The sequence below is a fragment of the Streptomyces sp. G-G2 genome (genome assembly GCF_030063135.1).
Classification (GTDB): Bacteria; Actinomycetota; Actinomycetes; order Streptomycetales; family Streptomycetaceae; genus Streptomyces.
In genome coordinates, this window is the sequence record NZ_JASISO010000017.1 from 1 (window position 1) to 57,671 (window position 57,671).

The following is a 57,671-nucleotide window of genomic DNA, read 5'->3' on the forward strand; positions in this document are numbered from 1 at the left end:
CCACCTCCGACCTGGACGATCTGCTGGCCAGACTCGACCGACACTCTCTCGACCGACAGGAAGAATCCTCCACCGCACCGACTGCTTGATCAACCCCCGAAGGACTTCGCGCGTCGACCACTAAGACGAAAGGAACAAGTCCGGGTCGTGAACTCTGGCGGATCCTCCGGGGTCCTCCCGGCCCCCTCGAAACCGTGGTGCCCGCCGTAGTACTTTCGGCATTGTTCCGCAGGTCGGACGGCAGGTGGGACGGCATGCCGGCGCAGTTCCGGCGCACGGTACCCTCCGGCTGGGACCGCACCCCGAACAGCCAATTCCGGTCCGCGGGGACGTGGCGGCGCGGCTGACGCCGTACCCGACCGCCCCGTGCGCACCACACCCCCGAGGAGGGACGAGCCCGTGAAGGACCCCAAGGACTCGAAGGCCAGGCTGGACGCGCTGCGCGCGGACATCGAACGCCGCAACCCGGCACAGCCCGAATTCCACCAGGCGGTGCGAGAGGTACTGGAGACCCTCGCCCCCGTCTTCGCCGCCCGCCCCGAGTACGCGGTGCCCGGCCTCGTCGAGCGCCTCTGCGAGCCCGAGCGCCAGATCATCTTCCGGGTGCCGTGGACGGACGACCACGGGCACGTCCACGTGAACCGCGGCTACCGGGTCGAGTTCAACAGCGCCCTGGGCCCGTACAAGGGCGGCCTGCGCTTCCACCCGTCCGTGGACATCGGCGTGGTGAAGTTCCTCGGCTTCGAGCAGATCTTCAAGAACGCCCTGACCGGCCTCGGCATCGGCGGCGGCAAGGGCGGCAGCGACTTCGACCCGCGCGGCCGCTCCGACGCCGAAGTCATGCGCTTCTGTCAGTCGTTCATGACCGAGCTCCAGCGCCACATCGGCGAGCACACCGACGTGCCCGCCGGTGACATCGGCGTCGGCGGCCGCGAGATCGGCTACCTGTTCGGCCAGTACCGCCGCATCACCAACCGCTGGGAGGCCGGTGTCCTCACCGGCAAGGGCCGCGGCTGGGGAGGCTCGGCGATCCGTCCCGAGGCCACCGGCTACGGCGCGGTGCTCTTCGCCGCCGAGATGCTGAAGCTCAAGGGCATCGGCCTCGAGGGCCGCACCGCCGTGGTCTCCGGCTCGGGCAACGTCGCCATCTACACCATCGAGAAGCTCCACAAGCTCGGCGCCCACCCGCTGACCTGCTCCGACTCCCAGGGCTACGTGGTCGACGACAAGGGCATCGACGTCGAGCTGCTCAAGCAGATCAAGGAAGTCGAGCGCGGTCGCGTCAGCGACTACGCCGCCCGCCGCGGCGGCTCGGCCCGCTACGTGCCCGGCGGCCGCGTCTGGGAGGTCGCGGCGGAGGTCGCGTTCCCCTCGGCCACCCAGAACGAGCTGGACGTCCAGGACGCGCGCGCCCTGATCGCCGGCGGCGTCAAGGCCGTCTCCGAGGGCGCCAACATGCCCACCACCCCGGAAGCCGTCCGGATCCTCCAGGAGGCCGGTGTCGCCTTCGGTCCGGGCAAGGCCGCCAACGCGGGCGGCGTCGCCGTCAGCGCCCTGGAGATGAGCCAGAACGCGGCCCGGGTCTCCTGGACCGCCGAGCGCGTCGAGCAGGAGCTCGCCGGGATCATGCGGGACATCCACGCGGTCTGCCACGAGACGGCGGAGCGCTACGACGCCCCCGGCGACTACGTGACGGGTGCCAACATCGCGGGCTTCGAGCGCGTCGCCGACGCGATGCTCGCCCAGGGCATCATCTAGAGCCTGTTGGAGACGTGGCGTCGGGCGCCCGAGAGGCCAGGCGGGACTTCTCCCACACGACCTGGCGGATCCGGTGGGACGGCGGCGGGCGGACGGGTGTTCCCGGTCCGCCCGTCCGCCGTCTGACACCCTGGTGCGGACGATCACGTGACCGCCGCCGCTGGACAGGGGACCCGCGTTGCTGCTCAAGGCCTTGCAAGGAATCCACGGTGACCGCGCCGACGCGGTCACCGTCGCCGGGCGTTCCGCCTCGTACGAGGAACTGCTCGGCGCGGCCCGCGCCGTGGCCGCCGACGTGGCCGGGGCCCCCGCCTTCGCGGTGACCGCGACCGCCTCCCTGGAGACCGTCGCCGCCGTGGTGGGCGGGCTGCTCGCCGGAGTGCCGGTGGTCCCGGTCCCGCCGGACGCCGGTCCCGCCGAGCGCGAGCACATCCTGCGCGACTCCGGCGCCGTCCTCGTCGACGCCGACTTCGCCCGCCGGGCGCCCGCGAGCGCCCTCACCGGGACGAAGGCCCCCGGCCCGGACGACCCGGCCCTGATCCTCTACACCTCGGGCACCACCGGCGCGCCCAAGGGCGTCGTCCACACCGCGGCCGCCCTCGCCGCCGGGCTCGACGCCCTCGCCGAGGCCTGGGAGTGGACCGCCGAGGACACCCTCGTCCACGGGCTGCCGCTGTTCCATGTGCACGGCCTGGTCCTCGGCGTGCTCGGCGCCCTGCGCACCGGCAGCCGCCTGGTCCACACCGGCCGCCCCACCCCGGACGCGTACGCGGCGGCGGGCGGCAGCCTGTACTTCGGCGTGCCCACCGTCTGGTCCCGGATCGCGGCCGACCCGGCCGCCGCCGGGGCCCTCGCCACGGCCCGGCTCCTGGTCTCGGGCAGCGCGCCGCTGCCCACCCCCGTCTTCCGTGAGCTGACGCGGCTCACCGGCCTCGCGCCGCTGGAGCGCTACGGGATGACGGAAACCCTGATCACCCTGAGCGGCCGGGCGGACCGCGCGCCCCGTCCCGGTACGGTCGGCACCCCGGTCGCGGGGGTCCGTACCCGGATCGTGGCCGAGCCCGGCGCCGACATCGGTGAACTCCAGCTGACCGGGCCGACGCTGTTCACCGGCTACCTGGGCCGGCCGGAGGCCACGGCCGCCTCGTACACCGGGGACGGGTGGTTCCGTACGGGCGACATCGCGGCCGTCGACGAGGACGGCGTGCACCGGATCGTGGGCCGGGCCTCCATCGACATGATCAAGTCGGGCGGCTACCGGATCGGCGCGGGCGAGGTCGAGAACGCCCTCCTCGACCACCCGGCCGTCAGCGAGGCGGCCGTGGTCGGGGTCCCCGACGCCGACCTCGGGCAGCGCGTCGTGGCCTTCGTGGTGGCCGACGGGGTCACCGGACCCGAACTCACCGATTTCGTCGCCGCCCACCTCTCGGTGCACAAACGCCCCCGCGAGGTGCGGTTCGTGGCGTCCCTGCCGCGCAACGCCATGGGAAAACCGCAGAAGCGGCTGCTGCTCTCGCCCGAGGAGCGCTGAACCTCCGCCGGGCCCGCGGGCGTTAACGCCGTTAACGCCGTTAACGCCGACAATGCGGTGACGCGTTAACGCCGTTAAGACCCCGCGGGCGCGAACAGCGGGTCGTGGACCGGGCAGGCAGGCGGGCCGCGCGGCCGGTACCCGGTAGGCCACCCGCTCGCGCAGCCGCCCCGTCCACGGCTCCGCGGGCGAGCGCCCCTTGACGAGGAAGTGCCTGCTGCGGTCCGCCTCCGCCTCCGTCCGCCGCCTCCGCCCCGCCTCACAGCACGGTCGGCGATCCCGACACCTCCCACAGCACGGCGCACGGCGCGATCCCCGAGGCCTTCCACGCGGCGGGCACCCGCTCCTCCACCGGCTCGTCCGCCAGGAGTACGTGGCGCAGCGCGGGCAGCGTCGTACCGCGCGCGGCGGCACCGGTGAGCCGCGCCAGCCCCGAGGGGAGCTGCGTCAGCACCGTCACCTCCTGGTCCTCCAGCAGTTCGGCGAACTGGCGCGGATCCGCCCCGGTGTCCCGGTCGACGACCACGGCCCGCCCGCCCGAGAGCAGCGGCCCCCACATCTCGCGCATGCCCAGGTCCAGGCCCGGCGAGTGGAAGGAGGTCCACACCCCTTCGGGTCCCGTGTCCAGCAGCGGGACGATGCTGTCCACCCAGGCCAGCACCTCCCCGTGGCTCACCGGCCGCACGGACAGCGCCCGGCCCGGGTCGCCGCCCGAGGGCAGTGCCAGGAAGGCCGCGTCCGGGGGGAGTCCACGGCGTACGCCGGTCACCGCGCGGGTGGCGATGACGAACGGGCCCGCCTTGGCGACGGGTATCTCGTCGCGCAGCAGCCCGGTGTCGGAGATGACCACCCCGGCGCCCGCGTCCCGGGTCAGGAACTCCTGGAGCCCCGCGTGGTGCCCGGGCTCCAGCGGCAGTGCGGCGGCCCCCGAGCGCAGTACGCCGACGAGGGCGCCCGCGGCCGTGCAGGAGCGCCGCGCGCGTACCGCGACGGCCGAGCCGGGGCCCGTACGGCCCGCGAGCTTGCGCGCGATCTCGCCGGCGAGCCAGTTTAGTTCCAGGTACGTCGCCTGTTCCTCCGGGTCGCTGGCGGCGATCCGGACCGGGTGGCGGGCTGCCGCGGCCGCGAAACGGATGTCGATGCGGTCCCGGCGCTCCGGCCGCTCCGCGGCCGGGGCGAGCCCTATCCGGCCGAGCAGACCGCCCAGGTCGGCGGACAACCGGTCGAGCTCCGGATGCTCCGGAGTGGGGTTCATGCGGCCTCCCGGACCTCGCTGCGGTCTTCCACGGCCCGATGGTGTCGGCGGACGCCGGAGAATCGCTCAAGTCCCGGCGTACAGAACGGGTCGGGAGTGGCTGGGGAGCCGCTGGGGACCGGCTGGGAGCGGGGCCGGGACCGGATCAAAGGCCGCTCGGGACTGCCTCGAGAACCCCTCGGGGACGGCTCCAGGAGGGGTCGAGGGGGGCTTGGGAGGCTGTGGCCGGGCCGGGTGTGGCATGCCTACGATTCCAGGGTTCGTGCCGCTGCCACACGCTTCGCCCCGTGCCGCGAGGCCCGTTCCCGTAGACGCACGCGTATGGAGGAGAGCTTTGTGGCTATGGCTCGTCTCGCGAGACGGCACTTGACTGGATTCATGACTCAGAACGCGCAGAACGCGCAGATCGCCCTCGTCATCGGTGGGACCGGCAAGAGCGGCCGACGCGTCGCCGAGAAGCTCTCCGCACGAGGCCTTCCGGTCCGGGTCGGATCGCGGCATGGTGAACCGGCCTTTGACTGGAGCCAGCCCGACACCTGGGCGGCGGCGCTGGAGGGCGTCGACCGTGTGTACGTGACCTACTACCCGGACTTGGCCTTTCCGGGCGCCGCCGAGCAGGTCGGCGAGTTCTCCGAGGTGGCCGTGGCGAGCGGCGCGCGCCGCCTGGTGCTGCTCTCGGGCCGCGGCGAGGAGGCCGCGGAGGTCAGCGAGGACAACCTCAAGGCCTCCGGAGCCGACTGGACGGTGGTGCGCGCCAGCTGGTTCAACCAGAACTTCAACGAGAGCTTCTTCCTGGAGCCCGTCCTGGCCGGGGAGATCGCCCTGCCGACCGCGGACGCGGTGGAGGCCTTCGTCGACGTCGACGACATCGCCGACGTCGTGGTCGCCGCCCTGACCGACGACAAGCACATCGGCAAGACCTACGAACTGTCCGGCCCGCGCCTGCTCAGCTTCAGCGACGTCGCCGACGAGCTGTCCAAGGCCACCGGACGGGAGATCGCCTACATCTCGGTCAGCAACGAGGACTACCGCGCGGTGCTCCGGGAGAATGACCTTCCGGAGGAGTTCGCCGACCTGTTCACCATGATCCTGGACGGCCGCAACGCGCACCTGGCGCACGGGGTCGAGGAGGCCCTGGGCCGCAAGCCCAAGGACTTCGCCGACTTCGCCCGCGAGGCGGCGGCGACCGGGGTCTGGAACGTCTGATCCCTGACCGGCCGGACGGCGTGCGGCGGTGTGCGGTGCGGCCGCGGTCCGACCGGCCGACCGCCCGACCGGCCGACCGCCCGACCGGCCGACCGCCCGACCGGCCGACCGCCCGACCGGCCGACCGCCCGGCCATCCGGCAGGACGGCCCGGCGGGACGTACGTACGACCTCGGGCACACCCGTACGACCGCACTTCGTCCCCGCCGGCAGGAGGCCCCGATGACCACACCCCCGCCGTCCTTCTCCAGCGAGAACGGACTGGCCGCGCTCCCCCCGCACTTCCACGGCTTCGCCCTGATGCACATGGCGATGCGGCGCGACGCCGCCCGGCTGCGCGCGGCCGCCCCCGCCTGGCGGGACACGGGCGCCGAGTGGTGGCAGCGGCTGCGCGAGGTCATCGAGTGGCACCACACCAGCGAGGACGACGTGCTGTGGCCCGGACTGCGCCGCCGCGACGCCGACTTCGAGGCGCGGGCCCGCGAACTCCACCACGACCACGAGGAGCTGGACGCGGCGATGGCCGCGGTGTCCACCGCCGTCGGGCGCGGCGGCGACGGCCTGGTGCCCGCCGCGAAGACCTTCGAGGAGATCCTGCGCGGCCACCTGCGCGACGAGGAACGCGTGGTCTTCCCGGTCTTCGACCGGATGGGGGAGCGGGCCTACCTCGCGGAGGAGCGCAAGGTGGTCTCCAGCGCGCCGGTGCGGGTGATGACGTACCTCCAGCCGTGGATGTTCGACGGCTCGAGCCGGGAGTCCGTCGCGCACGTGTCCTCCACCATTGCACCGCCGGTCCGGCTGATCGGTGCGACGCTGTTGCGCAGGCGGTACGAGCGGACGCTGAAGGGACTCCTGACGTGACGAGCACGACCACGCAATCGGCCACACTCGTCGCGGCGACCGTGGGCACCGGCCTGATGGCCGGGCTCTACTTCGCCTTCGACATCTCGGTGATGCCGGGCCTGGGGCGCGGTGACGACCAGACCTACGTGACCGCGATGCGCATCATCAACGACGCCATCGACAACGGGCTGTTCGGGCTGCTCTTCCTCGGGGCGTTCCTCGCCACGGGCGTCGCTGCCGTGCAGCAGCAGCGCGGCGGCCGCCCCGACGCGGCGCGCTGGGGCTGGACGGCCTTCGCGCTGTACGCCCTGTCGCTTGTCGTGACGGCGGCGGTCAACATCCCGCTGAACACCCAACTCGCCCGCGCGGGAGCCGACTTCGGGGCCGCCAGGTCCCGCTTCGGGTCCCGCTGGACCGGCGGCAACCTCGTGCGCACCGTGGCCTGTACGGCCGCCCTCGCGGCCCTGGGCCGGGCGCTGCCGCGGGAGAGCGGGCGCTTCGCCGTCCCCCCAGTGCGGAAGGAAGCCCCATGGACACGCTGACCGGTCTGCTCGAAGGCCCCAAGGCCCGGGGCGCCTTCCTGCTCACGTCCGTCTTCAACCCGCCCTGGTCGCTGCGCGTCGAGGACCGGGCCCCGCTGTCCGTGGTCACCATGGTGCGCGGCGAGGCCTGGCTGGTCCCGGAGCGCGGCGCGCCCGTACTGATCCGGCCCGGTGACCTGACGGTCGTCCGCGGCCCCGAGCCGTACACGGTCGCGGACCGGGCGGACACCCCGGTCCGGATCACGGTCGGCCCCGAGCAGCGGTGCAGCACCGAGGAGGGGGAGGACGTCACCGACACCATGGCGCTGGGCGTGCGGACCTGGGGTGAGGCCTTCCAGGACGACGGGTCGGCGATCATGCTCAGCGGCACCTACCAGGCGCCCAGCGAGATCGGCCGGCGGCTGCTGAACGCGCTGCCCACGATCCTGGTGCGCCCGGCCGGGTCCGGGGGCGACACTCTGGTGCGGCTGCTCGTGATGGAGATCGGCAAGGACGAACCGGGCCAGGAGATCGTGCTCGACCGGCTGCTCGACCTGCTCCTGATCGGCGTACTGCGCACCTGGCTCGCGGACCCCGGCAGTGGCGCGCCCGCCTGGTACCGGGCACAGAGCGACCCGGTGGTCGGCCCTTCGCTGAGGCTGCTGCACGAGAACCCGGCGTACGGCTGGACGGTGGAGGAACTCGCCCGCAAGGTCGGTGTCTCGCGGGCCTCGCTGGCCCGCCGCTTCGCGGAGGTCGTGGGCGAGCCCCCGGTCGCCTACCTCACCGGCTGGCGGCTGGCCCTGGCCGCCGACCTGCTGCGCGAACCGGAGGCCACGGTGGCGAGCGTGGCCCGCCGCGTCGGCTACAGCAGCGCCTTCGCCCTCTCCACGGCCTTCAAGCGGGTCCGCGGGGTCAGCCCCCAGGAGTTCCGCGCGGGCACCACCCGGGACACGCCCCGGGAGTCCCCCCAGCCCCCGAGAACGGTGGTCCTGCGCTCCTCCTAGGCCGCTTGTGCGCTCACTTGCGCCAGAACAGGTGGTGGGTCACGCCGCTCGGGCTGGGTACGGCCTCCAGGTGGAACCGGTCGAGCAGCTCGTCGGGCGATTCCCAGAGCCGTACCCCGGAGCCGAGCCGCACCGGGGCGACCACCACGTGCAGGGTGTCGACGAGGTCGGCGTCGAGGAACTCCCGGATGGTGGTGGCCCCGCCGCCGAGCCGGACGTCCTTGCCCCCGGCCGCCTCCTTGGCCTGTTCCAGGACCTTCGCCGGGTCGTCGTCGACGAAGTGGAAGGTCGTGTCGGAGAGCGTGAACGAGGGGCGCTCGTGGTGGGTCAGCACGAACACCGGCGTGCGGAACGGGGGCCGCTCGCCCCACCAGCCCAGCCAGTCGTGGTCCGTCCAGGGCCCGCGCTGGGGACCGAACTTGTTGCGGCCCATGATCTCGGCCCCGATGTCGCGCGCGTAGTCCCGCACGAAGTAGTCGTCGAGACCGCGGCTGCCCCCGGCCTCGGTGCGCATGGGCCAGCTCGCCGTGGCCCCCGCCCAGGCGAACAGCTCCCCGGGATCGGCGTCGCCGAACGGCCGCTCCAGGCTCTGGTGCTCACCGGCGCCGAACCCGTCGGACGAGACGATGAAGTTCTGGACCCTCAGCAGCTGACCCATGTGATTCCTCCTGTGGCGGCGACAACAGTGGGACCGCCCGGGCCGGGCGGACTCATCGCCGCGGCGCCGGACAGTCAGCACTATGACCGGCTCCCGGCCGTCCCGCTGGGCGTCCCCCTTCCGGGCGATGGCGTGTCATGGACCTTCGAGCTGCTTTCCTCCTCCCCGAGGGAGACGTACACGCCTTCGCCGTGGAGCTGGCCGACACCCGCGGGCCGGTCCGCGCGGTGGACCGCCGTCAGGATCAGGGCCGGGGTGGTGAGCCAGCGGCCGTCGTAGCGGGGGTCCACGGGGGCCGCGGTGGGCGGCGGCTGCAGGACGCAGGTGAAGGTGCCCTCGGGGGACAGGGCGAGGGCGGCCTGGCGGAAGCCCAGCCAGCTGCCCGTGGCCGGGTACCAGGCCTTGTACACCGCCTCCTTCGCCGAGAAGAAGACCCGCTCCCACGGGGTCGCCGGATCCGCCGCCGTCAGCTCCGCCAGGTGCGCGCGCTCCGCCGCCGAGGTGATCATGCCGAGCACACCCTCGGGGAGCGGGCCCGCCGGTTCGGCGTCGATGCCCAGGGCCGACGTACGGCCGGACAGGTCCGCCACCGCCGCGCGGTAGCCCTCGCAGTGGGTGATGCTGCCCACCACCCCGGACGGCCAGCCCGGGGCGCCGCCCGGCCCCGGGAGCAGCGGGACGGGGGAGCGGCCCAGATCGGCCAGGCAGCGCCGGGCGCAGGCCCGCGCCGTCGCGAACTGGCGTTGCCTGCGCGCCCGGCGCCCCGCCATCAGCGCCGCCTCCGCCGGGAACAGCGGGGCGGGCGCCGCGTCGTCGAAGGCTTCCGAGCACGCGACGCCCGGCGGCAGCAGGGTCTCTATCATCGTCCGCCCGGCTCCCGAGGCGCGCTCACCGCGAGGAGAGTTCCGCGACGGCCGCGACCGCCAGCAGCGGCCGTTCCAGCGGCAGCATGTGTCCCGCCCCCGGCACCGGTTCGAAGCGGGCCCCGGGCAGGGTGTCCGCCAGGGTCCGCGACAGCGCGCTCGCGATCACCTTGTCGCCCTCCCCGTGCGGTGCCACCGCGGGCACCGTGACGGAGGTCAGCGCCGCCCGCGGGTCCCAGCCCCGGGTGCAGCGGAGGAACTCCGCCCGCACGTGCGGCGCGGTCGCCGCGAACAGCTGTCGGTTCACGTCCATCGCCACCGGGTCAGGCCGCGGCGCCGCTGTCGACCGCCGGGGAACTGCCGAGGGCCTTGACGGCCTGGTAGTAGGTCCAGGCGGTGGAGTCGCAGGAACCCTTCTTCACGCCCGAGTAGGCGGAGCAGACCCGCTTGAGGTCGGCGTACAGGGCGTCGTCGAGCCGCGACTTGTTCGCGGGGAAGATGCCCGCCGCCTTGTGGTTGCGGTAGCCGAAGTCGTGGCGCGCACAGGCCGTCTTGAAGGGGAAACCGAAAGGATTGTCGGGGGAGGAGGAGCAGTAGTCGGTCGACCAGTCGAAGCCGTACGCCGCCCAGGCGCCCTGGTTCCCGCGCGCCGAGAGCCAGGCGTGGTAGCTGGCCGCGCTGGTCTGCGTCCAACTGCTCAGGACCTGCGGCTTGTCGGCGGGCGCCGCCGCCGCGGGCCCCGCGAAGGCGATGAGCGCGGCAAGGGCGGGCAGGATCGCCAGACTGGTTCTACGGCGCATCAGAGTCCTCCGGGGGACGGCGCGTCGGGTGTTTCCCGGCGCGGCGTTCCTCAGGGTGTACGGAAGAGATAAAGGGAAGCCATCGCGCGGCTGGACAGGCGACGGCGGACACGCGCCGGGCCCCCGTCCCAACGAGGGACGGGGGCCCGGCGCGAACTGCCCTGCGAACCGGCCTGACGGTCAGCGGCCGCCGTGGCGCGTGCCGCCCTTGCCCAGGTTCCAGGAGCGGCTGTCGAGGATCCGGCCGTGGTCGTTGCGCAGCGTGGCGGAGTCGCGGTGGTCCCAGACGTAGCTGGTCCGGTCCTGGTACACGTCGTGGAGGGTGTTCTTGCCCTTGCCCGTGTGCACCTTGACGCTGGCGTGCCCGCCGAGGAGCAGACCGCGGAAGTGGTAGCGGTTGCCCTGCTTGTCGGTGAGGGTGTAACCCCGCAGGTCGACAGCCTTCTTGCCGGTGTTCTTCACCTCGACCCACTCGCCGTTCAGGCTGTGGTTGGAGCGGTCGTCGCGGCCGGGGCTGTCGTACTGCACCTTGCCGATCATGATCGTGGAGTGCTTGGCCATCGTGCCGTGCCCGTGGCCACCGGTGGCGGCGGCCGCCGGAAGGGCGGCGGAGCCGAGGACGGCGACGGAGGCCACGACGGTGGCGAGGACGCGGCGGGTGCTGAGAGAAGCGGACATGGAGATGTCACCTCAAGAACGTGCGGGTCCCCGGCTTGTTGCCGGGAACCCACACTCTGGCCCGCACGCGGAGCATTTTCTAGTAAAACGCCCAAGATTACTGAATCATGACAAATCATCAATATCCTACGATGGTCCGTTGATCAGGATGGTGTGCGGCGCCGCCCGGCGGGACCGAAGCTGACCGCTCCGAACCGCCCCGCCCCGCCCGGAACCGGCCCCCGGACCCCGGCCTGCGGCCCCCCTCAGCACTCCGGTCGTCGTCCCGCGTCCCGCGCGGCCTCCTCCTCCGCCGCGACCGGCGCGGGCCGCGTCAGCGGGCCGTCGAGCGGCATCAGCAGGCCCGCCCGCCCCGGCGCCAGCGCCGCCCCGCCCTTCGCCGTCACCCGGCCCGTCGGCGCCGCCTCCAGGGTGCCGAGGGCGGCGACGTACGCCGTGAAGCTCTCCACGTCCCGCCGGTGCCGCACCGGTTCCCGGTAGCCCCCCAGCGCCGGATAGCCGTCCTGTCCGGTCAGCGTGTACGACGTGGTCACCACCCGGTACGTCCCCTCCGGCCGCAGCGCCTCGCCCCCGATCAGCACGTCCGCGGGCGCGACCCGGTCCCCGGCGGGCCGCGCCGGGTCGAAGGAGTAGCGGACGTTGCCCGAGACGGCGAGCGGCGCGTACGTCAGGGCGCCCCGCGTGTCCACCGCCCACTGCTGCTCCAGCGCGTCGTGCACCAGGGCCCCGCTCAGCGAGGCGGTGACCAGCGGGCACCCGTACCCCACCGCCCGCCACGCCCGTTCGAAGGTCACCGTCTCCTCGCCCGGCGCCGCCACCAGGTCCGTGTTGATGACGCTCCGCCCGGCCCGCGGGGCGAGCGCGATCAGGGCCAGGTCCGCCACCCCGACCGGGGCGTCCGCCGAACTCCCGGGCCGCGTACTGGTGTCGGAGGAGTCCGGCGCCCGCGCCGCCGCCCACAGCGCCCAGTCGGCCACCAGGTTCCCCATGGTGCTCTCCCCGGCCGCCGAGAGCTGGCGCCGGAAGGGGGCCCGCTGGCGCCCGATGGGCCGGGCGGCCCGCTCCCGCGCGTACCCGTTCCAGTACTCCACCACCTCCCGCAGGCCCGGATCGGCGGGCACGTCACGGGTGTTGGGGTGGTTCGTCGAGGTGGTCAGCTCGCGGACCACCGCGCCCGTCACCGGATCCAGCCGCAACGTGATCTCGTTGACGATCTGCCCGTGACAGCCCGCCTCCACGAACGGCCGCGGCCGCCCGGCCGGATCCGGCAGCATCATCGTGAAGGCGCGGTGCCAGTGCCCGGTGACGATCGCGTCGATGTCCGCCGACACCCGCAGCGCCAGCTCGTAGGCCGGTCCGCTCGGCGCGCTCCCCGAGTCGAACGCCTCCCCGGCCACCGCCCCGTCGTGCATGCTCAGCACGATCGCGTTGACCCCCCGCGCCTTCAGCAGCGCGGCGCACCGGTCGGCGGCGGTGAGTTCGTCCGTGGTGGTCAGACCGGACTGGAAGGAGTTCGGGTACCGCTCCGTGCCCACCGTGGTCAGATGGATGAACCCGACGGGCAGCAGCCGTCCGCCCGGCGCGCTCACCCACTCGATGTTGTACGGGGGGAGCACCTCGGCCCCGTCCGCCGAGCGGACCGCGTTCGCGCTGTAGTAGCGGAAGTCCGCCCCGTGGAAGCGCGCCCCCGTCGCGTCGGGGAACCCGCTGGTCTCCCCGTCGCCCTCGGCGGGCAGGCCCCGCTCCATGTGCCCGCTCAGGAAGCCGGGCGTACGGTCGAACTCGTGGTTCCCGGCGGTCGCGAAGTCCAGCCCCAGCCGGTTCAGCGCCTCGATCGTGGGCTCGTCGGCCAGGGTGAAGGCCGGAAACTCCCACCCCGAGAACAGGTCGCCCGGGGCGAAGAAGAAGGAATGGGCCCACCCGGCCCGCAGCCGCTCCAGATGAGTGGCCATGTGGGCGACCCCGCCCACGGTGTACGCCGCCCCGTCCGCCCCCGTGATCACCGCGTCCCGGGCCGGGGGCCCGTTCAGATATCCGTGCAGGTCGGTGATGTTCAGCAGCTGTACGTCGACGTACCCGGCCGCGCTGGCCGCGTCGAGCCCCGCCGCGCTGCCCGCGACCGGGGTCCCGGTCAGGGCCTTGACCCCCGCCATCCCGGCGGCCGCCAGGAACCGCCGCCTCCCCACCCCTGCCATCCCGACTCCTCCCGCCCGCGTGCCGTTCCCCCACACCAACGCCCGAGGGGGCCCGCCGTCACGCGGTCAGGGCGTCACACGGCCTGCTTGACGAGGACCGGCTGCCGCGGGGTGTGCTCGGCGCGGTAGCGCTTCATGAACTTGAACATCAGGACGACGGAGGCGATCGGCACGCCCCAGTTGCAGATCCAGTTCAGGTCCCCGTTGGCGGGAGCGGCCAGGGCGATCAGGTGCGCCAGGGTCATCAGGGCGAACACGCCGCCCCAGGCCGCCGAGAACAGCCGGTTCGTCTTCTTGAAGACGGGGGAGCTCCAGGCCGCCTCGGGGACCTCCTGGCGGGCGTACTGCTCGGTGAAGGGCATGAACGGCAGGGTCAGGAAGATCAGTACCGCCAGCGCGGCGGTCGCGACCGTCCGGCCGTAGTCGGTGACGAACACCTGCGCCCCGTGGCCGCCGATCCAGGCGGTCGCCGAGAGCGCGGCGAAGGTGAGCACGCCCATCGCGTCCAGCAGCATCACCTTGCCGCGCACCAGCGCCGGGCTCGCGATCGCCAGGGAGACGAGGGCGGCGAGGGCCGCCGACCACTGGGGGGCGAGGCCGGTGCCCGCCGCCTCGGAGAAGGCGATCCAGGGGGCGAAGCTGAGGAGCGGGTTCGACTTCATGGCCTGGTCTCTTCTCGATCGGGGCTGTTGTTCCTGTCTTGACATGTCAAACATAGAAGGTCCATGTGTGACCTGTCAAGAATGGAATGTGGGATCGTCGTCAACAGCCTCCGACACGCGCTGCTCGGTCTGCCGGCCGACCGACCGGCCCTCCAGCGGCCATGACCCGATGACACCTCGCCGGATCCCGGGACCGGCCCCCCGGCAGACTCCCGCGCCGTCCCCGGTCAGTTCTCGATCAGGCGCTTGAAGGCCGCCGTGTCGAAGACGTCCTCCATCCGGGCGGCGCGGCCGTCGCGCAGGGTCCAGGAGTGGATGAAGCTCAGCTGCTCGGTCCGGCCGCTCACCGATGTGACGTGCCGGACGCCGAACACCACGACCCGGTCGCCCGATTCCACGAACTCCAGCGGTTCCAGCCGCATCCCGCCCACGACGGTCGGCGCGTGCGCCAGGAACGCCTTGACGCCCGCGTGACCGTGCTTGGTACCGCCCAGGTCGTAGTCGGACATGCTGTCGGGGTGCACCCACTCCACGTCCGGCGCCAAGGTCTCCAGGAGCGCCCCCACGTCGCGGGTGCGAAAGGCCTCGTAGGCGCAGCGGATGAGCGCGAGGTTGTCCGAATGCGTGGGGCGGGGGCCGCAGGTGGTGATGCTCATGCCGCTCGTCCTAGTCCGTGGTCGGTGTTCCGGCGGACGAGCCGCGGGTACAGGGCTTCGAGGGTGTGGCGGATGCCGTCGCGCCAGGGGACGGCGCAGGGGCCGGTCAGCGCTCGGCGCAGCGTGGGATCGAACTGGTAGGTCTCGCGGGTGACCGCACTGGGCACGAGGCGCGCCTCGATGCCGGTGAGCTCTTCCATGTGGCGGATGCAGTCGGTGATCCCGACCGGCTCGTCGCCGCCCCAGTTGACGAGGGTCGCCGGGGTGGCGGCGGCCCGCCACAGGTGGGGCACCTGCCGTACGAGGTCGTCGGTGTGCAGCAGCGAGCACCAGTTCTGGCCCTCGACGGGTACGGGGATGGGCTCACCGGCGAGCATGCGCTTGAAGTACAGCATGGGGACCCCGCCGTAACCGCCGGGCCCGTACGCGATGTTGAGGCGCGCGATGGTGGTGGGCAGCCCCAGCACCTGGGCGAAGGCCCGTACGGCCCCCTCCGTCGCGATCTTGCCCACGGGGTAGGCGGGCAGCCAGTCGGCGACCCCGTCGACCGGGTCGCTCTCGGTGTAGCGGTGGTCCAGGGTCTGGCGGGCGTAGAGGGCGCCCGTGGAGACGTACAGGAAGGCCTCCGCGTCGCGGCAGTGGCTCATCAGCCGGCCCGCGGCCACCGAGTTGACCCCGGACGCGGCGTTGAAGTCGCCGTCCTCGCCGCGGCGGACCGCGGAGTGGATCACGTGGGTGAAGTCCCGCGGGAGGTTCTTGAGGGAATCGCCGGAGGGGTCGTCCATGTCCCAGCGCCATGTGGTGACGGACTTCTCGTTCAGGGCCCGCTCGATGCCCGGGGCGCCGAACCGGCCGAGGCACCAGACCTCGTTGTGCTCGGCCAGGGCCTCGGCCACCGGCCGGGCGACCTGGCCGGTACCGCCGGTGACCAGGATCTTCTTGCCCTTCATCTGTTCTCTCCCTGCGGGGTCGCGGTGTACGGGGCGGCGGCGCGGGCGGCGCTGATCCGGTCGGCGTCGCCGAGGGCCAGGTCGAGCTCGCGGCGCAGGACGCTCTGGAAGGTGGCCACGTGCCGGTTGCTCATCAGCGTGTAGTGCTCACCGGGGACCTCGACGTAGCGGTTCGGCCCGGTGGTGTGCTCGTCCCAGCGCCGCAGCTCGTTGTCGAGCCAGTCCTGCTTGGTGCCGCGCAGCGGGGTCGCGTAGAAGACGTGCATCGAGGGGACCGTGCCGCTGGGTTCGTAGCCGCGGCCGAGTTCGGTGAGCCGCGCGGCCACCTCCGCCCAGGCGTCGAACTTCTCCCTGTCCAGGTCGAGTTCCGACAGCCGCTCGGGGGAGGCGAGCCGCAGCAGCCGGGCCACCTGCTCCTCGCGCGGAAGGCCGCGGAGGCTGCCCGGCAGCTCCCCCGCCTGCTTCTTGTCGATCAGGGCCAGGAAGAAGGCCAGATTGACGGCGGTCTCCACGAAGTCCAGCTCGTCCATGCGGTACTTGATGTGCGGCGGCAGGTTGAAACTGCCGACGAAGTCGACGCGCTCGCCTTCGGCGCGGAGCACCTTCGCGATCTCGAAGGCGACGGCGCCGCCGTACGAGTAGCCCGCGACGGCGTAGGGGCCGTGCGGCTGGCGGGCCCTGATCGCCGCGACGTAGGAGTCCACCATCTGCTCGAAGGTGGCGAACGGCTTCTCCCCCTCGTTGAAGCCGCGGGCGCGCAGGGCGTAGAAGGGCCGGTCACCCGCGAAGTACGTGGCGAGGTTGACGAAGACCAGGACCTCCCCGACTCCCGGGTGGACACAGAAGAGCGGGGTCCGGGACCCGCCGGTCTGCATCGGCACGACCGGGTCGTACTCCCGCGGCGCCGATCCGGCCGCCGTGGTGAGCCGCGCGGCGAGCGCCCGGACGGTGGGAGAGGTCAGGACGGTGATGACCGGCAGGGCGTCGACGCCGAGACGCCGGGCCACCTTGCTGCGCAGGCGCAGGATGTCCAAGGACGTCCCGCCCAGGTCGAAGAAATTGGCGGTGGCGCTGATGGACGCGGGGTCGGCGTCGAACATCTCCGCGAAGATCCCCGCGATGGTCCACTCGGTCTCGCCCTCGGGAGCGGTGTATCCGCCGAGCATGCGCAGCGTGAGGTCGCAGAGCCGGTCCCGGGCCGCGTCGTAGGCACCGGCCTCCAGGCGGCGGCGCATCAGCGTGCGCTGGATCTTGCCCAGACTGGTCTTGGGGAACGCCTCCCGCGGCAGCGCCAGGATCAGGGACGGGCGCAGGCCCCACCGCATCACCATGCTGCTCCGGACCGTGGTGATCACGCGGTACAGCTCCGTCTCGTCGTGCTCGGGTGCCTCGCAGTGGAACGCGACCACCAGTTCCTCGGTGTCGCTCCCGGCGGAGCGGGTGGGAAAGGCCGCGACGTAGGACCCGGCGACTCCGTCCAACTGCTCCAGGGCGGTCTCCAGCTCGTGGCTGAAGTAGTTGACCCCGTTGACGATGACGCTGTCCTTGCTGCGGCCGACGAGAGACAGCCGGCCCCCGTCCACGCGGCCCAGGTCGCCGCTGCGGAACCAGCCGTCGGCGGTGAAGGCCTCCCGGGTGGCCTCCTCGTTGTTGTGGTAGCCGCGGGTGACCATCGGGCCGGTGAACTGGAGCTCGCCCACCTCACCCGCCGGCAGCGGCCGGTCGTCGGGGTCGGTGATCCGCATCCGCAGGCCCTCCACGGGGGTCCCCAGGCCCGCGAACTCCGCGCCGCGGTCCGCCTGCGGGAACTCCCGGGAGTAGACGGACCCGGCGCAGGTCTCGGTCATGCCGAAGGCCGGCCACAGGGCGTCGGGGGCCAGTCCGTACGGCGCGAACCGTTCCAGGAACGTTTCGCCGGTGGCGCGGACCACGGCCTCGCCGCCGCTGATGATCTGCCGCAGGCCGGAGAGGTCCAGGCGCTCTCCAGTGGCCCTCAAGCGGTCCGTGCTTGTATTGAGGTGACCCAGAAGGAAGTTGGGCGTGAACGTCATCGTCACGCCGTGCCGGGAGACGAGCCGCAGGAATTCCAGGGGCTCGCCGAGGATGACCGGGGCCTCGACGTGGAGCTGGCGGCAGCCCACGGAGAGCGGCAGGAGATGGCACTCCAGCAGCGCGGCCACGTGGTCGAAGGAGACCCAGTTCATCGTGGTGTCGGCCGCGGTCAGCCGGTGGTGGCCGTTCTTGGCGGCCATCGAGGCCAGCAGGTTGGAGTGACTGAGCATCACCGCCTTGGAGTTGCCCGTCGAACCCGAGGTGAGGACGAGGACGGCGGTGTCGTCGGCGCCGGCGCCGGTGTACGGCGCGGCCGGACCGGGACCGTACAGCCCGTCCAGTACGGCGACCTCCAGGCCGTCGACCGGCGGCAGCTCAGCGGCCAGTGACGCGTTCGTGACGACCACGGGTCCGTCCAGCAGCGCGTTCACATGGGAGAGCTGGGCGGCCCAGCGGTCCTGGTCGCCGCGCAGGGGCGCCATGGGGCACGGGACGAAGCCGCCCAGGACGGCGGCCCAGAACGCGGTGATGAACTCCTGCGGGCGCTCCAGGACCAGCACGACCTTGTCCCGCGGCCGGAGCCCGCGGGCGCGCAGCCCGGTCAGGACGCGCAGGGCCTCGTGCAGCAGTTCCGCGTGGCTCTGGTCCCGGAAGCCGCCGTCGGCCGGACCCGGGCAGTAGCGGAACCCGCTGTCGGGGTGACGCCGTGCGGCGTCGAGGAGCAGGTCGGCGGTGCTCTGGGAAGGTGCGGTGTTCACAAGTACTCCGTTGCCTGATGGCGCGGCGGGGCGACAGGGCCCGCGCGGCGCCGGAGGTAGGGAAGACGTGGACTCGGACGGTGTCAGAAGGGCCGCACGACGACGTTGCGGCCGACGCCCGACGGCAGCGCGACCGCGGCCGTCCAGCCCGGAGGGGCCTCGGCGTCGGCCACCCACCACGTGGACGGCGTACCGAGGGCGAGCGTGGTCACTTCGACCGGTCCCGGCGTCCCGGCGTGGGTCTCCAGCCGGGTGAGTTCGTCGGTGATGCCGACCCCGGCCGCCTTCAGCACCGCTTCCTTGCGGGTCCAGCAGCGCAGGAACGCGAGGCTGCGCCCGGGCCCGGCGGGCTCGGCCAGTACGGTGTCGCGCTCCAGGGGGGTCAGCGCGACACCGGCGATCTCCGCGACCGGGACCTCGCGGACGGGCTCGGCGTCGATTCCGACGTGGTGCGGGGAGACGGCCAGCATGCCCAGCCCCTTCGTGTGGGAAAGGCTGATGCGCAGAGATATATCGGGCCGGACTATGGCGGGCGGGCCGTGCTCGGTGTCACCGCACCCTCCGCAGGGAGCGCGGCCTATTGAGATGTCCCGGGCGGGAACCCGAAGAACTCCGGACATGATGCGGCGAATGGCGGCGCGGGAGCTGACAAACTCAGCGGCCCGTGAGGCTGATTTGAATGCGTGCGCACGCGCCACTTCGAAGGTGTCCAGAAGAGCCAGATCGGCGGCGCTGTAACAGCCGTCCTGTATAAGCCACCACCACACGAGGGCATCGGCGGTCTCGTAGCTGGAAGATGCGGTGCCGGATGTCCGAAACGTGTGTGCATGGCGTGTGGTCACGGGGGAACCGTAGGCAGCAACATGTCTGACCTGGGGACTCGTTGACAAAATGCGGTCAGCTGTGAAACGTAGCGTGAGGGTTACGCTGCCGACCGTGGCTGAAACAGTAAGGGGAGGTACCGTTTCCGGGGCCTGGGTGCAGCTTCCTGTCACGGCTCGCGGGGATCCTCGACGGCCCGGGGGCGACCGGATATCCGGCCCGGCGGGGCCGCCCCGTCTCATTAGGGCGACGCCTTGTCGGCCATGTCTCGGGATCCGAACTGCGGACGGGCCGAATCCCGACGCTCTTGACAGCACTTCAAATAGTGCACGCCTCAACTAGGCGTCCATGGATGGCCGAATTTTTTGGCCGGACACGCAGGGTTCAGTGGTTAGGATGTGTGGGACCAGCGGATGCCCTGTGGTAAGGGGCAACGCTAAACATACGGGGGCGAAATGACGGGAATTAGATTTGATACACCAAGCGCGGCGGAGGCCGGAGGGACGGACGGGACCCGCACGGATCACGCCGCGTATTTGGAGAAGGCACTGCTCCAGGCGCACGCGCTGATCGAGTCGACCGTCTCCCTGCACCGGACGAGACCGATGACACCGTCGGCGGTGGCACGCACCCGCGCCACGCTGACCGGAGACACCCTGGAACAGCTGGTCAAGCGCGCGCGGCACTCGGTCTGCGTCGCCCTGACCGACACCGGTGAGTTCTCGGACGCCGTACTGGCGCTCCTGGCGACGATCCCCGCCCGCGCGGTCGTCCGCGTGCTCTGCACCGCGGAGGCCGTCGGACCGGTCGTCACGCTGACGGAGATCCCGGACCGCCGGGTGGAAGTCAGGGTGTCCGATAGCGATCTTCGAGAGATCCTCGTGGTCGACGGGTCGGTGGCCCTGGTGCGGGCGGCCGGGAGCGCGGGCGACGAGGCGGCCGTCGTGAACGACGTGGCCGCGGTACGCGCCCTGGAACTGCTCTTCGCCGGAGCCTGGTCGCGCGGCTGCAGACTCGCCGACCACCTCCAGCTGAGCCCGCGCCTGCGCACGCAACTCGCCCGGAACATCCTGGAACGGCTGCGGGCGGGGAACACGGACGAGATCGCCGCGCGGGAACTGAACGTGTCCCTGCGGACCTATCGGCGGCACGTCGCGGACATCATGCGTGAGCTCGATGCCAATTCCCGCTTCCAAGCCGGCGTGAAGGCCGTTGAGTTCGGCCTCTTGGCCGAGTAGCGGACCACGCCCGGGCGTCCGTACGAAGGACGCCGGGCTCTTCACGGCTGCCCACGAGCAGCCTTCACGTCGATCGGATCGTCAGGAAAAGGTGGTTACGCGTGTCTCAGAGGGCAGAGGACGTGATGGAGCGTGCCCTGCTCCAGGTGCGGGAACTGCTGGAGTCGACCGTCGCCATGCACCGCGGCCGCAGCCTCCAGGAGCAGGTCATCAGCGTGCTCGAGAACGACTACGAAGTCGTTCTCGACGCGGCTCAGCGACTGATCGAGAGCGCGACGGAGAGCATCGACATCGTCCACGCCCGCCTGCTGGGTTCGGACGAGAATCCCTTGCGGACGGAACGGGGGCTGATCTACAGCGCCGCCGAAGGGGTGGCCGTACGCCTGCTGGCCTCGCCCGCCCTGCTCGACGAGGAGTTCGTGCGCGAGCAGCTCGGCAGGGAACGGCCGGTGGCGGTGCGGGTGGCGAAGGTGCCCCCGTTGCAGGCGCTGATCGTCGACGGCCGGGCCGCCCTGGTGGTGGCCGAATCGGCCGTCGGACGACGGGCCTCGGTGATCCGGGTGCCCGAGGTCCTGCACACCCTGCACACCCTGTTCGAGAGTGTGTGGAGCAACGCCGTGCCCGCCGGTGAACGCATCGTCTTCGGCGACCGGGACCGTGCCGCGCTCGCGCGGCAGATACTGGGCGCGCTGCAGGACGGCGCCACGGACGACGTCGCCGCCCGGGAGCTGGCGGTGTCGGTGCGCACCTACCGCCGGTACGTGGCGGAGATCATGGCCCTGCTGGGCGCCAATTCCCGCTTCCAGGCGGGCGTACGGGCCGCGGAGCTGGGGCTCCTGCCCCGGTGACCGGGGGCGGCGGGCGCGGCGTCCTGGCAACTTCCTGAAAGGGGCGTTGTCCCGCCCCCGCCCCGCCCAGTTGTATGAGCCGTCAGGAACGGGGTTCCGCCGCATGGCGGAACCCCGTTCCCCTGGCGGCCGGTTCCCCCCCCATCCGAGCGCCGTCGCCGCACGGGGGGCCGCGGCTCGGATCGTCGAGCCGGCCTCCCGTGCCCTCAGGTGAACGCCCAACGGAAGGCAGGACCATGAATCAGTCGGCGGTCGCTCCCGACGTCCCGGCCCGGGGAACACGCCAGCGCGGTACCCCTGGGACCCGGCCCGCCCGCGCGGGGGGCGGGCGATGAAGGTCGTGACCCAGCAGCCGCGGATCAGCGGCGTCGGCGTGCTGGACAAGGCTTCCGTACTGCTGGCCATCGTGGAGGACGGGCCCGCCACGCTCGCGGAACTGGTCACCATCAGTGGTCTGACCCGGCCGACGGCGCACCGGATCGCCCAGGCCCTGGAGCGCCTCGACCTGCTCACCCGGGACCACTGCGGCCGGTACGTGCTCGGGACCCGGCTGGGCAACATAGCGGTGGAGGCACAGCGGGACCGGCTCGTGCGGGCCGCCCTGCCGGTCCTCGCGGACCTGGCCGCCCTGACCGGGCTCGACGCGAGGATCTTCCGGCGCCGCGGCGAGAAGCAGTTCTGCGTGGCCACCTCCGTGGATCCGCTCAGCCTCACCGACTGCATCCCCGTCGGCACGGCCCGCCCGGCCAAGGCGGGGGCGGCCTCCCAGGTCCTGCTCGCCTGGGAGGAACCGGAGGAGCTGTACGAAGGGCTGCGCGGCGCCCGGTTCACCGCGGCCCAGCTCGCCCTGGTACGCCGCAGGGGGTGGGCGCACGGGCCCGATACGGCGGTGCCGGAGGCGGTCTCGATCGCGGTGCCGGTACGTGCCAAGGAGAACCGGGTCGTGTGCGCGCTGGTGCTGACGGGCAAGCGCCCCCGGATGCCCGCGGAACCCAACCGGGCCCTGCTGGGCGCGGTGATCGACGCGGCCTCCCGGCTCTGCGACGTGGCGGGGAACTCCCGGGCGCCGGGCACGCGGGCCGCCGTGTAGGACAGCGTGGGCCGTGGCAGCTAGCTGCCATCGCCGTAGCGGCTCGTCGCGCCGCGCTTCCCCGCTCACGGGCGGGTCGTCCGCCCCTTTCCCGCAGCCAACTCTCCGAGGGAGTACCAAGGCGTGTCCACCGCACTGCGCACCGAGCCGGTCAGTCGCCCCATCGTGGGCATGGGCGCCGTGGCATCGGCCGGCTCCGGCGTCGACGAGCTGTTCGAGACGGTGTGCGCGGGCCGCCGCGGCCGGGCGCGGCCGCGCGGCTTGGACCGGAGCGGGTTCACGGCCCGGCACTCCTGGGAGAGCGGCGACCGGACGGCGGGCGCGGGGGACGTCCCCGGGCGGGCCACCCGGCTGTTGCTGGACGCGGTCGCCGAGGCCGCCGAGGACGCGGGCCTCGGCGAGGACCTGCGGGGCATCCCGGTACTCGTGGGGACCGGGATCCGGGAGGTGCGCTCGCCGGAAACGTGGTGGCGGGACGGCTCCCCCTTCGCGGACTCGGGTATGAACTTCGGCGCGGCGCTGCGCGAGCGGTTCAACGCGGACGTCACCCACACCTTCTCCAACGGATGCTCCGCCTCGCTGTACGCACTGGCCCTCGCTTCCGATCTGCTGGGGCAGGAGGGCGACGACGCCCCGGACAGCGTGATCGTCGCCGGGGTCGACGTGCCGACCGGGTCCCCGTACGGGCCGCGGCGGGGAGGTCCGGCCGAGGTGAGCGGCGGGAGCGCCGCCCGGGGCGACGGAGCCGCCGCGATCGTGCTGCGCAGGACGAGCGGGGACGCCGCCCGGGTGCACGGCCGGCTGCGCGGGGTGTCCCTCAGCTGCGACGCGCGGCACGTCACCGCGTCGTCCCGGGACGGCATCGCCGAGGCCATGCGCTCCGCGTACCGGCTGGCAGGGGTCCGGCCCGGCGACGTCGACCTGGTGATGCTCCACGGCGGCGGAACTCCGGGCGAGGACGAGGCGGAAGCCGCCGCGCTCGCCGAGGTGTTCGGCACCGACGCCGCCGTCCCGCTGAGGACGGCGCTGAAGACCATGACCGGCCAGACCTCGGGTGCGGCGGGCCTGATCGACTTGATCGTGGGCATCCGTGCCCTCGGCGAAGGGCGGGTGCCACCGGTCACCGGTCCGCGCGGAACGGCTGCCGCCGCGCCGCTGCGCTTCGTGACCGGCGCCGCGGCCGAGGGCCGGCGGCTGAACGTGGCGCAGCTCAACGCCTTCGGACTCGGCGGCATCAACGTCGTCGCCATTGTGGAAGGAGGTCCATGAGAGTGAACACCGCCACCGGACCGCGTACCGGAGCGGCCGCTCGCGAGGCCGTGTCCCCCGCCGGAGGCAGGGACGCGGCCTCCGAGGAACGGGACGACTGGGCGGACCGCGCCGCGGGCGCGCCGCGGTTGCTGTTCGTGGAGAACCGGGCGGAGGAGGGGGGCGAGGCGGACGGCTTCCGGAGCGAGGCGGTCACGCAGGTGCTCATGGGCAACTCCGTCATGCTCTTCCTGGTCCAGGGGGGAGTGGTGCTCGCGGTGCCCGGCCGTGACACCGATCTCGACCGGTTCCAGCGAGAAGGCGGACTGCTGGCCGCCGACCGGTTCTCCCTGGAGGAGCACGGCCTCGCCGAGGACATGCTCCTCCAGGGGACGCGGATCACCGGCATGGACGAGGTGGCCGGCTGGATCCTCGATCCCTCCGTGCGCGTGATGTGGCACTGACGCGCCCGGGGTGGCGGGGGGCCGGAACCGGCCGCCGCCACCCGGGGCGCGGACGGCTCACGCGCAGCCGTGCTGCCAGTTCCAGCCGATGAAGGTGTTCTTCAGTTCCACGTCGAAGGTGCAGGTCGAGGTCCCGTCACCGTTCAGCTTCACGTAGGAGTGGTGGGAGTTCGCGTAGGTGTTGCCGGAGAGGTCGAAGATGCCCTTGTACGTGAAGTCCGCGTGGGCCTCGTAGGCCGCGGCGCCCTGGGCGCTCGACGACTTCAGCGACCAGCCCGCGTTCCACGGCTCGCGGTTCCACTCCTGGCGGGCCGTGCTGGCGGCGTTGGTGACCTGGCCGGCCGCCGTGTCCCAGGTGGAGTCCGTGTACAGGCCGGTCATCCGGATGTTGCAGCAGTCGAACATCTCGTTCCAGCTGCGGACCGTGCGGCTCGTGGAGGCCCCGGCGGCCGCGGCGTTCAGCGCCGCCCCCTTCGCCGCCTGGCCGGAGGCGGGTACGTAGCGGACCTCGCCCAGCACCGGCTTGCAGTCCGCGCCGATCGTGACCTGCTGCTGTACGGCCAGGCCGGCGGGCGGCACGGGCAGTGACCCGGACAGCTTGACGCCCTCGCATTTCCGGTCGGCCGGGGCCGGGGCCGAGGTGTCGGCAGGAGCCGCGACGGCGGTACCGCCCATGAGGGCCAGCAGACCGGCCGAGGCCGTGACGACGGTTGCGATGCGCATTCTTAATTCCCCTTGTTCTTCATTGAGTTCCTCGATCCGTGAGCTTAACCACGGTTATTCGACGCGGCGTCGGCCGAGCTGATGTTGGCAGGAAGATGGCATTGAGCTGGCACGTCGTCAGATGCGAAGTCGATGGCACCTTCATGCCAATTCCCTTGGGCCCCGCTCCGGTGCGGTGCCAGAGTTTCGCGGAGAGCCGCCGTTCGGATGGCGAATGGCGATCCGTCGTGAGGTGGGGGATTCCTCGTGGGCCGTATTCAGGCGCAATCGGCCGCTATAGCCGACCGGGCGGATGCGGGCTGCGGTCTGCTCGCCCGGCTGCGCCTGGACGACCCGGAGTTCGAGGCCCGGATGGGTGAGGTGCTGGCCGGTGCGGAAAAGCGGCTCCAGGACAGTGCCCGTGATGCCGGGGACCCGAGGATCGCCGACCTCACCGGACACCTCGCCGCCGCCGGAGGCAAGCGGCTGCGCCCGGTGCTGGTGCTGCTCGGCGCCGAGTTCGGCGACCCGTGGCGGCACGGCGTGACCGACGCGGCCGTCATCGCCGAACTGGTCCACATCTCCTCGCTCTACCACGACGACGTCATGGACGAGGCCGAGACCCGGCACGGCGTCCCCAGCGCCAACGTGCGCTGGGGCAGGCGGACGGCGGTGTTCGGCGGGGACTGGCTGCTCGCCAGGTCCGCGCAGCTCGCCGCCGGGCTCGGGCCGCAGGCCCTGCGGCTGAACGCGGAGACCGCCGGGCGGCTCGTGGCGGGCCAGCTGCGAGAGCTCACGGGACCCGCGCCGGGCGAGGACCCGGTCAGCCACTACTTCCAGGTGATCGCGGGCAAGACGGCCGCCCTGCTGTCCATGTCACTGGGCATCGGGGCGCTCCAGGCCGGGGCGCCCGAACCGTACGTCCGGGCCCTGACCGCCTACGGGGAACACCTCGGCGCCGCCTTCCAGATCGCCGACGACCTGCTCGACCTGGCCGCCCCGGCCGAGGACACCGGCAAGGAGAGGGGCAAGGACCTGCTGGCGGGGGTCGCGAGCCTGCCGGTCCTGCTCGCCCTCGCGGACCTGGATCCGGACAACGAGGAGCTGCGGGCCCTGCTGGCCGACGGCCCGGTGACCCAGCCCGCCGCGCACCGGCGGGCCCTGGAACTGTTCGACACCGCGTCCGCCACGGCCCAGGCCGCGGCGATCATGCACCAGCGGCTGGCAGCTGCCCGGGACGCGCTCGGTGTCCTGCCGCAGCGCACGGCACGCCGCGCGCTGGACGCTCTCTGCGACTTCGTCGCCTTTCGCACCACATGACAAGGACAGGGGTTGGCCATGACGATGCAGGAGAGGGTCGGCGAGCTCACGCTGATCCGTGACGAGGTCCTGAGGGGAGGGGCGCAGGGCACCGGGGCGCAGCACAGCAGAGGGAAGCTGACCGCGCGCGAACGCCTCGCCCTCCTCTTCGACGAGGGCTCCTTCACCGAGATCGAGCAGTTGCGGCGCCACCGCGCCACCGGTTTCGGCCTGGAGGCCAAGAGGCCCCACACGGACGGCGTGGTCACCGGCTGGGGCACGGTCGAGGGCCGTACGGTCTTCGCCTTCGCCCACGACTTCCGGATCTTCGGCGGAGCGCTGGGCGAGGCCCATGCCGCCAAGATCCACAAGATCATGGACCTCGCGCTCGCCGCCGGAGCTCCCCTGGTGTCGCTGAACGACGGCGCGGGCGCCCGTATCCAGGAAGGTGTCAGCGCCCTGGCGGGCTACGGCGGCATCTTCCAGCGCAACACCCGGGCCTCGGGAGTCATCCCGCAGATCAGCGTGATGCTCGGCCCGTGCGCGGGCGGCGCCGCCTACAGTCCCGCCCTGACCGACTTCGTGTTCATGGTGCGCGACACCTCGCAGATGTTCATCACCGGACCCGACGTGGTGAAGGCGGTCACCGGCGAGGAGATCACCCAGAACGGTCTCGGCGGCGCCGACGTCCACGCGGAGGTCTCCGGCGTCGCGCACTTCGCGTACGACGACGAGGAGAGCTGCATCGCGGAGGTGCGCTACCTGCTCTCGATGCTGCCCGCGAACAACAAGGAGATGCCGCCGGGCGCGCCCGTCGACGACCCCGTCGACCGCCGCTGCGACCGGCTGCTCGACCTGGTCCCCGTCGACGGCAGCCGCCCGTACGACATGCGGGCAGTGATCGGGGAACTCGTCGACCACGGCGAGTACATGGAGATCCACGAGCGCTGGGCCACCAGTGTCATCACGGTGCTGGCACGGCTGGGCGGCCAGGTCGTCGGCGTCGTCGCCAACCAGCCGCAGTCCTTCGCCGGGGTGCTCGACATCCGGGCGTCGGAAAAGGCCGCGCGGTTCGTGCAGATGTGCGACTCCTTCAACATCCCGCTGGTCACCCTCGTCGACGTACCGGGGTTCCTTCCCGGCGTCGACCAGGAACACGGCGGGATCATCCGGCACGGCGCCAAACTGCTGTACGCCTACTGCAACGCCACGGTGCCGCGGGTCCAGGTGATCCTGCGCAAGGCGTACGGCGGCGCCTACATCGTCATGGACTCCCGCTCGATCGGCGCGGACCTGTCCCTCGCCTGGCCCTCCAACGAGATCGCCGTCATGGGAGCCGAAGGCGCGGCCAACGTCGTCTTCCGGCGGCAGATCCAGGCGGCCGACGACCCCGAGGCGATGCGCGCCCAGTTGGTCAAGGAGTACCAGGCCGAGCTGATGCACCCGTACTACGCGGCCGAACGCGGCCTCGTCGACGACGTCATCGACCCGGCCGACACCCGCTCCGCACTGATCGGGGCGCTGTCCATGCTCCGGTCCAAGCACGCCCCGCTGCCCTCCCGCAAGCACGGCAACCCCCCGATGTGAGGAGACGCCATGTCGACGCCCGCGTTCGACGGGCCACTCGGCCCGACCCTGATCGAGATCATCCGCGGCACCCCCACGGCCGAGGAGATCGCCGCGCTCACGGCGCTGCTCACCACGCTGGCGGCGGCCTCCGCCCCGGAGCCCGGGCCCGTGCCCGCCGCCGCGGGCTGGGACCGGCCCGAGCGGTTCCCGCCCGCCTCCTGGCGGGCGCGGCCCTGAGGTGGCAGCTTGCTGCCAGCCGCGTTGCCGCCTCTCCCACACCCTGCTAATCACTACAAAAGCGGCATGAACCGAGCCGTGCGACGTCGGCCGCGGCCGCATGACGGGAAGGCAGCTCGTGCGTCAGGTGGTGTTCCGGGTCCTGGGTCCTCTGGACATCAGCGCCGACGGGATACCGGTGACCCTCACGGGCGCCCGTCAGCGCACCATCATGTCGATGCTGCTCCTCGCCCCCAACCGGATCGTGTCGGTCGACACCCTCGCGGACGCCGTCTGGTGCGGGAACCCGCCCGCCACCGCGCGCAACCAGATCGCCATCTGCGTCTCCGCCCTGCGCAAGACCCTCAAGGCGGCCGTCGGCGTCGAGGACCTCCTGGTCACCAGCCACCCCGGCTACATGCTGTTCGCCGGGGAACACCGCATCGACGCGGTCGAGTTCGAGGAGCTGGCCGAGCTGGGGCGGGAGGCGGCCCGCGGCGGCCGGGCCGAGGAGTCCTGCGGCCACTTCGGTGACGCCCTCGCCATGTGGCGCGGCCCCGCGCTGGAGGGCGTCGCCGCGCAGCGCGTCGAGGACGAGGCCGCCCGGCTGACGGAGCTGCGCCTCGACGTGTACGAGGAACTCATGGGGCTGCGCCTGGAACTGGGCCACCACCGCGAGGTGACCGGCGAGCTGACCGCCTTCGTGCGCGAGCACCCGCTCCGGGAGCAGGCCAAGGGGCACCTCATGCTGGCCCACTACCGTTCCGGCCGACGGGCCGAGGCCCTGGAGACGTACCGCGAGGGCCGACGGCTGCTCAACGACGAACTCGGCATCGATCCCGGACCCGCCCTCCAGAGGCTCCACGGGGAGATCCTCGCGGACTCGCCGAAGCTGGACCTGCCCACCGAGGCGGTCGTGGCCGTCCCCTCGCGGAGCGTTCCGGCGCAACTGCCGTCGAGCGTCGCCTCGTACACCGGACGCGGCCAGGAACTCGCCGCCCTCGACCGCCTCCTCGACCACCTCGACGGCGCTGCCCTGCCCGTCGGCTCCATCACCGGCATCGGCGGCGTCGGCAAGACGGCCCTCGCGGTGCACTGGGCCCACCAGGTCGCCGGCCGCTTCCCCGACGGCCGGCTCTTCGCCGACCTGCGCGGCTACGACGAGGAGGCGCCGCTGCGGCCGAGCGCCGTACTCGACCGGTTCCTGCGCGCGCTCGGCGTGCCGGGCCCGGAGGTCCCCGCCGACCAGAACGAGCGCGCCGCGCTCTTCCGCAGCGTCCTGGACGGCCGCCGGGTGCTGATCCTCCTCGACAACGCCCGCTCCTTCCAGCAGATCCGCCCCCTGCTCCCCGGTACGGGCCGCTGCTGCGTCCTGGTCACCAGCCGGGACCCCATGGGCGGCGCGCTCGCCGGTGACTACGCCTTCGTACCGATGCACCTCGGCGCCCTGGAACAGGACGAGGCGATCGCGCTGCTCGCCCGGGTGGCGGGCGACGACCGGCTGTCCGCCGACCCGGTCGGAGCGGCCCGGCTCAGCGCGCTCTGCGACCGGCTGCCGCTGGCCCTGCGGATCGCGGCGGCCCGGCTCGCGGCCAAGCCCCACTGGCCGGTGCGCACCCTGGTCTCCCGGCTGGAGGACCAGCACCGCAGGCTCGACGAGCTCAGCCCCGACGAGCGCGGGGTCCGCGCCGGTCTGCGGCTCAGCTACCGCGACCTGCCGGCCGCCACCGCCCGGATGTTCCGGCTGCTCGGCGCGGCCAACGTGCCCGACTTCTCCGCCTGGGCCGGAGCCGCGCTCCTCGACATCGACCTGCTGGACGCCGAGGACCTCATCGAAGAGCTGGTCGACGCGCAGCTGCTGATGCCGCAGGCCGCGACCACCGGCCATGTGCGCTACCGCTTCCAGGCCCTGCCCCGGCTCTTCGCCCGGGAAGTGGCCCTGGCCGAGGAGAGGGCGGAGGAACTGCGCGCCGCGACCAGGCGCGTGGCCGGTGCCTGGCTGGCGCTCGCCGGGGAGGCCCACCGCCGGATCTACGGCGGCGACTACACCGTCATCCACAGCGGCGCGCCGCTCCACGCCCTCCCGGCCACGCTCGTGGACAGCCTGCTGGAGGACCCCATGGAATGGTTCGAGACCGAGCGCGTCGCGATCACGGGCCTGGTGGACCAGACCTCCCGCGACGGCGAGGCCGCGTACGCCTGGGACCTGACGATGACCAGCGTCACCCTCTTCCAGAACCGCAACTATCTCGACGACTGGCGCTCCTGCGCCGAGCGGGCCCTGGAGGCCGCCCGCCGCACCGGTGACCGGCTGGGCGAGGCAGCGATGCTGCACTCGCTCGGCACGCTGGGGATCCTCTCGTGGGAGCACGACGCGGCCGTCGAGCACCTGAACCTGGCGCTGCGCCTGTTCGAGGAGGAGGGCCAGGACCAGGGGCGGGCCCTGGTCCTGCGCAACCTGGCGCTGTGCGGGCGCTACCGCGGGGATCTGCACCGGGCCCGGCGGATGGGCCACGAGTCGCTGGAGCTGTTCCGGGCCGGGGGCGACCAGTACGCGGAGGCCCATGTACTGGGCCTGCTCGCGCAGATCGAGCTGGAACTCGGGAACGCGCAGGCGAGCCTGGTGCTGTCCTCGGAGGCGGTGGTCAGGAGCCGAGGGCTGGGGACCGTGCGCGGCGAGGCGCAGAGCGTCGTCCGGCTAGCCGAAGCCCTGATCCACCAACGGGACGGGGAGCGCGCGGAGGAGGCGTGCCGACGGGCGCTGGGGCTGGTCCGCACCAGCGGGGACCGGCGGGGCGAGGCGCACACGCTGCGCGTGCTGGGCGAGGCCCTGTGGTGCCGGGAACGGATGGAGGAGGCCGAATCGGTCCTCGACGACGCGCTGGCGACGGCGGCCAAGGTCCCGGACCGCTATCTGGAGGGGCGGGCGGGCATCGCGCTCGGCTGCGTCCGCGCGGTGCGCGGGGACCGGTCCGGCGCGGCGGGCTGCTTCAAGGCCGCGGCCGATCTGTTCGCCGAGGTCGGCGCCCCGTCCTGGCAGAGCCGGGCCGGGAGGTTGCTGCGACTGCTCGGGGACGGCGACCTGCTGGACCCGTCGGACCTGTTCACGCTCGTCCAGCCCTGAGGGCGGGCGGGCGGGCCGTGGCGCGGGCTCAGCTCCAGGGGTCGTCCTTCATCACGACCCGGGTGCGCGAGCCCGGGTCGTCGCTCTTCGTCAGGGGGGCGCTCGACCACGGGTCGTCCGCCAGCGTCCGCGCACTGGCCACGATCGCGCCGTCCTGGACGACGACCGGTGCGACGGAGAGGGCGAAACCGGCGGCCGAGACGAGGCCGAGGGCGAGCACCGCCTGCGCGGCGAGCCGGCCCAGGGGAGCGGTGACGAGGGCGGCGGCGCTCGACTTCGTGGAACGGACGAGGTGCGTCACGGCATGCTCCTGAAGGTTCGTGGACGGTCCGGGGCCGCTGTGGGCGCCGCCCCGGGGTATGCCGTGAACGGTAGGGAGCCGTCTTGTCGGAGCGCTTTCGGATCGATTTCGTGGCCCGCGAAATCGCCGCGATGCCCGGGGGCAATCGCCCGTCAGTAGCTTTCGCGGCACGAGGCCAGCCGACCGGGGCGGGCCCGCGCAAGGCGGAGGCGTCATGGACTTCACGATCCTCGGACCCGTGTCGGCCCGGGCCGCGGGCCGCGCGGTAGCGCTGGACGGCAGCAAGCAGCGCACCGTGCTCGCCGCCCTGCTGCTGGCCCGCGGCAAGGTCATGACGGACGAGCGGCTCACCACGCTGCTGTGGGGCTGGGAGCCCCCGGCCAGCAGCACCAACCAGCTCTACACGTACGTCTCACGGCTGCGGACCCGCCTGGGCGCCCGGCACGGTCTGGAGCGCATCGGTTCCGGCTACCGGATGGACATCGGGGACGCCGGGTTCGACTGGGACGACTTCCGCCGCCTCGTTGACGCGGGCGGCGCCGACCTGACGGCGGGACGGTACGAGGACGCCGAACGCCGCCTCGCCGCCGCCCTCGCGCTGTGGCGCGGACCGGCCCTGACCGACGTCACCGCGCGGCTCGCCGAGGCGGAGGGCCCCCGGATGGAAGAGGTCCGGCTGTCCGCGCTGGAACAGCACACCGAGGCCGCCCTCGCGCTGGGCCGGCACGCGGACACCGTTCCCGGCCTGACCCGGCAGGTCGCCCTGCACCCCGTACGGGAGCGGCTGCGCGGCCACCTGATGACCGCGCTGTTCCGCTGCGGCCGCCAGGCCGACGCGCTCGCCGTGTACGAGGAGGGGCGGCGGGTCCTCGCCGAGGACCTCGGCATCGATCCCGGGCCCGAACTGCGCGCCCTGCACCAGAGGGTCCTGACGGGCACGCTCCCCGCGCCGCAGGCCCCGGAGCGCCCGTGCGCGGACCCGGCCCGCTCGGGGGCGGCTCCCGCACGCGGACCCGGGGAGGCGGACTCCGGCGCGGCCGCTGCCGTGGCGCTGCCGCGCCCCGCCCGCCCGGCGCCCGGCCGCGACGGCTGGCCGGGGCTGGTTCCCGCGCTGCTGCCCGCCGCCCCCGGCGACTTCACCGGCCGTGAGGAGGAGAGCGCCGAGATCCTCGCCGCCCTGCGCGCGCACCAGGACGTCGTGATCACGGGGGCCCCCGGCACGGGCACGTCGGCGCTGGCGCTGCGGGCGGCGGAACTCAGCCGCGCCGCCTTCCCGGACGGACAGCTCTACGCCGATCTGCGCACCCCGGAGGGCGGCGCCCGCACCACGGGCGAGGTGCTCGGCTGGTTCCTGCGCGCCCTCGGCGCCGACCCCGCCCGGCTCCCCGAGGGCCTCGACGAGCGCGTCCAGCTCTACCGGACGCTGCTGGCCGGGCGCCGCGTGTTCGTCGTGCTCGACAACGCGGACGACGACGCCCAGGTACGTCCGCTGCTGCCGGGCGGTGACAGCCGCACGATCGTCACGGGTCCCCGCTCCCCGCTGGCCTCGCTCGAAGGCACCCGGCTGGTGCGGACCGGCCCCATGACGCCCCGGGAGTCGCTCCAGCTGATGATGACGGTCGCGGGACCCGGACGGATCTCCGACGACCTCGAATCGGCCGCGCGCATCGCCGAGTTCTGCGACCGGCTGCCGCTGGCCCTGCGGATCGCGGGCGCCCGGCTCGCCGCCCGCCCCCAGTGGTCGGCCGCCCGGCTCGCCGCCCGCCTGGCACCCGAGGAGCGCAGGCTGGCCGAGCTGCGGCTGGGCGGCCTCGACGTACGGGCGACGCTGTCCCGGGCGGTGGACCGGCTGCCCTTCGAGGTGCGCGGCGCCTTCGGTGTCCTCGCGGCGGCGGGCTGGAGGGACCTGGGCGCGGCCGACGCGGCAGCGCTCCTCGGCACGGGGGTCGACGACGCCGAGGAGATGCTGGAGCAGCTGACCGACGCGCAGCTGGCGGACGCGTGGGGCGTCGACGGCGACGCCCGGCCGCGCTACCGCTTCACGCGGCTGGTCCGGCTGTTCGCCCAGGAGCGGAGCTCCGCCGTCCTCCTCGCCGCCTGACGGGCGCCGCCCGCTCCCGTCGCGGCACCGCGCCCTCCCCGTCCGCGCCGCTCTCCCGTCCTGCCCGCTCTCCCCGTCCCTCCCGCTGTCCCCGTCCCTCCCGGCCTTCGCGGACCGGCCGCCTCGGCGCCCGGTCCGCGAAGGCCTTTCGCCGTCGCGGGTCAGCCGCAGCCGCCCGCGTGGCCCTCGTCGAAGCTGTAGGTCTCGGTGGGAGCCCGGAATTCGTGGCTCTGTGCCACCAGGGAGGTGAGTGCGTCCACGTATTCCGCCAGAAGCGCGGCCCAGGGAGTCGCCTCGCCACGCAGCTGCAATTCCTGTACCCGTGTTCCCCGCTGCTCGATATCCGTCAGGACGTCCAGTACGTTCTGAGCCTCGCTCAGGGAGTTCTCGTTCCGGTCCATCGCTGCTCCTGTGTGTGAAATGGACCCTGTTCAGGTCCCGCACTCACAGATTCGGACGGGGTGGTATACGGATTCTCGCGCCGGTCTGCACCGGCCCGTAGAGCTTTCCGCACGGTCGCGTACAGATCCCGTACAGACGACGGGGGCAGCTTTTCGGGCATGGACCGCAGAATGAGGAAAGTCGTCGTCGTGGGAGGCTCCGTCGCCGGCTGGACGGTCGCGGCCAGGCTCGCGGGGACGTGGCGCGGGACGGTCGCCGTCACCGTGCTCCAGACGCCGTGCGCTGTCCCGGATCTGGCGGAGACAGGGCAGGTCACAGCCGTCCCACCAGAATTCCAGTCGGCGCTCTTCGATCCGCTGGGCGTGGCCGAGGACGACTGGACGCGGGCGTGCGGGGCGTCGTTCCGAACGGCTGTCAGGTATGTGAACTGGCGTACGGAGGGGCCGCTCACCACCGCCGCCAGGACGCTCGCGAACGGCGCCGCGGACCATTTCTACCGCCCGCGCGCGCACCTGCCCGAATGCGGGAACAATTCGCTCTCCCCTTACTGGCAGTACCTCAGGAGCGAAGGCCTGACCGCGGAACCGTTCGACTACGCGTGCTTTCGCGAGCCACCGTTGATGGACGCCATGAAATCACCGCGATGGCTCGACGGCCGGGCGGCCTTTCCCTACGGATGGCACGTCGACACCCTGGTGTTCCGTGCGTTCCTGCGCGATCTCGCGGTACGGCGGCTCGATGTGCGCGCCGTCCACGATTCCGTGCGGTCCGCCGAGCGCGACGAGAACGGAATGCTGACCGCGCTGCGCACGGAAAAGGGGCGCAGGATCGAGGGCGACCTCTTCGTCGACTGCACCGGCCAGCAGGGCCTGCTGCTGGGGAAGGTCCTGGGGGAGCCGTTCGTCGGGGCGCAGGAGCGGCTGCTCTGCGACAGCGCCGCGACCGTCACCGTCGCGCACGACGACACCGCCCACGGAATCGAGCCCTTCGCCACCGCGACCGCCCTGCCCACGGGCTGGTCCTGGAAGCTCCCGCTGCCCGGCCGGTTCGGCGCGGGCCTCGTGTACCCCCGCGCGAGGACCGCCCCGGACGAGGCGGCGGGCCGGCTGTGCGAGCTGTACGGGCTGGACCCGGGGCGCGCCGAGGTGCGCCACGCCCGCTACCGCTTCGGACGCAGCCGCCGCGCCTGGGTGAAGAACTGCGTGGCGCTGGGTACGGCCGCCTGGCAGGTGGAACCCCTGGCGGGCGACGCGCTGGACGAAGTCCTGGGCGCGGTCGGCCTCTTGATCCGGGACGCCCCCTCCCTGGACGCGCGCGAGGCCCCGGCCGCCCGCTTCAACCGGGCCGCCCGGGACCGGTACGAGCGGGCCGCCGACGCCGTACAGCTGCACTACGCCGCGGCGCCGCGCGCCGACTCGGGATTCTGGCGGGCCCAGCGCGCACTGCCGCTGTCCGGCGCGCTCCGGGAATGCGTCGAGGCCCACCGCGGGGGGCTCTCCCCCGAGCCGGGACAGGAGGCGCGGTACGGGCTGCTGTCGGCCCTCGTACCCGTTCCCGGTGGCTTGGCGCAGGGCACATCGATCGGATACCGCCCGGACGCACGGCGGTCGGCCGAGGAGCAGCTGGCCCGCGTCAAGCGCCGGCAGCGCATCCTGCTGGAGACGCTGCCGACGGCGCACGCGTACCTGGAACGGCTCCACCGCCGCGCGGCTGCATGAAGCTGCCAGATTTCTCCGGCTCCCGGACGGTTCGGCCTAGGGTGGCCCGCGACCTACCGAGGGAGCATCTTCATGACCGCACTGTCCGCCGGCGCATTCGACGACATATCCCTCACGCTCGTCATTGTCGTGATGGCCGCGGGGGCCCTCGGGATCATCGTCGTCGGGGTCTCGGCGGCCTCCCGCAGACTGCTCGGCATCAGAGTCGGTCCCCTGCGCGCGCTCTGCGCGGGCCTGATGGGGCTGGGTGTCTTCCTCGCCTTCAACGAAGTGGTGCGCGACGAGCAGGACCGGGGGGCGCTGTCGACGATCCAGATCCCGCTGGCCCTGTTCGCGGCGATGACCACCCTGGTGATCACCGAGGTGTTCCTGCCCCACGGCAGCTGGACATGGCCGCTCCAGGCCCTGCGGGGACTGGGCGACCGGATGCGACGGGCCCGCCGCTACTCCCAGATCAGCCGGATCTTCATGCGGCACGGTCTGAGCCGGATGCTGCGCGGCCGCTCGGGTTGGGAAAAGGCCCTGAAGCCCGGCGAGTTCGGCGAGCGGTCGGCCCGGTCGGCACGGCTGGCCCTGGAGGAGTGCGGTGGAGCGCTGATCAAGTTCGGCCAGGTGATGTCGACGCGGCGCGACCTGCTTCCGCCCCACTTCATCGACGAACTGAGCCGCTTGCAGAGCGACGTGCCCCCGGCTCCGTGGCCGGAGGTCGAGGCCGTCCTCCACAAGGAACTGGGCAAGCCGGTGTCCGAGGTCTTCGAGTGGATCGAGCACGTGCCCCTGGCGGCGGCCTCCATCGCTCAGGTGCACCGGGCCCGGCTGTGCGGCGGCCCGACGGTCGCGGTCAAGGTCCAGCGCCCCGGCATCCGCGAAGCGGTCGAACGCGACCTCGACATCGTGCTCACCATCAGCCGCAGCCTGCAGGCCCGGGTCCGCTCCGCCCAGGCCCTCGGCCTGCGCGAGCTGGGCGACGGGTTCTCCGAATCCGTACGCGAGGAACTGGACTTCCGTATCGAGGGCCGCAACGCGGTCGCCGTCGCCCAGGCCACCGGGGCATGGGACGCGGACGCGCCCGTACGCATCCCCCGGGTGTACTTCGAGTACACCTCGGCGCGGGTCCTGGTGCAGGAGTGGATGGAGGGCGTCACGCTCGACCGGGCCGGACCGGCCGCCGACGCGGCGGGCCTGGACCGGGGGGCGCTGGCCAGTACGGCCTTCTCCGCGATCCTCCACCAGATCCTGCGGGTCGGGGTCTTCCACGCCGATCCCCACCCGGGCAACATGCTGCTGCTCGACGACGGCCGGATCGGCCTCCTCGACTTCGGCTCGGTGGGGCGGACCGACCCTTCGGTCCGCCTCGCCATCCAGGAACTGCTGGTGGCCGTGGACCGGGGCGATCCGGCGGGGCTGCACGACGCCCTGCTCGCCCTGCTCGGCACCCGCGCCACCACCAACGAGGAACTGATGCCCGACGCGGCACTGCTGGAGCGGGAACTGGGCCGGTTCATGGCCCGGCACCTGGGAGCGGGAGCCCAGCCGGATTCCGAGATGTTCACGTCCCTGTTCCGGATGCTGTCCCGGTTCGGGCTGGCCGTCCCCCCGGAGGTGGCGGCGGTCTTCCGGGCCCTGGCCACCATCGAGGGGACCCTCACGCACCTCGCCCCCGGCTTCAACCTGCTCGACGAGGCACGGGCGTTCGCCATCGGGCTGCTCACCGAGCGCTTCACCCTCGGCTCGGCGAAACCGCGGACCGGCGGGGCGGAGGGCGGCGGAACCGGGGGCTTCAGCCCGCCCGGGCTCTCCTCACTGGTACAGGGCGCGACCCAGGAACTGCTCGCCGTCCTGCCCATGCTGCGCCGACTGCCCCGCAGGGCCGAGCGCATCAGCGCCTCGCTGGAGGAGGGACGGCTCGGCGTACGGGTCCGGGTGCTCGCGGACGAGCGGGAGCGGCGCTTCGTATCCGGACTGATCCACCAGGTCACGGTGACCCTGCTGGCCGCCTGCACGGGCTTGATGGGGGTCATGCTGGTGGTCTTCGGCACCGGCAAGGGGCCCCGGGTGACCGATCAGCTGGAGCTGTATCCGCTGATCGGCTACCACGTGCTCGCCGTCAGCGCGATCCTCATGCTCAGGGCCCTGTACACGGCGATGCGCCTGCCCGCCTGAGCGGGCCTACACCGGTTCACAGCAGGACGGGCAGCGCCTCCAGCGGGCGGACGACCATGTTCTGCTGGTACCGCAGCTCGGCCGGGTCCACGGCGAGGCGAATCTCCGGGAACCGCTCGAAGAGCCGCCGGGCGGCGATCTCCGTGATCACCTTCGCGAGGTGGGCGCCCGAGCAGTAGTGGATGCCGAAACCGAAGCTGAGGTGCGCGGGCTTGGGGCGGTTCAGGTCCAGCTCGTCCGGGCGGTCGGGGAACTGGTGCGGGTCGCGGTTCGTCGACAGCGCGCTGATGACGACGACCTCCCCGGCCGGGATGCTCACGCCGCCGATCTCGACCGGTTCGGTGGTCACGCGCTGGAGAGTGTTGCCGATCGGGCTGACGAAGCGGATCAGTTCGTCCATCGACTTGCCCCAGCGGCCCGGTTCGGCCAGCAGCTCGGTCCGCTCCGCCGGATGGGTCAGGAGCGCGGCGATGACACCGCCCACCAGGCTGGCGGTCGTGTCGTTGCCGCCGGTCATCAGCGCGAAGCCGGTGGAGAGGATCTCCGTACTGGTCAGCCGCCGTTCCGGGTCCGCGTGGATGAGCGCGGACAGCAGGTCCTCGCCCGGCTCGCGTTCCTTCTCCGCGATGAGCGCGGACATGTAGCGGGACAGCTCCCGGATGTTGAGGTCCAGCACCCCGGAGCCCTCGGTGGGGGAGTGGCTGCGCAGCGCGGTGGACCAGCGCAGGAAGTCCGGCCAGGCGTCGGCCGGTACGCCCATCAGCTCGGCGATGACGATGACGGGCAGCGGGTCGGCGTACCCGGAGATCAGATCGGGGCGGTCCAGCCCGGCCAGCCGGTCCAGCAGCTCGTCGGCGATCTGCTCCACCTTCGGCCGCAGGGCCTCGGCGCGGCGCGGGGTGAACGCGAAACTGATGGCCCGGCGCAGCGGGGTGTGGCGCGGCGGCTCCAGATTGGCGAGGTGGTTGGCCTCCTCGGGGGGCGGCGTCATCGTGCGCCCGGTCCGCTCCGACATGAGGCGGTAGTGCACGTGGACGTCCCGGCTCAGCCGGGGATCGGCGAGCGCGGCCTTGGCGTCCTCGTACCGGGTCACCACCCAGGCGCGCCCGCCGTCGGGGAAGGACAGTTCGCGCACGGGGCTCTCGCGCCGTACGTACTCGAGGACCGGATACGGGTTCTGGGTGAAGTCGTTGGTGAGCATCCAGTACTTGGAGAGTGCCCGCGTGCCTGTCATGTCCGTCCTCCGTGCCGTCACCGGGAGCTGCCCCCTTTTCCGTCGGCACGTTAGGCGCGCGCGGTGCGTGGACGCAGGTCTGGTCTCAAGAGTTCTATCTGCGCTCGGAATCGGGGCCTCCGGCCAGGAGGATCTATGCCGATTGGCAGATGTGGCGGGTCACGGCCCGCTCCTAGGCTCCTTTTCGACCGCCGGACGCCCCGCGGAGTGCTCCGGTCATGGACCGTCCGATGAATCAACCCGTATGGGGAGTGTGAGTCGTGTGACCGCGACCATTTCGACTGCGACCAAGCGGCAGACCGCCGCGCGAGCTGTTGGCGTGACGAAACTGTACGGCGAGGGCGAGGCCCAGGTCGCGGCCCTGCGCGGCGTGAACGTCGAATTCACGGCCGGGGAATTCACCGCGATCATGGGCCCGTCCGGCTCCGGAAAGTCCACCCTCATGCACGCCCTGGCCGGCCTGGACAGTATCACCTCCGGCGAGGTGTACATCGGCGACGCCGAGGTGAGCGGGATGTCCGACAAGTCGCTCACCGAGCTGCGCCGCAACCGGATCGGGTTCATCTTCCAGCAGTTCAACCTGCTGCCGACGCTGACGGCGCAGGAGAACATCCTGCTGCCGCTCGCGATCGCCGGACGCAAGCCGTCGAAGGACTGGTTCGACCGTGTCGTGGACACGGTCGGCCTGGGCGAGCGGCTCGGCCACCGGCCGACGGAGCTGTCCGGCGGACAACAGCAGCGCGTGGCCTGCGCCCGCGCCCTGGTGTCCCAGCCGGAGGTCATCTTCGCCGACGAGCCGACCGGAAACCTGGACTCGACCTCGGGCACCGAGGTGCTCAGGTTCCTCCAGCACTCGGTCCGTACCCTCGGCCAGACGATCGTCATGGTCACGCACGACCCGCACGCCGCTTCCTACGCGGACCGGGTCATCTTCCTGGCCGACGGCCGGATCGTGGACGAGCTCCGCGAGCCGACCGCGGACGCCGTGCTCGACACCATGCGCTCGCTCGACGGCAAGGCACGGGTGGCGTAATGCTGAATGCCACGCTCAAGAGTCTGCTCTCCCGCAAGCTCCGGCTGGTCCTCTCCGGCCTGGCGATCGTCCTCGCGGTGATGTTCGTATCGGGCTCCATGGTCATCAAGGACACGCTGAACCGTTCCATTGACGCCCAGTTCAATGGTGCTTACGACGACATGGACCTGCACGTGGCGCTCAAGCCCAAGGTGGCGGCCGACACGGGCGACACTGCGGCCGTGGCCCCGCTCGACGCGGCGGCCGTCGCCCGCGCGGCCAAGGTCCCCGGCGTCGCCGGGGCGAAGGGCCTCGTCATGGCCGAGGGCGCACGCGTCCTGGGCCGGGACGGCAAGCTGGTGAAGAGCACCGGAGGCCCCCGCTACGGCGAGAGCTGGCGCGGCGAGAGCAAGCTGATAGAGCTGCGCTCCGGCCACGAGCCGCGCACGGACACCGAGGTCGCCATCAACGCCGGCCTGGCCGAGGAGGCGGGCTTCAAGGCCGGTGACCAGATCAGCGTGCTCACCTCGGAGCCGAAGCGGACCTTCACCGTGGCCGGCGTCTTCGGCTACTCCGGTGACCGCGGTTCCATCGGCGGCGAGCAGACGGTGGCCTTCAGCGCCCCGGTCGCCCAGCAGCTGATGCTCGGCCGGCCCGACGCCTTCTCCGGCATCAAGGTGGACGTCGCCCCCGGCGCTTCGGTCCCCGCCGTACGAGCGGCGCTGACCGCCGGCCTCGGCGGCGAGTTCGAGGTCCTGACGGGCGAGGGGCTCGCCAAGAAGGCCTCCGACCAGTCCCGCGGCGTCCTCGACATGATGAACCAGCTGCTGCTCGGGTTCGCGGCGGTGGCGGTGCTCGTCGGCGTCTTCCTGATCGTCAACACCTTCTCGATCATCATCGCCCAGCGGATGCGGGAGCTCGCCCTGCTGCGCGCCCTCGGTGCGGGCCGCGGCCAGGTGATCGCCTCCGTGCTGATCGAGTCCTTCGTGGTCGGCCTGGTCTCCTCCGCCATCGGTCTCGCCGCGGGCATCGGCATCGGCGCCCTCGGCTCCGACCTGCTCGCCGGAGCGACGGACGGCCTTGAGGTCGCCTCCCTCGGCGTGCCCGCGAGCGCGGTGGCCACCTCCTTCGCCGTGGGCATCCTGGTGACGATGGCGGCCGCGCTCTTCCCCGCCGTACGGGCTTCCAAGGTGGCGCCCATCGCGGTGATCCGCGCCTCGGCCACGCCGGACGGCACGCACCGCAAGCAGACCTGGACGGGCTCGGTCCTGCTCGGCCTCGGCGTCCTCCTGCTGGCACTGGGCCTCTTCGGGTCCAGCGGGGTGTCCGTGGTCCTCGGCGGAGTCCTGCTGGCCTTCGTCGGTGTCGCGCTCCTGACGCCGCTGTTCAGCAAGCCGTCGGTGCAGGTGATCGGCGCGGTGTTCTCCCGTTCGCTGCCCGGACAGCTGGGCCGGCGCAACTCCGCCCGCAATCCGCGCCGTACCGCCATCACCGCCTCGGCGATGATGATCGGCGTCGCCCTCGTCACCGCGATCAGCACGGTGGCGTCCTCCTCGGAGGACAGCGTCACCAAGGACATCCGGCGGGACCTGAAGGCCGACTACGTGGCCATGGGCGAGGCGGGTTCGGCGGGCTCGGCGACCATCGACCCGGCGGCGCTGACCCGGATCTCCGAGGTCCCCGGCGTGAAGGCGGTCGCGGCCGCGGCGCTGGACACGGCCACGGTCGGCAAGGAGGCCCAGCCGGTCACCGCCTGGCAGGACTGGAACACGGCCCGCGAGGTCCTCGGACTCCAGGACGCGCAGGGTTCCCTCGCGGCCCCCGCGGCGGGAACCGTGGTCATGAACGAGAGCACCGCGAAGACCCGCGGGGTGAAGGTCGGCGACAGCCTCACCCTCCAGCTCCAGCGGGGCGACGCCCGCACCTACGAGGTCGCCGGCCTCTTCAAGGACTCGTCCCTGACGAACAGCGTGGTCGTGCCCTGGGCCGACGCCGCGTCCGGATTCCGCGGCACCCAGCCCTCGCAGGCCTACTTCCAGCTGGACGGCGGGGCCGAGGGCGCCTCCGTGCGGCCGGAGATCGAGAAGCTGCTCGCGGACAGCCCCGAGGTCACGGTGAAGACCAAGGAGGAGGTCATCGAGATGTTCAGCGGCGGCATGGCCATGATCCTCACCGTGGTCCAGGGACTGCTCGGCGTCGCGATGCTCATCGCGGTCCTCGGCATCATCAATACCCTCGCCCTGTCGATCCTCGAACGCACCAAGGAGATGGGCACGCTGCGGGCGATCGGCCTCAGCCGCGGTCAGACGATCCGCATGGTCATGACCGAGTCGGTGGTGATCTCCCTCTTCGGCGCGGTGCTCGGCATCGTGGTCGGCGGAGTCCTCGGACTCGCGGTGGCCCACGCGATGAAGGACCAGGGCGTCAGTGAACTGTCCCTGCCCTGGGGCCAGATGCTCGCCTACCTCATCGGTGCGGGAGTCGTCGGCGTCATCGCCTCGATCGCCCCGGCCCGCCGGGGTGCCCGGCTGAACGTGCTCACCGCCATCAGCCACGGCTGACCGGAACGGTCCGCGCGGACGTCCGCCGACCGGCGCCGGAGGAGCCTTCGCGCCCCGCGCCCCCTGCCCCGCCTCCGCCGCCCCCCGCCCGACGTGCGGATCGGCAGCTTCCTGCACCTTCCATTGCCGCTCCAGCGCCAGTGGGCTGACATGTTCTAGGACTCACCGCGATCCCTCCGTTCCGGCGTGGGACGGCAGCGGGTCCGGTCGTGTCCGCAGAGAAACAGGGGGCAAGATGCACGAGCGTGAGTTCCGCGCTTTTGTGTCCGTAGCGGAAATCGGACGCATGGATCAGGCCGCGAAGACACTGGGATATTCGCAGCCGGCCATCAGCTATCAGATCAAGTGCCTGGAGCAAATGCTGGGTACGAAGCTCTTCACGAGGGATTCGACGGGCGCGAGGCTGACCAGGGAGGGGCGGATGATACTTCCGTCCGCCCGGGCCGTGCTGGCCCTGATAGACAGCATGAAAGGCGTCTGCGCGGTGTGACGGGGCGGGTTCCGGGACCGGCGGCGCCGGCCCGGAACCGGGTCACCGGGGGCCCGGCCGCCGGCTCGGACCGACAGGCCGCCGCCCTACGCCGACAGGCCGCTGTCCCACACCCAGGCCGCGATCCCGACCCGGTTGCGCACGTCGAGCTTGCGCTGGACGTTGGCGATGTGGGTCTTGGCGGTGCCGGCCGAGATGAAGAGCTCGCTACCGATCTCCGCGTTCGTCAGACCCTTCGCCACCAGGCGCGCGATCTCCGTCTCGCGGTCCGTCAACGCCTCTATCAGGGCCGCCGACTTGGACTTCACCGGGCTCTGCAGGTGCTTCAGCAGCCGCACGGTGACCGAGGGACTGATCATGGTGTCGCCTGCCACGGCGGCGCGTACCGCCTCCACCAGCAGCGTGGGACCCGACCGTTTCAGCAGGAAGCCGCACGCGCCGTTGTGGAGCGCGGTGTGGACGTATTCGTCGAGGTCGAAGGTGGTCACCACGACCACCCGCATCGGGTCGGCGACCTGGGGGCCGGCGAGTCTGCGGGTGACCTCCAGCCCGTCCAGGCGCGGCATGCGGATGTCGGCGAGCACCACGTCCGGGCGCAGCCGTTCGGCGAGTTCGACGGCCCGGAGGCCGTCCGCGGCTTCGCCGACGACTTCCATGTCCGGCTGGGAATCCAGGATCAGGCGAAATCCCACGCGGACGGATTCCTGGTCGTCGGCGAGCAATATGCGGATGGTCACGATCAGTACCGTATCCGGTGATCACTTCGGGCAGCCACCGCCGTATTGAAAGATTCTCTGCGGCCTTCGGACGGGAACCGGGCCCTGCCAGCATCTGGGCAGATGGACGTCGAGCGCCGAACGCGGTGCGTTTCCCCGTTTTGGAGTGGTGACTGGGCATGGCTCACGCCAGAAAAGTCAGAGTGCTGGCCGCGACCGTGGTCTCGGCGGCGCTGTCGTTGACCCTGCTCGGTGGCGAGGCCCCGGCAGTGGCCGGTGACGGCCCCAGGGCCGACCCCTCGCGGGTGGCCCTGCCGGCTTCCGAGGCCGGCGAACCCGGCCGGCCGTCCTGGCCGGACGGTGCGTTCGGCGAGGCACCCGCGCAGGACGCGGGCGCCGGGCCCGCCGCGCGGACCGCGGGTCCCGAGGACGGAGCGGCCCTGACGGACGTCCGCCCCGAACTGTCGGCCACCGGCGGGCCGGACACGGTCGCCTACGAGTTCCTGATCGGCACGGGCGCCGACCCGCGCACGGGCCAGGTGACCTCGTCCGGCTGGCTGCGTTCCCCGCGCTGGCAGGTGCCCGCGGGCCTGCTCAAGGACGGTGGCCGGTACACCTGGACGGTACGCGCGAAGAGCCGGACCGGCCGTGTCGCCGCGGACGCCCCCGCCCGTTCCTTCGCGGTGAACCAGCGGCTGGGCGCACCGGCTCCCGGCGCTCCGGCCCCGGCCGACTCGCTCGGCCCGGTCACCGTCAACCTGGCCACCGGCAACGTCACGGCCTCGGTCGCCACACCGCAGGTCAGCACGGGCTTCGGCGCCGTGGGCGCCACCTTCACCTACAACTCGCAGGCCGTGCAGAGCGCCGCGGGACTCACCGGGTCGTACTTCACCGGGGACTCCGGCTCCGGCATCGCCGCCGCCGAGAAGCCCGCGGCCGTACGCACCGACTCCCGGGTCGACTTCGCCTGGGGCGCGCAGGCCCCGTACCCGGACGCCGACCCCGCGGCGCCGTTCCGCGCACGGTGGTCCGGCACGCTCAGCGTCCCCGAGGACGGGCGCTACCGGCTCGGCGGCACCTACGACGGCGGCATGCGCGTCCTGCTCGACGGCGTCCCCGTCCTCGACGACTGGCAGCGCACCGCCGCCACCGGCAGCCGTGCGGTCTACGGACACGACGTCGCCCTCAAGGCCGGACAGGCCCACCGGATCACCGTCGAGTACCGCCGCCGGGCGCCGGGCGGCGAGGCGGCGCTGTGGATCAGCGGCGCCGGACGCACCGCCCCGGTGCCCGCCTCCTGGCTCCGCCCCGCGGACGCCGTCCTGCCGCCCGGCTGGACCGTGAGCCCGGCCGCCGTACCCGCCACCGCGGCCGGGGCGAACGGCCCCTCCCCGCAGGCGGATTCCCCCGCGCCCACCCCGCAGTCCCCCGCTGCCCGCGCGGCGGCCGCCCCCGCGGCCCCCGCCGCTCCCCGCAACCCCGAGGGCGCCGCGAAGCGGCCCGGCTCCGCCCAGGGCAAGGCCGTCGCACGCGCGGCGACCGGCACCGGGGGGGCGGCCGCCGCCATCGCGGCCGCCGAGGAGGACGGCCTCGCCTTCTTCTACGCGGGCAGTCAGGAGTGCGCGGACAGCGCGGCCCCCGCGGGGTACGTGTGCGCCGTCCGCGTCCCCGGCGCCGGTACGACCCGACTCGTCTACCGCGCCGGAAAGCTGACCCGCTTCGTCAACCCCGGCGGCGAGACCACCGACCTGGGCTTCACCGCGGGCCACCTGCTCACGACGGTACGGCCCCCGCTCGTCACCGACTGGGTCGCCGTCGATCCCGCCCGCAGGGACGACGAGGCCTCCCGCTACCGGATCGACTACCGGCCCGGGACCGCCGAAGCCCTGCGCCTGACCGGCCCGCACCCCGCGGGCACGCCCGGACGCCCCGACGAGCGACCGCAGCGGACCTACGCGCTCACGCCCGGAACCACCCGCGTCGAGGTCGCCGGATCGAGCACCCCGCAGGGCTGGACGCGCGAGGTCACCTACGACCCGGCGGGCCGGCTCCTCTCCGACACCGACGGAACCCGGCGCACCCAGCGCTTCACCTGGACTCCGGCCGACCAGCAGGCCTCGGCGACCGACGCCGCCGGACGGATGACCACCACCGTCCTCGACGCGTCCGGGATGCCGGGCGGCACCTACGGTCCGGGCCCGCAGAAGTGCTTCGGCCCCGACCTGCGTCCCCTGCGCCCCGCTCCCACCGGTTGCGCGGCCGTACCGGCCCAGACCACCTCGTACGGCCCGCAGGGCATCACGACCGAACGCGAGGACTCGAACGGGGTGCCGCGCCAGACCGCCACGACCCAGCTGAACGAGTTCGGGCTGCCGGTCGCCACCATCGCCGACCCGGCGGGCCTCGCCCTGCGGACCGGCTTCGAGTTCGACGAGTTCTTCCGCCCCACGGCCAAGATCCAGCCGAACGGCGTCAAGCAGGCGTTCACCTACTACGGAGCCGCGGAGAACGCGGACAACCCCTGCACCAAGGAGAACGACCCCGCGCCCCAGCACGGCCTGCCGAAGACCGTCGAACTGCCGAAGTCGGCCACCGGGACGGCGCGGATCGAGAGGTACGTCTTCAACTCCCGCGGCCTGCCCGCCGCCGTGACCTTCGGCGGCCCCGACTGGACCTGCGTCCAGTACGACGACCGCGGCCGGATCGCCCGGATGTCCATGCCGGGGAACTCCAGCCTGGACGCCTGGACGGTCGACTACCACAGCGCGTACAACGGTGACCCGCTCACCCTCAAGGCCGTTCAGCACGACCACTTCCTGCTCAACACGGTCGACCTGCTCGGCCGCGCGGTGCGCTTCACCGACGGCCAGGGCGTACGCACCGACACGGTCTACGACCGCGCGGGCCGCCCCGTGCAGGAGCGGGTCACTCCGCCCTCCACGGCGGACGCCGTCCAGGTCAGGCGTACCGCGTACGACGCCGCCGGCCGCACGCTCTCGGTGGCCCTGGACGGCAGGCAGCTGGCCGGAGCCGAGTACGACGCCGCGGGCACGGTGGCGCGGGTCCGGTACGCCAACGGCGTCCGGCTGTCCGTGGACCGCGACGAGGCGGGCCGGATCACGGCCAAGAACTGGACCCTCGCGGACGGCACCTCCGTCCCCGCCGCGGTGACCCGCTCGCAGTCCGGCACGGTCGTCGACGAGTCGGTCGACGGCCGGGACGGCCTGCCCGGCGAGCCCGACTTCCGCTACGACGCCACGGGCCGGCTGGTCAAGGCCTGGATCGGCGGCCACGAGTACGGCCGTGACTTCACCGCTAAGGCACCGGCGGGCTGCCCGGCCGGTACCAGCGCGCGAGCCGGTGCCAACGGGAACGTGGTCGAGGCCACGGACCGCACGGCAGCGGGCACGAAGGCCACCGGCTACTGCTACGACGACGCCGACCGGCTGCTCGCGACCACCGGCCAGGACACCTTCCACGACGGGACCTACGCCCTGAACGGCCACCTCACCGGATACAACGGGGATGGCAGGAAGATGACACAGCGCCAGGACGCGGTGGAGCGTTACCTCGGCGCCTCCGTGACCGGTTCCGGAGCGGCGGACGTCACCTACACCAAGGACATCGCCGACCACCTCATGGCCCGCAAGGGAACGTCCGGCGACGGCACCCAGCAGTACTTCTACGGGCACACCGACATGGCGAACTCCGACCCCGACCTGGTGCTGGGCACCGACAAGCGGGTGCGGGCACGGGTGATCGGACTTCCCGGCGGGGTGGTCCTCTCCGTCAAGGGCGCGGCCGACCGCGCGGGCCGCACCAGCTGGAGCCTGCCGACCGTGCGCGGCGACATCTTCCTCGTCGCCTCCGACGAGGGCCGCCAGGTGGGCGACCGCTACCAGTACGGCCTGAACGGCGAGCCGCTGGCTCCCGACGGCGCCGTCGACCCGCGGCGGGTGCCCGACAACCTGCCCGGCGACTACGACTACGGCTGGCTGGGCCGGTACCAGGTCGGCACCGAGCACCAGGGCGCGCTCTACAACGTCGTGCTGGACACCCGGGTGTTCAACCCCGCCTTCGGCCGCTTCTCCGCCCCCTCGGCGGCCGGCCCCTTCCTCAACCCCTACGAGTACGCGGCCGGAGACCCGGTCAGCCACACGAGCATCAACGGCTACAGCCTGGACGTGGAGAAGGAATGATGAAGACGCCCTTTACCGACGCCGACGCCGAGATCCTGGAGACCAACGGCTCGCGCCTGGTCCGGGTGCGCCCCCGGCAGGGAAGCGACCACCGGGCCTGGTTCACGGCCAACGCGGAGGCCCTGCGCTCCGCGATGTACGAGCACGCCGCCGTCATGGTGAAGGACAGCGGCCTCGTCCAGCAGGCGGAACTGGCGGAGATCGCCGAGGAGATCGGCGGCAGGACGCTCGACTACAACGAGCGCTCGACGCCGCGCAGCCGGGTCACCGGCAAGGTGTACACCTCCACGGAGTACCCGGCCGACCAGAGCATTCCGCAGCACAACGAGAGCGCCTACTCGGAGAACTGGCCGCACAACCTCTTCTTCTTCTGCGCGCTCGCCGCGCGGAGCGGGGGCGAGACGCCCGTCGCCGACAGTGCGGCGGTCCTCGGCAAGCTCCCGGCGGACCTGGTGCGCCGCTTCGAGGAGAAGGGTGTCCTCTACACCCGCACCTACCGCACGGGCATGGGCCTGTCCTGGCAGGAGGGCTTCCAGAGCGACGACAAGGGATACGTCGAGAGCTACTGCGCCGACCACGACATCCAGACGGACTGGGACGGTGACGTGCTGCGCACCCGCCAGCGCCGCGAGGCGGTCCTGGTGCACCCCGTCACCGGGCAGAAGGTCTGGTTCAACCAGGCCCACCTGTTCCACGTGAACGCCCTGCCGGAGGCCGTCCGCGAGGGCCTGCTGGAGATCTGCGGCGAGGACGGCCTGCCGCGCAACGCCTACTACGGCGACGGCACCCGGATCACCGCGGACGAGATCGACACCGTCCTCGGGGTCTACGACGAGACGGTGCTGGCCGAGACCTGGGGCACCGGGGACCTCCTGATGATCGACAACATCCTCACCTCGCACGGCCGACGGCCCTTCACCGGGGACCGCAAGGTGCTGGTCGCCATGACCCAGCGCGAGGTGGCGTAGGAATGGCCACGGTCACCGCCGCGGAGCCGCTGACCGGCATCGACCTCACGGACCCGCAGACCTTCCTCGACCGGAAGGGCGCACTGGTCCCGATGTGGAGCCGGTTCCGCTCCGAGAGCCCCGTCCACTGGCATCCCGTGGAAGGCCGCCAGGTCCCCGGGTTCTGGGTGCTCTCCCGCTACCACGACGTCATGGACGTCTACCGCGACAACAAGCGGTTCACCTCCGAGCGCGGCAACGTCCTGGCCACCCTCCTCGAAGGCGGCGACTCCGCGTCCGGCCGGATGCTGGCCGTCACCGACGGCCGCCGCCACCGCGAGCTGCGCAACCTGCTGCTCAAGGCGTTCGCGCCGCGCGTGCTGGAACCCGTGGTCGCCGGAGTGCGCCGCCGGGCCGACCGGCTGGTGCGGGAGGCGGTGGCCCGGGGCGACTGCGATTTCGCGCAGGACGTCGCCGAGCACATCCCGATGGCGACCATCGCGGATCTGCTCGGCGTCCCCGCCGAGGACCGGGACTACCTGCTGTCGCTGACCAAGCAGGCCCTGAGCGCCGAGGACGCGGGGCAGTCGGCCGAGGACGCGCTCGTCGCGCGCAACGAACTGCTCCTGTACTTCTCGGAGCTGGCCGAGGACCGGCGCGACGATCCCCGGGACGACGTGGTGAGCGTCCTGGCCACCGCCACCATCGACGGGGAGCCGCTGACCGAGCAAGAGATCGTCTTCAACTGCTACAGCGTCATCATCGGCGGCGACGAGACCAGCCGCCTCTCGATGATCTGCGCGATGCGCGAGCTCATCGAGCACCCGGAGCAGTGGCGGCGGCTGAAGTCCGGCGAGGTCACCGTCGAGACCGCGGTCGAGGAGGTGCTGCGGTGGGTGACCCCCGCGATGCACTTCGGCCGCCGTGCCCTGACGGACGTGGAGATCGGCGGCCGGCAGATCCGCGCCGGGGACGTCGTGACCCTCTGGAACAGCTCGGCCAATTACGACGAGGAGGTGTTCCGCGACCCGGAGGTGTTCGACCTGGGCCGGACCCAGAACAAGCACGTGTCCTTCGGCTACGGCCCGCACTTCTGCCTCGGCGCCTACCTGGGCCGGGCCGAGATCGCCGCGCTGCTGACCGCCCTGCGCACCCACGTCGCCGAAGCGGTGCCCGCCGGACCGGCCCGGCCGATCCACTCCAATTTCCTCCACGGGTACAGCAGTCTGCCCGTGTCCCTGCGTCCGGCCCGGTAACGCCCCGCCAGGCCGTGTGAAACGAGTGCCCCGCTCTGCGAGCGGGGCACTCGTCCGCTCTCCGGCGGGCGTTCCCGGGCCGCGCTGTACAGCGCGATGAGGATTCTTCGATATGAGGGTCGCGGCGGATCGAAGTTTTTCATGAGATCGAGGCGCGCCCGCGGTTGATTCGTAGTGTGAGCCGCATCGCCCTGCCGATACGGCCGGCGAGCGATTCTCTACGGGTATCGATGCGTCTACTCAATCGGAGTGAATGGCAATGGCCGACCGGAATGGACTCCAATTGCCGCTGACGGCCGCCCAGTACGGAATGTGGCTGGCCCAGCAGGTGAATCCGGACAACCCGATGTACAGCATCGCCGAATGCGTTGAGATATCGGGCCAGGTCGATGCCGCGCTCTTCGAGGACGCGCTGCGCCGCACGGTGGCGGAGACCGAGGCGCTGCGCGTCCGCTTCCTGCCCGGCCCCGAGGGCCCGGTGCAGACCGTGGTGCCGGAGCTGGAGTGGGAGCTGCACACACCGGACGTCAGCGGCGAGCCGGACGCCGCGGTGGCCGCCGAGCGCTGGATGCTGGCCCGGGTCACGGCCCCGGTGGACGTCCACGCCGGGCCGCTGTTCACCTTCGGTCTCCTCAAGCTCGCCGAGGACCGGTACACCTGGTTCAGCCGCGTGCACCACACCATCGTCGACGGATACAGCTGGTCGCTGATCGTCTCCCGGGTCGCCGCGCTCTACTCGGCACTGGCCACCGGCGCCGAGCCGAAGGCCGCCACCTTCGGGACCCTGTCCGAGCTCGTCGAACTGGACGTCGCCTACCGGGAGTCGGAGCGGTTCACCGAGGACGCCGCCTTCTGGTCGCGCCGCCTCGCGGGCCTGACCGAGCCGGTCGCCCTCGCTCCCCGCCCCACCCGTGTCCCCACCGACCACGTCCGCGAGGCGGGCCGGGTGGCCGCCGCCGACGCCGACGCGCTGCGCGGTCTCGCCCGCGAGCTCCGGATCAGCTGGCCCGCCGCCGTCGTGGCGGGAATCGCCGGCTACCTGCACCGGCTCACCGGCGCCGAGGACATCGTCCTCGGCCTCGCCGTCGCGGCCCGCCCCGTCGCCGCCGCGAAGCGCACCCCGGGCATGGTCTCCAACGCCCTTCCCGTCCGGGTGAGCGCACGGCCCGCGACGACCGTGGCGGACTTCCTCCGCTCGGTGAGCGACGAGCTCCACGAGGCCCTGCGCCACCAGCGATACCGCTACGAGGACATCCACCGCGACCTCGGCCTGGTCGGTGACCGCAAGCGGCTGTGGGGCCCCGAGATCAACCTCATCATGTACGGCGAGCGCCTCGACTTCGCCGGTCACGAGGCGAGCGTGCGCGGCTTCTCGATCGGCCCCGAGGAAGACCTCTCGCTGATCGTCGACAACCGGACCCCGGACGACGGTTTCCTGATCGACTTCCACGCCAACGCCGACCTCTACACGCGGGAGGCGGTCTCGGGCCACCGCGAGGCGCTCACCGGCTTCCTCTCCGCCCTGGCCGCCGCGGACCCCGCCGACGAGCTGGGGACCGTGGCACTCCCGGAGCCCGCGGGCTGGACGCCGCCGGTGCGCGGCCAGGAGAGCGCGGCGGACGTCGAGCGGGCCGCGTACCGCGCTCCCGCCGGCCCGCGCGAGGAGACGCTCTGCGCGCTGGTGGCCGAGGTCCTGAAGACCGAACGGATCGGCGTCGACGACAACTTCTTCGAACGCGGCGGCCAGTCGCTCTCCGTGATCCGGCTGCTCGGCCGGATCCGCGAGTCCTTCGGGGCCGAACTCTCCATCCGCACCGTCTTCGAGACCCCGACGGTCGCCGGGCTCGCCGCGCTCCTCGACGGAGCCGACGGCGGACGCCGCCCGCTGGAGCCCGTCGCCCGCCCCGCCGAACTGCCGCTCTCCCTCAGCCAGCAGCGGCTCTGGCTGGTCAACCGGCTCCAGGGACCGAGCGGGGCCTACAACATGGGGCTCGCGCTCAAGCTCACCGGCCGACTGGACCGGGCCGCGCTCGCCGCGGCGTTCCTCGACGTCATGGGCCGCCACGAGAGCCTGCGCACGACCTTCCCCGAGACGGACGGCCGGCCGCGCCAGGAGGTCCTGTCCCCGGCCGCGGCCGCCGCGCGGGTGGTGCTCACCGAGCAGGCCGCCGACGCGGACACGCTGGACGCCGCGGTCGCCGCGGTGGTCGCCGAGGGCTTCGACCTCACCGAGGGCCTCGCCGTACGGCCCCGGCTGCTGGTCCTCGGCCCCGAGGAGCACGTCCTGCTGGTCGTCCTCCACCACATCGTCGGCGACGGCCTGTCGCTGGAGCCGCTCGCCCGCGACCTCGGCTTCGCCTACGCCGCCCGCGCGGCCGGTGAGCCGCCCGCCTTCGCGCCGATGCCGGTCCAGTACGCCGACTACACCCTGTGGCAGCAGTCCGTCCTGGGCCGCGAGAACGATCCGGACAGCCCGTTGGCCGGTCAGCTGGACTACTGGAAGCAGGCCCTGGCCGATCTGCCCGAGGAACTCTCCCTCCCGACGGACCGGCCGCGGCCCGGCGAGCTGTCCCAGCGCGGGGACATCGTCCGCTTCGACATCGCCCCCGCCCTCCACCAGCGCCTGACCGAACTCGGCCACGCCCACCGCGCCAGTCTCTTCATGGTGCTCCAGAGCGCGGTCGCGGTCCTGCTGAGCAAGCTCGGCGCGGGCCAGGACATTCCGCTGGGCAGCGCGGTCGCCGGACGGGGCGACTCCCGGCTGGACGACCTCATCGGCTGCTTCGTGAACACCGTGGTGTTCCGCAACGACGTCTCCGGCAACCCGAGCGTCGGACAGCTCCTCGACCGGTCCCGCGAGATGTCGCTGTCCGCCCACGCCCACCAGGACGTTCCCTTCGAGCGGCTGGTCGAGGCGCTCAACCCGGAGCGCTCGCTCGCCAGGAACCCGCTGTTCCAGGTGATGATGGACGTACAGACGCCGGCCGGGTCCACCCTGGAACTGCCGGGTCTGACCACCACCCCGCAGCAGGTGGACCCGGGTGTCACCAAGATCGACCTGCTGTTCGGTCTGGACGAGCGCTCGGCGGGCCACGAGGCCGCGGCCGGGGTGTCCGGACGGCTGGAGTACAGCACCGACCTGTTCGACCGCGCCACCATCGAGGCGATGAGCGGCCGCCTGGTCCGGGTACTGTCGGCCTTCGCCGCCGACCCCGGCCAGCGGATCGGGGAGATCGACGTCCTGACCGCGACGGAACGGCGCCAGGTGCTCGACGAGTTCGCCCGGGCCCCCGAGGTCGAGCCCGCTCTGCTCCTGCCCGCCCTCTTCGAGCGGCAGGCCGCCCGCACCCCGGCGGCCCCCGCGCTGACCGAGGGGGACCGGACCTGGTCGTACGCCGAACTCAACGCCCGCGCCAACCAGCTGGCCCACACCCTGATCGCGGCCGGCGCCGGTCCCGAGCAGCGGGTCGCCGTGCTGCTCCCGCGCTCGGCCGACCTGGTCACGGCCCTCCTCGCGACGCTCAAGTCCGGTGCGGCGTACGTCCCCGTCGACCCCGAGTACCCCGCCGAGCGGATCGCGTACATGCTGCGGGACGCGGCTCCGGCGCTGGTCGTGGCGGCTCCCGGCACCCTGCACGCGGTGCCCGCGGGCGTACCCGTCCTGGACGTCACCCAGGAGCGGCACGCCTCGTCCCTCGACCCGCGGGACGCGGAGCGGTCGGCGCCGCTGGACCCCGCCCACCCCGCCTACGTCATCTACACCTCCGGCTCCACCGGCCGCCCCAAGGGCGTCGTCGTGAGCCACCGGTCCGTCGCCGTCTACCTGGAGTACGCCCGCGAGCGCTACCCGGCGGTCTGCGAGAGCACCCTGCTGCACTCGCCGGTCTCCTTCGACCTGACCGTCACCTCGCTGTACGCCCCGCTGATCTCCGGCGGCAGCGTCCGCGTCACGGACCTGGAGGGTTCCGCCACGGGCGCCCCGCGCCCCGCCTTCCTCAAGGCGACCCCCGCGCACCTCGCCCTCCTGGGCGTCCTGCCCGAGGAGTTCTCCCCGACCCGGGAACTGGTCGTCGGCGGCGAGATGCTGATCGGCGAGGTCGTCGACGAGCTGCGTCGCCAGCGGCCCGGCATCACGGTCATCAACGAGTACGGGCCCACCGAGGCGACCGTCGGCTGCGCCGAGTACCGGATCGGCCCCGACGAGGCCGCGCCCAGCGGCCCCGTGCCCATCGGCCGGCCGATGTGGAACTCCGTCATCCACGTGCTCGACGCGGAGCTGAAGGTGGTACCGCCCGGCGTCGCCGGGGAGATCTACATCGGCGGCGGCCAGCTCGCCCGCGGCTACCTCGGCCGTCCGGCGCTGACCTCGGAACGCTTCGTCGCCGATCCGCACGGACCGGCGGGTGCCCGTGTCTACCGCACCGGAGACGTGGGCCGCTGGCGCGCCGACGGCGAGCTGGAGTACCTCGGCCGCGTCGACGACCAGGTGAAACTCAACGGCTTCCGCATCGAGCTCGGCGAGGTCGAGGCGGTACTGGCCCGGCACCCCGAGGTGTCCGGGGCCGCCGCCGCGGTCCGCGAGGACAGCCCGGGCCGCAAGCAGCTCGTCGGATACGTCGTCCCCCGCGCGGGACGGGACGCGCGGCCGCTCGATCCGGCCGAGGTCCTCTCGTACACGCGCGGCCCGCTGCCCGGCTACATGGTCCCGGCCGCCGTCGTCGTGCTGAGCGCGCTGCCGCTGACCCCAAACGGGAAGCTCGACCGCGCGGCCCTGCCCGCTCCCGAGTTCACCGGCGCGGCGGCCGCCGACGACGCGCCGCGCACCGGCCTGGAGGAGACCCTCGCCGGGCTCTTCGCCGAGGTGCTCGGCCGCGAGAGCGTCGGACTGCACGACAGCTTCTTCGAACTGGGCGGCGACAGCATCGTCTCCATCCAGCTGGTGGCCCGGGCCCGCAGGCTCGGCCTCGGGCTCTCCCCGAAGTCGGTGTTCGAACTCAAGACCGTGGCGGCGCTCGCCGCCCAGGTCACCGAGGAGAGCGCGGCGCCCGCCGCCGACGAGAACGCCGGGATCGGAGCGTTCCCCGCCACCCCGGTCATGCGCTGGCTGGAGGAGCGCGGCGGCCCCGCCGACGCCTTCCACCAGAGCGTCCTGATCCAGGTCCCGGCCGGGCTCGGCGCACGCGAACTGACCGAGGCGTTCCAGGCCGTGCTCGACCGGCACGACGCCCTGCGCGCCCGGCTCGACCGCGGCGGCCCCGCCGACCGGTGGACGTACGAGATCCTCGGGCGCGGCAGCGTGCGGGCGACCGCACTGGTCCGCCGCGTCGACACCGCCGCGCTGAGCGGTGCGGAGCTGCGCGAGGCCATCGCGCGCGAGTCCCGCGCGGCATGGGACCGGCTGGCCCCGGAAGACGGGGTGACGGCCCAGCTCGTCTGGTTCGACTCCGGGCCCGGCGCCTCCGGCAGGCTGCTCTTCGCCGCGCACCACCTGGTCGTGGACGGGGTCTCCTGGAGCATCCTGCTGCCCGACCTGCGGGCCGCCTGGGAGGCCGTCAGGGACGGGAAGCGGCCCGAACCGGCGCCCGTGGGCACGCCCCTGCGCCGGTGGGCCGAACTCCTCGGGGAGCACGCCCCGGACCGCGCCGGTGAGCTGGACCTGTGGACCGAGGCGCTGCGGCTCCCCGCCCCCGGCCTCACCGACCGGCCGCTGGACCCCGCCCAGGACACCGCCGCAGGCGCCCGGCGGTTCACCCACTCGCTGCCCGCCGAGGTCACCGGACCCCTGTTGAACCTGGTGCCGGGCGCGCTGAACGCGGGCGTGCACGAGGTACTGATCACCGCCCTGGCGCTGGCCGTCGACCGCTGGCGCGACCGGCGCGGACTCCCCGGCGGGACGGGCGTGCTCCTGGACGTGGAGGGCCACGGCCGGCAGGAGATCGCCGAGGGCCTCGACCTGTCCCGCACGGTCGGCTGGTTCACCACCATCCGCCCCGCCCGCCTCGACCCCGGCGTCGTGGACTGGCCCGGACTGTGGGCGGGCGGACCCGAGGCGGGCCGGGCGGTGCGCACGGTCAAGGAACAGCTCAGGTCCGTACCCGACGAAGGCATCGGATACGGGCTGCTGCGCCACCTCGACCCGGAGGCCGGCCCCCGGCTGGCCGCCCTCGCCACCGCACCCCTGCTCTTCAACCACCTGGGGCGCGCCGCCGCCCCGGCGGACGGGCCCGGCGGCGACTGGAGCCCCGCGGCCGAGACCGACCTGGTCCTGGCCGAGGGCGCGGACCTGCCGCTCTCCCATCTGCTGGAGATCAACTCAGTGGCCAGGGAGCACCCGGACGGACCGCGCCTGGAAGCCAGCTGGACCTGGCCCGGGCGGCTCCTCTCCGAGGCCGACGTCCGCGAGCTCGCGGACACCTGGTTCCGCGCGCTGCGGGCCCTGACCGAACACGCCGAGCGGCCTGACGCCGGCGGCTACAGCCCATCGGACCTTGCGCTGGTGGAGCTTTCCCAAGACGAGATCGACGGGCTCGAAGCCGAGTGGAGGACGCTGTAAATGTCGAAGTCGGGTCCTGAGGACATCCTTCCGCTGTCGCCGCTCCAGGAGGGGCTGCTCTTCCACGCGCTGTACGACGAGAGCGGCAACGACGTCTACACCGTGCAGATCGTGCTCGACCTCGGTGGCGGCCTCGACGCCGCCACCCTGCGCACCACGGCCCAGGCGCTGCTGAACCGCCACGCCAACCTGCGGGTGGGCTTCTTGCACCCCAAGCAGAGCCGGCCCGTCCAGGTGGTCTCCAGGGACGTCGAGGTGCCCTGGCAGGAGAGCGACCTGCGGAGCCTGGACGGCGTCGCGCGGGAGGCCGAACTGCTGCGCCTCCAGGCCGAGGAGAAGGCCCACCCCTTCGATCCGGCCCGCCCGCCGCTGATGCGCTACCGGCTGGTGCGGCTCGCGGACGACGCGTACCGCCTGCTGTGCACCTTCCACCACATCCTGCTCGACGGCTGGTCGACCTCGGTCCTGCTCGGTGAGCTGTTCGAGGTGTACGCCAAGGGCGGCGACGCGTCGTCGCTGCCGCCGGTCACCCCGTTCCGCGAGCACCTGGCCCACCTCGCCCGGCAGGACCGCGCGGCGTCCCTGGACGCCTGGCGCCGGGCGCTCGCCGGTATCGACGCGCCCACCCGGCTGGTCCCCTCGGACCCGGCCCGCGAGGTCGTCCACCCCGAGCAGCTGGTGCTGGAGCTCTCCGCCGAGGACACCGCCGCGCTCTCCGCGCGGCTGCGCGCCAACGACCTCACCTTCTCCAGCGCCGTGCACGGCGCCTGGGCGCTGCTGCTGTCGGTGCTGACCGGCCGCGACGACGTGGTCTTCGGCACCGTCGTCTCCGGCCGCCCGCCGGAGGTCCCCGGTATCGAGCGCATGGTCGGCATGCTCATCAACACCCTGCCCGTCCGGGTGCGGCTGAACGGCGCGGATCCGCTCGGGACCGTGCTGGCCGGGATCCAGAGCGAGCACCTGGAGATGATGGGCCACCACCACACGGGGATGCGCGACATCCTCC

Annotated in this window: 43 protein-coding genes (1 of these 43 running past the window's edge); 26 read left to right on the forward strand and 17 right to left on the reverse strand. The window is 72.6% G+C overall.

Annotated elements, in window-relative coordinates:
• The first annotated feature begins 399 nt into the window (after positions 1-399).
• On the forward strand, positions 400-1,758 hold the full coding sequence (gdhA, locus tag QMF80_RS15610; protein ID WP_283453590.1) for an NADP-specific glutamate dehydrogenase: 1,359 nt from the start codon (positions 400-402) through the stop codon (positions 1,756-1,758).
• A 181-nt stretch (positions 1,759-1,939) separates the two neighbouring features.
• Positions 1,940-3,289: an AMP-binding protein gene (locus QMF80_RS15615; protein ID WP_283453756.1), complete on the forward strand. Its 1,350-nt coding sequence runs from the start codon at positions 1,940-1,942 to the stop codon at positions 3,287-3,289.
• A 259-nt stretch (positions 3,290-3,548) separates the two neighbouring features.
• Here QMF80_RS15615 and QMF80_RS15620 read toward each other — a convergent pair whose 3' ends face one another.
• Positions 3,549-4,544: an AMP-binding protein gene (locus tag QMF80_RS15620; RefSeq protein ID WP_283453593.1), complete on the reverse strand. Its 996-nt coding sequence runs from the start codon at positions 4,542-4,544 to the stop codon at positions 3,549-3,551.
• A 378-nt stretch (positions 4,545-4,922) separates the two neighbouring features.
• Between QMF80_RS15620 and QMF80_RS15625 the strand changes: the two genes are divergently transcribed.
• The 4 genes from QMF80_RS15625 (at position 4,923) to QMF80_RS15640 (ending at position 8,120) form a co-directional block, all read left to right on the forward strand.
• Complete coding sequence (locus QMF80_RS15625; RefSeq protein WP_283453595.1) at positions 4,923-5,750, forward strand: NmrA family NAD(P)-binding protein; 828 nt, start codon at positions 4,923-4,925, stop codon at positions 5,748-5,750.
• A 221-nt stretch (positions 5,751-5,971) separates the two neighbouring features.
• Positions 5,972-6,610, forward strand: coding sequence for a hemerythrin domain-containing protein (locus QMF80_RS15630; protein WP_283453597.1), 639 nt, complete (start codon positions 5,972-5,974; stop codon positions 6,608-6,610).
• A complete protein-coding gene (locus QMF80_RS15635; RefSeq protein WP_283453599.1) occupies positions 6,607-7,134 on the forward strand; it encodes an anthrone oxygenase family protein in 528 nt (175 codons plus the stop codon). The genes QMF80_RS15630 and QMF80_RS15635 overlap by 4 nt, the downstream gene beginning before the upstream one ends.
• The gene (locus QMF80_RS15640) at positions 7,122-8,120 is read left to right on the forward strand and encodes an AraC family transcriptional regulator (RefSeq protein ID WP_283453601.1); all 999 of its coding nucleotides are present in this window, start codon (positions 7,122-7,124) and stop codon (positions 8,118-8,120) included. The genes QMF80_RS15635 and QMF80_RS15640 overlap by 13 nt, the downstream gene beginning before the upstream one ends.
• 13 nt (positions 8,121-8,133) lie before the next feature.
• Here the strand turns inward: QMF80_RS15640 and QMF80_RS15645 are convergent, their stop codons facing one another.
• From QMF80_RS15645 to QMF80_RS15695, 11 genes are all read right to left on the reverse strand, one after another.
• Positions 8,134-8,778, reverse strand: a complete 645-nt coding sequence (locus QMF80_RS15645; protein ID WP_283453603.1) for a dihydrofolate reductase family protein — start codon at positions 8,776-8,778, stop codon at positions 8,134-8,136.
• 80 nt (positions 8,779-8,858) lie between these two features.
• Positions 8,859-9,641, reverse strand: a complete 783-nt coding sequence (locus QMF80_RS15650; RefSeq protein WP_283453605.1) for a 4'-phosphopantetheinyl transferase family protein — start codon at positions 9,639-9,641, stop codon at positions 8,859-8,861.
• Between the two features lie 25 nt (positions 9,642-9,666).
• The gene (locus QMF80_RS15655; RefSeq protein WP_283453607.1) at positions 9,667-9,954 is read right to left on the reverse strand and encodes an alpha/beta fold hydrolase; all 288 of its coding nucleotides are present in this window, start codon (positions 9,952-9,954) and stop codon (positions 9,667-9,669) included.
• Positions 9,955-9,964: 10 nt separating this feature from the next.
• Positions 9,965-10,441: a phospholipase gene (locus QMF80_RS15660; RefSeq protein ID WP_283453609.1), complete on the reverse strand. Its 477-nt coding sequence runs from the start codon at positions 10,439-10,441 to the stop codon at positions 9,965-9,967.
• 180 nt (positions 10,442-10,621) lie between these two features.
• On the reverse strand, positions 10,622-11,119 hold the full coding sequence (locus QMF80_RS15665) for a lamin tail domain-containing protein (protein WP_283453611.1): 498 nt from the start codon (positions 11,117-11,119) through the stop codon (positions 10,622-10,624).
• A 245-nt stretch (positions 11,120-11,364) separates the two neighbouring features.
• Positions 11,365-13,314 (reverse strand): bifunctional metallophosphatase/5'-nucleotidase, encoded by a 1,950-nt coding sequence (locus QMF80_RS15670; RefSeq protein WP_283453613.1) that lies wholly within the window; start codon positions 13,312-13,314, stop codon positions 11,365-11,367.
• Between the two features lie 74 nt (positions 13,315-13,388).
• Complete coding sequence (locus QMF80_RS15675; protein ID WP_283453615.1) at positions 13,389-13,976, reverse strand: DUF3159 domain-containing protein; 588 nt, start codon at positions 13,974-13,976, stop codon at positions 13,389-13,391.
• A gap of 227 nt (positions 13,977-14,203) precedes the next feature.
• On the reverse strand, positions 14,204-14,632 hold the full coding sequence (locus QMF80_RS15680; RefSeq protein WP_283453616.1) for a nuclear transport factor 2 family protein: 429 nt from the start codon (positions 14,630-14,632) through the stop codon (positions 14,204-14,206).
• Positions 14,629-15,582 (reverse strand): NAD-dependent epimerase/dehydratase family protein, encoded by a 954-nt coding sequence (locus QMF80_RS15685; protein ID WP_283453617.1) that lies wholly within the window; start codon positions 15,580-15,582, stop codon positions 14,629-14,631. Before QMF80_RS15685 ends, QMF80_RS15680 begins: the two co-directional genes overlap by 4 nt.
• Positions 15,579-18,392, reverse strand: coding sequence for an alpha/beta fold hydrolase (locus QMF80_RS15690; RefSeq protein WP_283453618.1), 2,814 nt, complete (start codon positions 18,390-18,392; stop codon positions 15,579-15,581). Before QMF80_RS15690 ends, QMF80_RS15685 begins: the two co-directional genes overlap by 4 nt.
• Positions 18,393-18,475: 83 nt before the next feature.
• The gene (locus tag QMF80_RS15695; RefSeq protein WP_283453619.1) at positions 18,476-18,862 is read right to left on the reverse strand and encodes a 4'-phosphopantetheinyl transferase family protein; all 387 of its coding nucleotides are present in this window, start codon (positions 18,860-18,862) and stop codon (positions 18,476-18,478) included.
• A gap of 888 nt (positions 18,863-19,750) precedes the next feature.
• Between QMF80_RS15695 and QMF80_RS15700 the strand changes: the two genes are divergently transcribed.
• The 5 genes from QMF80_RS15700 (at position 19,751) to QMF80_RS15720 (ending at position 24,102) form a co-directional block, all read left to right on the forward strand.
• Positions 19,751-20,452: a helix-turn-helix domain-containing protein gene (locus QMF80_RS15700; RefSeq protein WP_283453621.1), complete on the forward strand. Its 702-nt coding sequence runs from the start codon at positions 19,751-19,753 to the stop codon at positions 20,450-20,452.
• Between the two features lie 101 nt (positions 20,453-20,553).
• Positions 20,554-21,300 carry a TrmB family transcriptional regulator sugar-binding domain-containing protein gene (locus tag QMF80_RS15705; protein ID WP_283453623.1) on the forward strand — a complete coding sequence of 249 codons (747 nt, stop codon included), beginning with the start codon at positions 20,554-20,556 and terminating at the stop codon, positions 21,298-21,300.
• Positions 21,301-21,631: 331 nt separating this feature from the next.
• Positions 21,632-22,390, forward strand: coding sequence for an IclR family transcriptional regulator (locus QMF80_RS15710; protein ID WP_283453625.1), 759 nt, complete (start codon positions 21,632-21,634; stop codon positions 22,388-22,390).
• A 123-nt stretch (positions 22,391-22,513) separates the two neighbouring features.
• The gene (locus QMF80_RS15715) at positions 22,514-23,659 is read left to right on the forward strand and encodes a beta-ketoacyl synthase N-terminal-like domain-containing protein (protein WP_349372209.1); all 1,146 of its coding nucleotides are present in this window, start codon (positions 22,514-22,516) and stop codon (positions 23,657-23,659) included.
• Positions 23,656-24,102, forward strand: a complete 447-nt coding sequence (locus QMF80_RS15720) for a hypothetical protein (protein WP_283453626.1) — start codon at positions 23,656-23,658, stop codon at positions 24,100-24,102. Before QMF80_RS15715 ends, QMF80_RS15720 begins: the two co-directional genes overlap by 4 nt.
• Before the next feature lie 57 nt (positions 24,103-24,159).
• Here QMF80_RS15720 and QMF80_RS15725 read toward each other — a convergent pair whose 3' ends face one another.
• Entirely contained in the window at positions 24,160-24,825 is a 666-nt protein-coding gene (locus QMF80_RS15725; RefSeq protein WP_283453628.1) for a hypothetical protein, read from the reverse strand.
• A gap of 246 nt (positions 24,826-25,071) precedes the next feature.
• Here QMF80_RS15725 and QMF80_RS15730 point away from each other — a divergent pair, with 246 nt between their 5' ends.
• From QMF80_RS15730 to QMF80_RS15745, 4 genes are all read left to right on the forward strand, one after another.
• A complete protein-coding gene (locus tag QMF80_RS15730; protein WP_283453629.1) occupies positions 25,072-26,124 on the forward strand; it encodes a polyprenyl synthetase family protein in 1,053 nt (350 codons plus the stop codon).
• 24 nt (positions 26,125-26,148) lie between these two features.
• Complete coding sequence (locus QMF80_RS15735) at positions 26,149-27,690, forward strand: acyl-CoA carboxylase subunit beta (RefSeq protein ID WP_283453760.1); 1,542 nt, start codon at positions 26,149-26,151, stop codon at positions 27,688-27,690.
• A gap of 9 nt (positions 27,691-27,699) precedes the next feature.
• The gene (locus QMF80_RS15740) at positions 27,700-27,909 is read left to right on the forward strand and encodes an acyl-CoA carboxylase epsilon subunit (protein ID WP_283453632.1); all 210 of its coding nucleotides are present in this window, start codon (positions 27,700-27,702) and stop codon (positions 27,907-27,909) included.
• A gap of 118 nt (positions 27,910-28,027) precedes the next feature.
• Entirely contained in the window at positions 28,028-31,012 is a 2,985-nt protein-coding gene (locus tag QMF80_RS15745) for an AfsR/SARP family transcriptional regulator (protein WP_283453634.1), read from the forward strand.
• A 28-nt stretch (positions 31,013-31,040) separates the two neighbouring features.
• On the opposite strand, the gene QMF80_RS15750 is transcribed toward QMF80_RS15745, so the two are convergent.
• Positions 31,041-31,313: a hypothetical protein gene (locus QMF80_RS15750; protein WP_283453636.1), complete on the reverse strand. Its 273-nt coding sequence runs from the start codon at positions 31,311-31,313 to the stop codon at positions 31,041-31,043.
• A gap of 214 nt (positions 31,314-31,527) precedes the next feature.
• On the opposite strand from QMF80_RS15750, the gene QMF80_RS15755 reads away from it, so the two are divergent.
• On the forward strand, positions 31,528-33,414 hold the full coding sequence (locus QMF80_RS15755; RefSeq protein WP_283453638.1) for an AfsR/SARP family transcriptional regulator: 1,887 nt from the start codon (positions 31,528-31,530) through the stop codon (positions 33,412-33,414).
• Positions 33,415-33,575: 161 nt separating this feature from the next.
• Here the strand turns inward: QMF80_RS15755 and QMF80_RS15760 are convergent, their stop codons facing one another.
• Entirely contained in the window at positions 33,576-33,815 is a 240-nt protein-coding gene (locus QMF80_RS15760; protein WP_283453639.1) for a DUF6269 family protein, read from the reverse strand.
• 159 nt (positions 33,816-33,974) lie between these two features.
• Here QMF80_RS15760 and QMF80_RS15765 point away from each other — a divergent pair, with 159 nt between their 5' ends.
• Both QMF80_RS15765 and QMF80_RS15770 read left to right on the forward strand, forming a co-directional pair.
• Entirely contained in the window at positions 33,975-35,534 is a 1,560-nt protein-coding gene (locus QMF80_RS15765) for a tryptophan 7-halogenase (protein ID WP_283453640.1), read from the forward strand.
• A 72-nt stretch (positions 35,535-35,606) separates the two neighbouring features.
• On the forward strand, positions 35,607-37,697 hold the full coding sequence (locus QMF80_RS15770) for an ABC1 kinase family protein (RefSeq protein WP_283453642.1): 2,091 nt from the start codon (positions 35,607-35,609) through the stop codon (positions 37,695-37,697).
• 16 nt (positions 37,698-37,713) lie between these two features.
• Here QMF80_RS15770 and QMF80_RS15775 read toward each other — a convergent pair whose 3' ends face one another.
• The gene (locus QMF80_RS15775; RefSeq protein ID WP_283453643.1) at positions 37,714-38,931 is read right to left on the reverse strand and encodes a cytochrome P450 family protein; all 1,218 of its coding nucleotides are present in this window, start codon (positions 38,929-38,931) and stop codon (positions 37,714-37,716) included.
• Positions 38,932-39,175: 244 nt separating this feature from the next.
• Here QMF80_RS15775 and QMF80_RS15780 point away from each other — a divergent pair, with 244 nt between their 5' ends.
• The 3 genes from QMF80_RS15780 (at position 39,176) to QMF80_RS15790 (ending at position 42,994) form a co-directional block, all read left to right on the forward strand.
• A complete protein-coding gene (locus QMF80_RS15780; RefSeq protein ID WP_283453645.1) occupies positions 39,176-39,964 on the forward strand; it encodes an ABC transporter ATP-binding protein in 789 nt (262 codons plus the stop codon).
• Positions 39,964-42,504: an ABC transporter permease gene (locus QMF80_RS15785; protein ID WP_283453647.1), complete on the forward strand. Its 2,541-nt coding sequence runs from the start codon at positions 39,964-39,966 to the stop codon at positions 42,502-42,504. The genes QMF80_RS15780 and QMF80_RS15785 overlap by 1 nt, the downstream gene beginning before the upstream one ends.
• A 235-nt stretch (positions 42,505-42,739) precedes the next feature.
• Positions 42,740-42,994: a LysR family transcriptional regulator gene (locus QMF80_RS15790; protein WP_283453649.1), complete on the forward strand. Its 255-nt coding sequence runs from the start codon at positions 42,740-42,742 to the stop codon at positions 42,992-42,994.
• Positions 42,995-43,080: 86 nt separating this feature from the next.
• Here the strand turns inward: QMF80_RS15790 and QMF80_RS15795 are convergent, their stop codons facing one another.
• Complete coding sequence (locus tag QMF80_RS15795) at positions 43,081-43,731, reverse strand: response regulator (RefSeq protein WP_283453651.1); 651 nt, start codon at positions 43,729-43,731, stop codon at positions 43,081-43,083.
• Between the two features lie 158 nt (positions 43,732-43,889).
• Here QMF80_RS15795 and QMF80_RS15800 point away from each other — a divergent pair, with 158 nt between their 5' ends.
• The 5 genes from QMF80_RS15800 to QMF80_RS15820 all read left to right on the forward strand — a co-directional run.
• On the forward strand, positions 43,890-47,909 hold the full coding sequence (locus tag QMF80_RS15800) for a PA14 domain-containing protein (protein WP_283453653.1): 4,020 nt from the start codon (positions 43,890-43,892) through the stop codon (positions 47,907-47,909).
• Positions 47,909-48,877, forward strand: coding sequence for a TauD/TfdA family dioxygenase (locus QMF80_RS15805; protein ID WP_283453655.1), 969 nt, complete (start codon positions 47,909-47,911; stop codon positions 48,875-48,877). Before QMF80_RS15800 ends, QMF80_RS15805 begins: the two co-directional genes overlap by 1 nt.
• Before the next feature lie 2 nt (positions 48,878-48,879).
• Complete coding sequence (locus QMF80_RS15810) at positions 48,880-50,112, forward strand: cytochrome P450 (RefSeq protein ID WP_283453657.1); 1,233 nt, start codon at positions 48,880-48,882, stop codon at positions 50,110-50,112.
• A 259-nt stretch (positions 50,113-50,371) separates the two neighbouring features.
• Positions 50,372-56,665 (forward strand): non-ribosomal peptide synthetase, encoded by a 6,294-nt coding sequence (locus QMF80_RS15815; protein ID WP_283453659.1) that lies wholly within the window; start codon positions 50,372-50,374, stop codon positions 56,663-56,665.
• Positions 56,666-57,671, forward strand: the 5' portion of a protein-coding gene (locus tag QMF80_RS15820) for a non-ribosomal peptide synthetase (RefSeq protein WP_283453661.1). It continues 14,519 nt past the right edge of the window; 1,006 of the gene's 15,525 nt are visible here — the first part of the coding sequence; the start codon lies at positions 56,666-56,668; its stop codon lies beyond the right edge, outside the window.

What these genes read in the sequence shown, in the direction of transcription:
- QMF80_RS15620 (WP_283453593.1), bottom strand. Translation starts at nt 4,544, where the DNA reads ATGAACCCCACTCCGGAGCATCCGGAGCTCGACCGGTTGTCCGCCGAC.
- QMF80_RS15625 (WP_283453595.1), top strand. Translation starts at nt 4,923, where the DNA reads ATGACTCAGAACGCGCAGAACGCGCAGATCGCCCTCGTCATCGGTGGG.
- QMF80_RS15630 (WP_283453597.1), top strand. Translation starts at nt 5,972, where the DNA reads ATGACCACACCCCCGCCGTCCTTCTCCAGCGAGAACGGACTGGCCGCG.
- QMF80_RS15640 (WP_283453601.1), top strand. Translation starts at nt 7,122, where the DNA reads ATGGACACGCTGACCGGTCTGCTCGAAGGCCCCAAGGCCCGGGGCGCC.
- QMF80_RS15645 (WP_283453603.1), bottom strand. Translation starts at nt 8,778, where the DNA reads ATGGGTCAGCTGCTGAGGGTCCAGAACTTCATCGTCTCGTCCGACGGG.
- QMF80_RS15650 (WP_283453605.1), bottom strand. Translation starts at nt 9,641, where the DNA reads ATGATAGAGACCCTGCTGCCGCCGGGCGTCGCGTGCTCGGAAGCCTTC.
- QMF80_RS15655 (WP_283453607.1), bottom strand. Translation starts at nt 9,954, where the DNA reads ATGGACGTGAACCGACAGCTGTTCGCGGCGACCGCGCCGCACGTGCGG.
- QMF80_RS15660 (WP_283453609.1), bottom strand. Translation starts at nt 10,441, where the DNA reads ATGCGCCGTAGAACCAGTCTGGCGATCCTGCCCGCCCTTGCCGCGCTC.
- QMF80_RS15665 (WP_283453611.1), bottom strand. Translation starts at nt 11,119, where the DNA reads ATGTCCGCTTCTCTCAGCACCCGCCGCGTCCTCGCCACCGTCGTGGCC.
- QMF80_RS15670 (WP_283453613.1), bottom strand. Translation starts at nt 13,314, where the DNA reads ATGGCAGGGGTGGGGAGGCGGCGGTTCCTGGCGGCCGCCGGGATGGCG.
- QMF80_RS15675 (WP_283453615.1), bottom strand. Translation starts at nt 13,976, where the DNA reads ATGAAGTCGAACCCGCTCCTCAGCTTCGCCCCCTGGATCGCCTTCTCC.
- QMF80_RS15680 (WP_283453616.1), bottom strand. Translation starts at nt 14,632, where the DNA reads ATGAGCATCACCACCTGCGGCCCCCGCCCCACGCATTCGGACAACCTC.
- QMF80_RS15685 (WP_283453617.1), bottom strand. Translation starts at nt 15,582, where the DNA reads ATGAAGGGCAAGAAGATCCTGGTCACCGGCGGTACCGGCCAGGTCGCC.
- QMF80_RS15695 (WP_283453619.1), bottom strand. Translation starts at nt 18,862, where the DNA reads ATGCTGGCCGTCTCCCCGCACCACGTCGGAATCGACGCCGAGCCCGTC.
- QMF80_RS15710 (WP_283453625.1), top strand. Translation starts at nt 21,632, where the DNA reads ATGAAGGTCGTGACCCAGCAGCCGCGGATCAGCGGCGTCGGCGTGCTG.
- QMF80_RS15720 (WP_283453626.1), top strand. Translation starts at nt 23,656, where the DNA reads ATGAGAGTGAACACCGCCACCGGACCGCGTACCGGAGCGGCCGCTCGC.
- QMF80_RS15725 (WP_283453628.1), bottom strand. Translation starts at nt 24,825, where the DNA reads ATGCGCATCGCAACCGTCGTCACGGCCTCGGCCGGTCTGCTGGCCCTC.
- QMF80_RS15735 (WP_283453760.1), top strand. Translation starts at nt 26,149, where the DNA reads ATGCAGGAGAGGGTCGGCGAGCTCACGCTGATCCGTGACGAGGTCCTG.
- QMF80_RS15740 (WP_283453632.1), top strand. Translation starts at nt 27,700, where the DNA reads ATGTCGACGCCCGCGTTCGACGGGCCACTCGGCCCGACCCTGATCGAG.
- QMF80_RS15755 (WP_283453638.1), top strand. Translation starts at nt 31,528, where the DNA reads ATGGACTTCACGATCCTCGGACCCGTGTCGGCCCGGGCCGCGGGCCGC.
- QMF80_RS15760 (WP_283453639.1), bottom strand. Translation starts at nt 33,815, where the DNA reads ATGGACCGGAACGAGAACTCCCTGAGCGAGGCTCAGAACGTACTGGAC.
- QMF80_RS15765 (WP_283453640.1), top strand. Translation starts at nt 33,975, where the DNA reads ATGGACCGCAGAATGAGGAAAGTCGTCGTCGTGGGAGGCTCCGTCGCC.
- QMF80_RS15770 (WP_283453642.1), top strand. Translation starts at nt 35,607, where the DNA reads ATGACCGCACTGTCCGCCGGCGCATTCGACGACATATCCCTCACGCTC.
- QMF80_RS15775 (WP_283453643.1), bottom strand. Translation starts at nt 38,931, where the DNA reads ATGACAGGCACGCGGGCACTCTCCAAGTACTGGATGCTCACCAACGAC.
- QMF80_RS15780 (WP_283453645.1), top strand. Translation starts at nt 39,176, where the DNA reads ATGGGGAGTGTGAGTCGTGTGACCGCGACCATTTCGACTGCGACCAAG.
- QMF80_RS15785 (WP_283453647.1), top strand. Translation starts at nt 39,964, where the DNA reads ATGCTGAATGCCACGCTCAAGAGTCTGCTCTCCCGCAAGCTCCGGCTG.
- QMF80_RS15790 (WP_283453649.1), top strand. Translation starts at nt 42,740, where the DNA reads ATGCACGAGCGTGAGTTCCGCGCTTTTGTGTCCGTAGCGGAAATCGGA.
- QMF80_RS15800 (WP_283453653.1), top strand. Translation starts at nt 43,890, where the DNA reads ATGGCTCACGCCAGAAAAGTCAGAGTGCTGGCCGCGACCGTGGTCTCG.
- QMF80_RS15805 (WP_283453655.1), top strand. Translation starts at nt 47,909, where the DNA reads ATGAAGACGCCCTTTACCGACGCCGACGCCGAGATCCTGGAGACCAAC.
- QMF80_RS15810 (WP_283453657.1), top strand. Translation starts at nt 48,880, where the DNA reads ATGGCCACGGTCACCGCCGCGGAGCCGCTGACCGGCATCGACCTCACG.
- QMF80_RS15815 (WP_283453659.1), top strand. Translation starts at nt 50,372, where the DNA reads ATGGCCGACCGGAATGGACTCCAATTGCCGCTGACGGCCGCCCAGTAC.